This window comes from Candidatus Acidianus copahuensis (genome assembly GCF_000632495.1).
GTDB lineage: Archaea > Thermoproteota > Thermoprotei_A > Sulfolobales > Sulfolobaceae > Acidianus > Acidianus copahuensis.
This window is the reverse complement of the sequence record NZ_JFZT01000057.1, coordinates 115,343-172,736: the sequence shown is the minus strand read 5'-3', so window position 1 is coordinate 172,736 and position 57,394 is coordinate 115,343. Positions and strand designations below refer to the sequence as shown.

Sequence of the window (57,394 nt, the reverse complement as noted above, 5' to 3'; positions counted from 1 at the left end):
CGCATTCAGAGGAGCTATTAAGGCTTTAATGGTCAGTAGGAATGGCTATGCTGGAATTGCTGTTGGAGTAGCTAGAGGTTCACTAGACGAAGCTATAGCAAGAGCTACTGCTAGAAAGCAATTTGGAAAAGCTCTTATAGATCAGGAGTGGATTGCCTTTAACTTAGCTGACGCTTACATAAAGGTAGATGCTGCGAGACTTTTAACTTGGAGGGCTGCACAGCTTTTCGATAAGGGAGTTGAAGCTCTAACTGAGGCATCTATGGCGAAGTATTATGCTGCAATAACTTCGGCAGAGGTTAGCAGAATGGCGTTACATGTATTTGGAGGTCATGGATTAAATAGAGGTTCGAAAGTGGAGAGGTTATACCGGGACTCAAAAATAATGGAAATAGCAGAGGGTACAAACGAAATGCAATTAATGGGAGTTTCAAGGACTTTCCAGCCTAAGAAATAAGAAAAGGATAACAAAGTTAAGCAATAATACTGGAATCGAATATTTCATAAATTCGAAGAATCCAAATCCTTTTCCACCTCTTGTTTCTACGGCCTCAGAGATAATTACGTTACTTGCAGCTCCTATTAACGTAAAATTTCCTGCTATCGTACTGCCCGCAGCCAACGCCATCCACTCAACTATAGTAGGATGATAAGGCATCATTACAGTTATAAAGATCGCAACAAGAGGAACATTGGAAATTACTTGGCTTAATAAAACGCTTGATATCATTATTAAGATCACGCTCGTTGGAGGAGGGAGAATCGAAGAAAGAAAGGAAATTATGCCTCCAGAAAGTAGGCCTTGAGTAAACATGAAAAGACCGAAGAAAAAGAGTACCGTAGACCAATCGACTCTTCTGAGAATTTCCCTTCGTCTAGAAGATATAAGAAGAAGAACTGAAGACGTAATTAAAGATCCAAGGACTATATCAACTCTGATCAGACTAAGACTAAAAAATAAGAAAACAGTAATAAGAAGAAGGGAAAAAGAAAGATAAGCTAAGGTTTTATCCTCTAATTTTACCTCAGCTATATCATCTACTTTTGCTGAAATCTTCTTTTTAAACATGAAAAGAAGAATAGGATAAGTTATAACAAGATTTATGATTGTTGGAAGGAAGAGAAATTTCAAAAATACTATAAAAGGAGACTTAATTCCAGCATCTAGTGCTATAAGTAAATCTTGAGGATTTCCGGTAGGAAGCATAACGCTACCTATTGTAACCCCAAATGCTAAGGCATACATTAAAGGTTTTTCATCGATTTTCATAGCCTTACTTGCCTCAAGGACTACAGACGACCAAGTCGCTGAGACTCCATCGTTTGTCACCAAGTTTGATAAGATACCTGAGAAAGCTAAAACTCCAAATAGGACATTTGGTCCCGTTTTTAACTTGGAAATTATTTTATAGGCTAGGTACTTCAAAAAACCTGAGACCTCTAAAGCTGAAGCAAAAGTAAATAGAGTTATAAGAAAAATTATGACATCAAGGTTGATTGATGCAAACGCCTCTGAAGGAGTTATAACGCCTAAGACCATCATTAGAACTCCACCAAAGAACATTGATGCCCATGGAGGGATCTTAGTTATCTCCCTAGAGGCAATAAGAGAGAAGGTGAGGATTGCAACAAAGATTGCCAAATAATTCATAGGTTTGTCTTCCAACTATCTAGATTTATATTCCCTTCTCCTTATAAATTCCTCCCATAACTCCTTCTCTACATCAGTTGATGGAGAATAAGTGGGCATTTCTTTAGGTTTGCCGTCAGGACCAATCCTTACAAAAACCATATAGGCCTTTGTAACCTTTTTTGTAGTCCTATCCTCTGGATTATATCTAAATACGTTAGCTAATGTTCCTATTGACGTTTTGCCAACGTAGACTATTCCAGATGTTATTTGGATTATATCTCCTAACCTTACTGGAGAGTAGAAACCCATTTCTGACACCGCGACAGTAACAGTTGCGTCAGATGTAGGGGAATGCCCACTATAGCCTATAAACTCTAACCCTAGACTTCCAGCCAAATCATCCATAAACTTTAGAAGACGACCTGCTGACATCCTTTCGCCATCATAAGTTAATTCAGGGGAGACATAAACAGTGTTTGTCTCCCTAAATCTTAGGCCCTCTGTCTCGTCTATATCTGAGGGGACATCTCTGACTCGTCTCTCTCTCCTCTTTACAGCCTCTTCATATCTTCTTACCTCACTTTCATCAATAGGTTTAACTTTTTCTTGAACCTCTACTGGCCTTTGATACTCATCTACTTTTACGTAAACTCCAGTGGCCGATACCATTAACTCTTCTCCCCTAAATGCCATCATTTGCACTTCAAGGGATGATTTACCGACGTAGTCTACTTCTGCTTCAACTCTAATTATATCTCCTAAATTTATTCCTTTTTTAAATACAACATTATCCAGCTCTGCTAAAACTACCTTTCCTCTAGCAACCTTCATAGAGGAAATCATTCCAGCGTCAACAAAGAGCTTTAACATATCCCCTCCATGAAGTCGCCCAAGGAAATTACACTGTTGATAGTGAACTATATTATGTATAACTACTTTCGTTTCACTTATCCTCAAGGATAGATCCCACTTTTTCTGCAATCTCTCTGTAGATTTTGTTTCTAGCTCCATAGGTGTTTAATATATCATAGAGCTGAGAGAGAATTTTTTTCGGATCAATCTCTCGTATCACGTCTTTAGGTAATTGGGAGAAAGTTAATCTCTTTTCATGGGACGACAGATATGGTAAGTATTCGTCCTCATTTGTTGAAACCATAGCAAAACCTCGCCTATCGAGTATATATTGATGTACTCCTCTCTTAGCAATCTCTATTGCTACATCGTCTGAAGGAGGAAGTAAAGACGAAACGGCATTGAGTAAATTTTCTATTGAACCGTTTTTTAATGCCCTTTTAATTTCCTCCATTATCCCGCCTTTGATAAGTCGTAATGCCCTATAGGAGGTGGTACTGGAACTGAAATCTTCATCTTACCTTGTTTTAACCAAGGGGAGATAATAAACGCTACTCCGTTTTTCTCCCAACTTAAAATTCTGGCCTCTGTCCTTGAAATACCCATAGATTCTGCCACTGAGGACGTTATTCTGAAAACAAATTTAGTACTAGCTAACTGAACAATGATATCATTTAAGTCCGAGGGATTATGAGTTGCAAATATAAAGCCTATTCTCCTTCTTCTTCCCAATCGCATCATTGTAGATATCTTTCCAGCCACCCTCCTAACATAGTTTGTGTCTTCCTCTGATCCTTGAAGAGAAGGAAAGAACCTATGGGCTTCATCAATCACGAAAACTGTCCTTCCCTTTAAAGTTCCTTGTCTCATTTGTCTCTCTTTATAAGCAAAGACTCTATCTAAGAAATAGTAAGTTAATATTTTTTGGGTAAAGTCGTCTAATTCACCGTTGTAAATATCAAAGATAAGAATCTTTCCTTTCTCAGAAAGGACTGATCCCAGCTTATCCCTATGTGCCTTAAGATCAAAAAGTTCTGTTTCCTTTAGAAGATAAAGCCCTCTCATGATATTGTCCACGGTACTTTTATGAACCTTTAACTTTTCAAACTGCGCATTATCCAGAGCCTTGATGAAATCATCTAGAGTGAATGAATCCTTCGCTTCCTTAGTTGAACTAAATATCTTTAAGAAATGAGAGGCTTGTTCTGTAAAGTAAGGATTTAACCTATAAATTACATTTCTAACGTCCTTAAACCTAAAAAAGAAAGGATGAAGTGTTAGACGTGAATTCCAAAAACTACTTGATATATTTATCACATTACGATCTAACGAAGAGTAGACTTTTACTCCCTTAGAATTTAAGTGATCAAGGAGAGGTTTAACGTATAGGTTAAAATATGCCCTAGTTATTGACTCTGTAGTACTTAACCTTGTATATTTTTTTAACCAAGATCTTGTTAGGGGAAAAATAACGGAGATATCTATTCCATTCATTTTTCCGTAAAGTTTCTCAAAGGCATCAGTTCCTTCAATTACGCTCTTACTGCTTATGTCTGGGGGAAGAAACACATGATAGTAATCACCTGTTGCATCAAGCACAATAACTTTACTCTCTTCATCCTCTATCAAATAGAGTGAGGAAATTATATCCTTAATAAAAGACGTCTTTCCAGCTCCAGTTGTACCGACAATTAACATGTGATAATTTAAATCATCTAGTCCAAGACTAACTTTTATCCCAGTTTCACTTGATTCAAGGTAACCTAACTTAAGGCTCCCCCTGTTTAAACTAAGAGCTCTTTCCACTATTTGATCTCTAGGAATTATAACTGGAGATTGAGGTTCAAGTATTACATCAGCGGGTGAAGGGTCTGAAGATGAAAGGACATCAACTTTGGTTAACATCTCACATTTAAGCGTAACAGAGTTTATCAGGGTACCAGGATTTTCCTCTTCAGGATTAGACAGAAAGTTATCTTGTCCAAATAGGTACGACTTTACGTCATTTCTCTCATAGCCGATAACCTTCAACAAAACAAAGTATAATGTCCTTATATCTATTGCACCTAAAAGTATGCCGATCTTTCCTAAATAGGGAAACTTATAGTAAGTATATGGATCGATTAAAACGTTAACATGATAGTCTTCCTCTTCGATCTTATTTGGCATATTAGGAGAAACTTTTCCCACAACGTCCCCTAGGGTTACGCCTAAAGCTCTGGCCTTTTCTATCCTCTCTTTTATTCCTGTGTAAAGCTCGTCGGCAGTCAAGTTTCCATCACCGTTAACCTACTAAAGAAGCTAGACTGTATCCCTATCCTCTCTAAAGTAGAAACAATGTAGCGATATAGAGCCTCGCTAATTCTTTTTGCCTTATAGTCAGCTAGCGCTAATACTGTTGGAATTCCTTCCCTGGTAAATTCAAGACTAGCTAGCCACGAGAGTACTTTCTCGTCATCCTTAACCATTTCAATCCTTAATATGGAGAATTTTGGAAAGTACTTGTGAAAGGGTTTAATCAAGTAATAAACGTAAATCTTTCTCTTATCTTCTCCCTTTAAAAGAGGACCAATGACCATTGTCCTGTAAGGAGGCGATAGGTTAAACCTGAGGGTATGGAGTATAAGCGATTCATCCGATAAAAACGTTTCATTTCTTAACTTTCCGGAACGTGACATTGCATCGATTAACACTCTTGACTTATCTATCCTCTTCACTATACCGATATAGTTTTCATCTATTACCTTTTGCCTTTCCGAATTTAATCTTTCCTTAAACCTAGAGGTAAACATAAGATATGATGGAAATAAAGGACCGTCTACCAAAACATAACCTTTCCCCTTGAGCAAAGACAAGGCTTTTGTCTCTAAAACTGACCTTAACTCTCCCTCTACTGTCTCGAATCCATCTTTCGAAGAAAACGGGTCTCCAGTTATAGAATAAGCTGAAATATAACTATTGGAAAATAGATAAGGATCTATTTTTGAACCTTCAACTAATGAGGGAGCTACAGCTACGAAAGGGTCATCTAAATTCAATTCCCTTTCTCCATCAATTGAGGGATAAACTCCAAAAATTGAAGTAGAAGATGAGGAAACTACAACAGATCCAAAACTAACTATCCCCTTACCAGATATAAAACTCCTACTACTACCATCTAGAGCAAAAAAATGAGGTGGAGATGAGGGCTCGATTTCCCTGATTGAACCGTCTTCAACTGTAAGGAAAATGTCCTCATCTCCAAAATTAACACTTTCAACATTTAAATAGCCAGATATGTACTTTATTACAGCATAGTTTAGTATTTCCATTATACTCTTACTAGATGGCATTCTTCCAATAGTTATTATTTATAGAAATATTTAAATATGCCGTATTACTATCAAGCTTTCATGAGTTCTCTAATGGCAATTATTACCGGATCCCATACGGTAGCTATTGCTGGTAGATAACCCATCTCAACGAAAAACGACTCTTCTATAGTAAATCTTTTCATTACTATTGCTGCTAACATGTCTAGTCTTCCTAAGACCTCTTCTTCTCCTATTATTTGTCCTCCTATAATGGTAGAGGTATCCTCATCTGCTATTAACTTAACGTAGATGTCTTTGGGTTCTGGGTAATACCTTGCCCTAGTCTTGGACTTTATCATAGATGAATATGGTTTCAAACCCGCCTCCTTTGCCTCAGATTCGTTTAATCCAACTTTACCTATAAAGAGCCTGTCGTACTTTGTTATCATTGTCCCTACAGTACCAGGAAACTCCATTCTTTTACCTCCGATATTTGAACCTGCTACAAATCCCATCTTATTGGCAACTGGAGCGAAGGGCATCCAAGTAGGCTTTCCTGTTACTATATTTCGGGTTTCCGTATTATCCCCAGCTGCATATACATTCTCTTTATTAGTCTTCATAGTCTCATCTACCCATATAGCTCCTGTTTTCCCTATTTTCAGTTGATCTTTTAGTAAGGAAATGTTTGGCTCAACACCTATTGTAACCACAACTCCATCTACCTCTAACTTTCCTTTATCAGTGACTATTACTTTTCCTTCCTCCTCAATGCTCTCAACTCTTTCATTTAGTCTTAAATCAATTTCTTTTGACATCACATCTGTTACGACGTGTGCCATATCACTATCAAGCATTTTATTTAGAACATAACTAGATCTCTGAATTAGCGTAACTTTCTTCCCAACGGCGTGAAGAGCTTCAGCCATCTCAACGCCAAGTATTCCTCCGCCTATGATCGCTATCTTGTTTAGCGCCCAAAGATCATCCCTTAAAGATTTAGCCTGAGCTGGATGATGAGCGTAAAAAATCCTGCTTCCACTTTGCCTAACCTTTTTAGGCTTTGCTCCTAAGGCTATGATAAGATAGTCATATTCCTCCGATTTTTTCTCGGCGTTTTTTCTAACTTTTACAACTCTTGAATTTAGATCGATCTCCTCAACAGAATAACCTGTTCTAACGTCTATCTTTCTCTTTTCCCTAAAAAACTCAGGTGTATAAGTCATAAAAAGTTCCTCATTGTTAAAAAGACCTTCCACATAATATGGAACACCGCATGGAGCGTGACTCACCATGTTTGTCTCTTCATAGACTACTATTTCTGCATTTGGTCTTAACTTCCTCACTCTGGAAGAGCTACTCATTCCAGCAGCTCCTCCTCCTAAAACTAAAACTTTCATAATAGCTTTAGAGATTAAGGCTTTATATTTGGTTTAGCTTAAGAGAATGCATGGCAACAAAGGAAAAGTTAGTAACTGTCAAAAGGGAAATAGGCGACTTAAGGAGCAATGCCTTAAGTGTAACTGAACAAAATATTTTAGATTTCATTGAAAATCAGGTTAACAAGGAAGACGAACTATTTAACGCTTTTGAGCAGAGTGTTAACGAAAAGAAATTCAATGAAGCTTTAATTTTATTCTTTCAAGTCATCCAAAGAACTAATTTAATGTATTCCTACATATTTCAACCAAATATAATATCCATGCTAGCTAATGCCAAGATAGCCACTGTAGTTCAGGATTTGATAGATTGTTTATCTGAAATCGTAGCAGATGTAGTAGCTACAATAAAGGCAAATATTAAGGAAATGGGATTAGAAAGTATATCTGTAACTATGCTTTCAAATCCTCCTTCCATAAACATAACTCTAGGGATAAAGAATGCGTAATGAATATGCTAACTGGGATGGAATGTTTGAGAACGCATTAAAGATAAGCGTTCCAGAACTAACGACTGAAAGAGTAATATTTACTGGAATGGGAGGAAGCTATATCCCAGGCAAAATAGCCGAGATCTTTGACTTAAACATTGACTACTATGCTATTAACGGTACTCCAAAAAGGATTGACGAAAAAACTACAGTAATAGCTATGAGTTATTCTGGAAATACGTCAGAAACTATTTCAGCCATAAAAGCTTCGATAGAGAAGGGTTCAAAAGTAATTGCGATAACATCGGGAGGAAAAATTGAAGAAATGGCTAAACAAATGGGCTTTTCTCTAATTAAGGTAAAAGGTTCAACACAAACTAGATACTCATTTCCCGTCCTCTTTACACCTCTAATGAAACTTCTTTCTCAGAAGAGCAATGAGAAGTTAAATTTGTCAGAACTGAAAGCAGGCATTATAGAATTTAAAGACCAATTTATGGACAAAGCAAAAATTTTGTCGTCAAAGATTTTGAAAGGAGTTCCAGTATTTTATGGATCTACTTATTATCCTTTAGCTATAAGGTTTAAACAGGAGATAAATGAGAACGCTAAATATCCTGCATTTTACGGTGAGATACCTGAAGTAAATCATAACGAGGTTGAGTCATACGTTCATGGAACAAATCTAGTCGGATTTGTTATAGGTAACGAAAGAATTGACGAAGTCACATCGTCTGCAATTGGAGCTGAAATTATAAGCACACCTTCAAATTCCAAGTTAAAGAATGTATCCTCTCTTCTTTATCTTGCTGGTTTAACCTCTCTTTACATTGCAGACTACTTAAAAGAAGACCCAGAAAAACTTTATAATATACCAAAATGTAGACAAAAAACTTCAGAAATATTTAAATTATAATTCTTCCTATTTTCTTTCTGGGGATTTATTTTAATTAAATAAATTATAAATCCTCATCCTAATAAGCAAAAGTTTTCCATAATTTTTTAAGAGGGAACTTGGATCAAAGATTTACAACATGTAAGCCAGTTAATTATCCAAACCAATTAGAATTTAAGCCGGAAGGTTCATTCTCATCTCATGAGGATTTATAATTCCTTCGGAAGAAAATTGGAGGAATTTGTCCCACTGGATAAAAACACTGTAAAGATGTACGTTTGTGGACCTACAGTTTATGATTATGTACATCTAGGTCATGGAAGAACATTTGTCGCATTTGATGCGATCACTAGATTTTTACGTCTTAAGGGATTTAACGTAATAAGAGTACAGAATATTACAGATATTGATGATAAAATAATAAATAAGGCAAATGAAACTGGAAAGCCATGGCAGGAAATTGTTGACATTTACTCTAAAGATTACTTAGAAAATCTAAAAGCCCTTAAAGTAAAGATTGATTTTCATCCTAGAGTGTCCTCTCACATAAAAGAGATAATACAGTTCATTCAATCTCTTATAGATAAAGGTCATGCATATACCGCAGAAAGCGGTAGCGTTTACTTTGATGTAACTACTTATCCAAAATATGGAGAACTTTCTAGCACAAAGATGGATCAGTGGAATCAAGGGGAGGAGTTTCTAAAAGAGAAGAAGCATCCGTTTGACTTCGCTCTCTGGAAAGGAATGAAACCTGGAGAACCGTATTGGGAGTCTCCATGGGGAAATGGAAGGCCGGGATGGCATATTGAGTGTTCAACTATGTCTACTAGATATCTCGGAGAGCAATTTGACATACATGGAGGAGGGATGGACTTAATATTTCCTCACCATGAAAACGAAAGAGCTCAGAGTGAATCGTTAACCGGGAAAAAATGGGTAAATTACTGGATTCACGTGGCTTTCCTTAACATAAAAGGCGAAAAAATGGCTAAATCCCTTAAAAACATAATACCTTTAAATGAGGCTATAAAAAAGTATGGAACAGAAAACTTAAGGTACTGGTTCCTCTCTTCAAATTATAGATCTCCAATAAACTTCAGCGAAGATATAATCGAACAAAGCTCGAGATCCTTGCAAAGACTTAAGGATGCGGTTTCTATTCTTAGGAGTATACTTGATGAAGAACCAAAAAGCTACTCTTCTGATGATGAAATTGCTACTCAAAGAGAGATAATAGATAAGATTAACGGTTTTTTCAATTCATTAGAGAATGACTTCGACACCTCTTCCGCTTTAGCCTACATCCATGAATTAGCCGGAATTGTATTTTCTAAACTTCAATCGTCTAGAGATTTTCTAGGCGCATCACTTGCTTTAGACGGTTTTTCTAAGTTTAATGAAGTATTTGGCGTAATGGATGAAGAGATGGGATTTACTATGGAAAAAGTGGATAAAGTAATTGATAAGGTAATTGAAGTCAGAGATTTACTTAGATCCAGAAAAATGTATGATTTATCCGATCAAATCAGGAAAATATTAGAAGAATCTGGAATAAAACTTCTAGACTCAAAGGATAAAACTACTTGGAGATTTCAGTAATAAAAAGTGGTAAAGGTTCTCCATTATAATACTTTTTCAGCATATCTAAAGTTGTTGGAGAAGTACATTCGTCTTTTATCTCGTTTAAATCAATAAACTTTGCGTCAAGAGCATCAGACGAAGCCCTTAATTCTCCTCCCTTAATACTACAGATAAAATCTAAAATTACATAATGAAATCCTTCCTTAATTATCTCAACAACCGCCATCAGTTTTTCCGGTATAACATTAAGACCTGTTTCCTCCATCATCTCTCTTCGCAGTGCATCAAAGACTGTCTCACCATACTCAACTTTTCCTCCGGGTATTGCCCAATTTCCTTTATTAGGAGATTTACTTCTTTTAACCATGAGAATCTTTTCTCCTTGAATTATTACTCCTCCTACTGCAATTCTAGGAACCTGCATAATATGAATAAAGTTATTAAGAAATATTAATCCTTGAGTAGTATGGCAAAATCACTATTGTTCATTCTACTTGCGTTGAGCATATCCATGTCAGTCTTAGCCCTACCATCCTCTCCTCCTACTGTTGCTTCTGGAACAATATCAAGTATTCCATATTTTTCTTCTCTGCAGTATAGCGTTATAGCCTATAATATCACTCACTCTGGAAATAAGACTGTTGAGGCTCCAATAGCTAATTATACCCTAACTTACAAAGTAATTAATACAACAAATGGAATAGCAAACGTTAATGTTTCCCTATCAAGGATTTCAGGAAATATTACTAATTTCACATTAATTAAACCAGGATATCATAAAGTCAATCTTGTATTAGACATTGCATCATTAAACTATCCATACATTTATCCTGGATTTCTCTTTAATTCTACGTATACTTTAAATGCAGTAAAAAATAGCTCAACTACTAGTATAACACTAAAGTTTATCAAAGAATTGTCAGCAAAAATTGATAACACTAATTACACTGAATATGAATACGAAAACATATCCTCTGGTTCTCACTATATTTACTTAATTAACCAAGGTCCCCTAGCTAAGTTTAATGAAAGTTTTAAGGGGTTGACAATATCCTTTTCCCTTTCATCTCTGTCAAACATCTCTTACCTAAGGCTAAATAATGTAAACATTTACACTGATCTAATAAGAGAACCCTATCTTTACGCTTATTACTACTTATCGCCTCAGTCCGGCACTCTTGAGCCTGCTGGTTATATCCAACAGACTTACCCAATTGTTTTCTCTAATGGAATAGTTGCGATGGAGGAAAACAATTACTTTTACTTTATAGCTGGAGCCCCTCTATCATTAGGTCAAGGATTCAGTGGAACAAGTTTTACTCTAAATATTGGAAATTTAACTTCTTTAGAAGACTCGATAACTTATATGAATTCTTCTCATATAATTTGGAATAGTAAGATCTTTAGCTTCGTAGGTAATAGAGAAATTAATGCTTTTGGAAAGAATTATACTACAATGGTTTATCAAAATATTTCTGGAACAAAAATCATAAAAATTTATTTTGCTAACTTTACTCTCATAAAGGAATTAGAGGAAACTAAAAACGGAACAAGCTCTTCAATTTCTCAAGAAATACTCTACATTGGACATAAGTACATTTCTCCCAATATGACATATCCCGATTACTTCCTTTACTCAGATCATAATAATACGGAAATTCCTTATGTTACAACTTTACCTTACAAAGCGATAGCTCCATCGCTCTCATTAATTATTACAATAATATTAACGTTAGCTATTGTTGTTGTATTAGTTGTTCTGCACAAGAGATGATAATTCTTTTTTAACAATTTAAGTAAGTTATCAGAAAGATTTTAAATTTAGAAAGAACGATCTCTTTATCATGACAGTAGAGGAAGTTTTATCCTCAAATTTATATACGCAACAAGTAAAAAAATTATATAAGGTTGGAGATATTCTAGGTCTCCACGCAGATCAACTAGAAGCCTTAGCTACGCCCGAAAGGGTAATTCAAGTTAAGATCCAAGTCCAAAGCAATGATGGAAAAATAAAGACGTTTACTGGATGGAGATCGCAACATAACTCAGCTTTAGGTCCCTATAAAGGCGGAGTTAGATATCACCCAAACGTAACACAGGACGAAGTTATTGCTCTCTCCATGATAATGACTTGGAAGAATTCTTTACTTCAACTTCCGTATGGTGGTGGGAAAGCGGGAATAAGAATAGATCCAAAGATGCTAACTAGGACGGAAATAGAAATGCTTTCACGAAACTTTATAGATGCACTTTATAAATACATAGGAAGCGACATAGATATTCCAGCCCCTGATGTAAATACTGATTCACAAATTATGGCTTGGTTCCTAGATGAATACAACAAAGTCTCAGGAAAAATCGATCCTGGAGCATTTACAGGAAAGCCAATTGAGTTGGGAGGACTTTCAGTTAGAGAATATAGTACGGGCTTAGGTGTTGCTCACGTTACTAAATTAGCCTCAGAAAAATTCATGGATGGTGTAGAAGAAAAGAAAATTATTATTCAAGGTTTTGGGAATCTTTCTACATATACCGCCAAGTTCCTATCTGAAATGGGAGCTAAAGTTGTAGGAATTAGCGACTCTAAGGGAGGAGTATTAAATTACGAAGGTATAAATGTAGACAAAGCACTAGAATTAAAGAGAGCAACAGGGAGCGTTATAAATTACCCTGGAAAACAAGTCAGCAATGATGAGCTTTTAGTAAGCGAATGTGACATTTTAATTCCCGGGGCCTTAGAGAACGTAATAAATAAGTTTAACGCGCCCAAAGTTAAGGCAAAGTTAATAGTTGAAGGGGCTAATGGTCCATTAACAGCTGATGCTGACTCAATACTTAGAGAAAGAGGAATTCCAGTTGTTCCGGATATTCTAGCTAATTCTGGAGGAGTTGTTGGTAGCTATGTTGAGTGGGCAAATAATAAAATGGGAGAAATAATAGAGGAGGAAGAAGCAAAGAAACTAATTCTCAATAGAATGGAAAGGGCATTTAACGAAATGTATTCAAAGTATAACAAACTAGGAGATCAGGATTTAAGAAGTGCTGCAATGATTGTTGCTGTTGAAAGAGTAGTAAAGGCAATGAAAACAAGAGGTCTCATATAAATTGGATAGCATAAAACAAAACCATTATAATCACAATAATCAAAGCAATAATAACCATCCATTTTTCTATCTTTTTTGAGCTACCGAAGATAATAGGTATCGGACCGATCAAAATTATTCCTCCTGCTTCAGTCTTTCTTTCCTCTCCTTCTTTTTCTCCTCTATTTCTGAATGCTTCATAAATTACGCCTAGAAAAACAATCATGAATCCAAAGAAGACTAAAAGAATACCTAGCTCTATAAGACCTTGCATAATTAATTATATGCTTGTAAAGATTTAATTTTATTCGCCAAAAGCTCTACTTCCTTTGGTAACTCTACCGAGTCAACTCTTGTTACTATATCTCCTATGGAACCTCTTAGCTGAAGGTAATCCAAACCCCTCTTCCTAAGAATGTTTGAAATCCACCTCATATTTTCATCTTTTCCTAAGTCTCTAAGTTCTTTCTCATCTGGAAATATGTTTAATCTTCTAAGCGCTTCAATAATCCCAGATTTACTATAATACGCTTCCATCTCTCTGGAAATTGGTATACATTGTTCCTTTATATCAACTTTATCGCAAAGACCCATGAATGTTACATCAAGTTTCAGCATTTCTCTTAATTTCTGCCATGCTTGAAGCTCTAGGTCATTGTTTATTGAATTAATATATATTCCACTATATTCAACACTTATTCCTAATTTTCTTAATAGATTATTTAAGGCCTCTGGTTCAAAAGCATCACTAGTTAATATCACATGTTTAGTGAAGAGAAGATCACTAAGATTAACCTTCAATATACTTAATAGACTTAAAGTATCCTCATCTAGTTTAACATTCATAGCTGTCGAAAACTCCGTATTTCTCTTTAAAACAATGTAATTATCTACTGGACTAGAGACTATGAAGGGAGAATGTGTAGTCATAAAAACTTGAAGTAAACCGTTATCAGTCCAACTCCTTAAGAGCTTTATTAACTTATATTGTAATGTTGGATGCATATTAACTTCCGGTTCTTCTAGGAGAAGTATTTTATTTCCACTTAACCATATTACGAATAACATCAGGATGACTCTCTGGAACCCGCTTGCAGCTAAATCGATATATATTGGTAAATTATACACGTTTAGAACTAACTTTCCTCCATCCCAAATTTCTAGGCCTTTTATTTCAGGTATTGTTGCGCTAACTAAATTTACAAAGTCATACCAATATTTCCTCAAATTTATCGGAGATCTGCTTATTTCTACTATTCTCTTCATTACATCATCAAAGTAATTTTGATCAAATATTGGAACATACTCTACTTGGGAAGATGCCGAATCAAAGAGTTTTCTTACGTCCTCTATATCGTCCTTCATTGGAACACTACCATTAACTTTTAACAAATCTAAGTTCCAATTCACTTCCCCCCTTTCATATTTTAGTCTGTTTCTAACCTCTACCTCCATATCCTTAGACTTTCCTATAATTTTCAATACTTCCTTTTCGGAGAAAACAAATTTGCCTCCTAAGATTATCTCTTTTGATGTATCGTAGCCTTGCCAAAGTAACATCAATTCTTGGTTCCTATCATCTACAGTTCTTTTCTCGATTCCAGCTGACAAATTCTTAATAAGGAGATAAATTGCTGAGAGAAAGTTTGTCTTACCATATCCGTTAAACCCAACTATAAGGTTAAGACCCCCAAGCTCCTTTACGTTAATCTCACTAAGACTCCTAAAGTTATTAGTGTAAAACTCGGTCAATCTCAATAGTACTCACTGACCACAAGATTGGAGAGATACTAATTTAACAATTGACCAAATTATTCACGTTCTTTCTCTAAGTAAAGAAAAAAGGGGGTATTATCAGCCGATCTCTTTTAAAATATTGCCTTTATAACACCACCGTCTACAGGGATTAATGAACCAGTAATATAAGTTGATAGTGAAGAAGCTAAGAAAAGAACGACATTTGCCAATTCTTCAGGTTGTCCAATCCTCCCTAGAGGAATATCCTTCGTTATATCTTGAAGAACTTCTTCTTCACTCTTATTTTCTCTTAACGATCTATCCTTAACTAATTGTTTTACTCTATCAGTAAAAATCCAACCTGGCATTACACCATTAACTAGAATACCTTTAGAGGCAAACTCCCTCGAAGCAGACTTTACTAAACCAGCTAGAGAAAGCCTAACTACATTGGACAAGTCCAAATTATCTATAGGTTGTCTTAACGTCATAGAGGTTGAAAGTATTATTCTTCCTCCTCTCCCCATCACGTTTCCTGCTTCCCTTACTGCCACAACGGCACTCATAAGCAAAAGATTAAAGGCATAACTCCAGTCCTCATCCTTTAGGCTCAGTAAATCTCCAGGTTTTGGACTTCCTGTAACGTAAACTAAGACGTCCAATCCGCCCATAATATCAACGGATTTCCTTATTAAGTTTTTAACGCTATTAGGATTTGAAAGATCGGCTATTTCCTTTTTTACATTACCGTATTCCTTTAATTTTTCGTATGCTTTCTGCAGATTTTTTTCGTCGTGGGATGAGATTACAACTATCGAACCCTCTTCCAGAAACCTTTTAGCTATAGCGAAACCTATACCTTTACTTGATGCTGTCACCACTACCTTCTTTTCCTTTATTCCCAGATCCATTACCTACCATGAAGGTATCTAGCGTTACCTTTTTAGAGTTAATTCTTTCTCCTAGCTTCTTGAAATCCTCTTCTAATTCCTTTCTGAGAGATGGATTATATAACGCCGCTGCAGGGTGAAATGTAGGAAAAACGTAGCAATTGTAGGAAGAAATAAAGTAGAATTTTCCTCTTACAGAATTTATTGTCTTGGGAGAGATTCCAAGCTTAGCCATCATATAGGTTGTGGAATGTCTTCCTAGTGTAACTATTATCTCAGGTTTGATAGAAAGAATTTGTCTCTCTAAATATTGAGAACAGGCTGAGATCTCGTCTTTCTCTGGATCTCTATTCTCTGGAGGTCTACATTTAACTAAATTTGTTATAAACACCATGTCTCTTGACAGACCAATAGAAGCTAATAATTGCGTCAGAAATTTTCCAGCAGCTCCAACAAACGGTCTTCCCTCTTTATCCTCATTAGCTCCTGGCGCTTCACCTATTAACATTACTCTAGCTCTAGGATTACCTTCACCTGGAACCGCTCTTATCCTGGATATACTAAGTTTACACTTTCTGCACGATTCTACTTCCCTTGCTATATCATCTATTTCCACAGTTTTCTATTCTTACTATCCAGTTTATAAGTGAACTACTCCAGCCTTTCGTTAGGCTTTTACTTAGCAGTAAATTCTTGGACTTACCAAAGTGAGGAAACTCCCGATCTGAGGAGGTATCTAACCAGAATGAGATGTTTAGGAAAAACAAGTCCACGGTCAGTGATGTAACCAACTTCTCGCAAATGAAAGTCGCTTACGGTTGCTACACATAACGTAGACAATTTCTTGAAGTGCATGTTACGTTAATTATCTTAAACCTTACCTTCTCAAAGTTTTTATGAGAATGGATCAAGAATACCCTTCTCTCAAGAGAATGGATAAATTGACGCCAAATAATAATGTTATATCCACGGAAGTACTCCGGTTAAGATCTTATGCGAAAAGAAAAACATTAGGGGCGTTAAAAAACCCCGCTAGTTTGCGCGTGAGATGTATAACACGTTACTCGTGGAGGCAATTTACTTTTATGAACGGTATGGAAAGGATTAAACAAGGCAGATTTAAGACAGATAGACCTAATTTCCGTCGTGACTTATACTTTAAGACAGGGAAGTATCTCGCCAAGAACTACGACATGTTGGCTATGGAGGATATATAAAAATTTAAGTAACTCGTTTCACGTTCTGTTAGTCTCTTTTACCTTCACTTACTGACGTCGGTTTCTACGAGATGGGGAGATATTCGCTTGACAGATGGAGAATGGGAAAGAGGTGAAATTGGTTAGTCCCGCATATACTTCAAGGGCTTGTCCACGTTATAGCTAGGTCAAAAGTGAAATTCCTCTTTCGCAGAGAGCTTTTTGTCTGCGAAGGTTGTGGTTACTTCGCAAGCAGCGATTTAGTTGATTCCATTAACGTTTTGTCTCGTGCTGGCTGAGAGTCACCTCAGATCCTGTGGAGTTGGCCCTCTACCTTGGTCAAGCCAAAGGTTGACGAGAAAGTAGGAAGCCCAGACCTTCAAGTCGGTATAGTTCATATTCCTTAACCTTTCAAGGGATTAGTAAAGTCTTAATATTCCTTAATATTATTTCTCAATTCTCTACTGTTTTTAGAGTAAACTACTATAGATTGCAAGTGGTAAATAATATATACGTAGCATCTAAGTGAACTTGCCCTCCCTCTTTTTCTTTAGGAATTTAAAAACTTCCTTATTCTTAATTCTCTTAAGGGAAAAATATAAAGGGTATCAGTTTATCGACCCTGCCTTCACTATTCAGATTATGTCGGCGTCATCATGTACCCCGTCCTGCTGTGGAAACCTCATTCACGCTTTATTGTTTGTCCGCTCCAGATAGGGGACGGGGCTTCTTTATGTTTTTGTAGAGTCTATATAAAAATATAACTAGCACTATTTGACCCATATCTACTTGTAAAGCCTTCGAGTTATTATATATTATTTCAACTAAAAATGGGAAAAATGTTATGTGAGGTTTGAATACTTCCCATATTATATAATAATTTAGATAATTCATAAATATAAAAGCTAATGCTGAAGAATCTATAATTACATTATACCAGATATTACCTGTCCCCCAAAAAATTATCCCAGAAATTATGAATATCATTAATAGAATAAAAGCCGAAAACGATATACCAACAGGTATTCCTAGATCATAATAGTGACCGTCGTATGCATAAACTCTAGGCTCATCAAGGGGAGCTAGTTTTCCCAAAGGAAGAACAATAATGGAAAGAATTACAGCAAAGATAACAACATAAAGGTAATAGTCCTTAACAGAACCTCCTTTTTTCCATGCCATACACAAAGCTTTAATTCATGATATAAAGATTTTTCCAAATGACAATCTCAAAAAAGTTTATTGAAATGCAAGACTTGATTCTTGCAAAAACGTCTCTTGAAAAGGTAAAGCTCCACGTTGAAGAAAGGAAGGGAAATACAATTTACAGTTGGGTAGGAAATGAAGTGGCTGAATTCATGAGAAGATATTCAAAAGATAAGGAACTAAATCCTTGTACTAGTTCCTTAGAAAAATCTCTAAAGGAACAAGATTCAGAATCCCTTATGAAAAGCGTAAACGATTGTATAAAAATTCTATCCAAAAAAATTGAATTAACTTACAATAGCCTAATGGAAGATCAGAAATAATCCCTTATAGCTTTCAAACATTATATATATAGCAGTTACTATTATAATTATAGCGAAAATCTTTCTAAGCAGACCTCTTGGCATTTTAGAAGCTATAGCAGAACCGGCATAACCTCCTCCTATCCCTCCCACTAAATAAGCTATGCTAAGTAATGGAAGAACATAACCATAATATGCGTAAACTGCAGCCGAAGTAATTCCAAAAGTTCCTACAGATAAGAGGGATGTACCAACAGCTTTTATCATGCAAAGACCAGTGCTAAAAAGTAGGCCCGGAACTATTAGGAAACCCCCACCTATTCCAAAGTAACCAGAGGCAAATCCGACGATAAACCCAGCAGGTATTATTTTCTGAATTGATATATCTGATATCTTTAATTTTCCAATAGATATACTAATTGGACGAGAAATTGAGGTTCCTGGTTGTGGCTGTTTTTGTGGTCTGAGCATTAATAAAGCTACTGCGATCATCAAAATTCCGAAGAAGAAGAGAAGGGCCTGACCCGGAGTAATATGGCTAACTATCCCTCCAACTATAGCACCTACAATACCTGGAATCGTAAAGAATATTCCCTCCATTAACTTTACATTTCCTTTTCTAAAATGCATATAACTGTTAATATATGCATTTAATCCAACAGCTAAAGCGGTAGTACCTAATGCAACGTGATCTACCAGGTCCAAATATTGTCTTGCTAATGTTGGATTCGTTGCATATTGAGGAGGAACTGTAGCTAGACCTACAAAATATAGCAGAAGAGGAACGGCAAGTATTGAACCACCCCCTCCTATTAGACCTAAGCTAAAACCTACTGCTACTCCAGATATTACTGCTAATATGTATTGTATAGCCGTTACTTCTATTACTATAGTCATAAATAACTTGTCTTTACTTTATACTTTAAAAAGTTTCGATTGAAAAAACGAATAAAGGAATTATGGTATTCCCTCACCATGAGGGCAATTATTTGGTTTACCTAGAAAGCTGTAAAGTTTCTCGACTATTTCTTCAGGAACCAAAAGATCAAATTGTCTGGAATAATTACATGCCTCATCCTTGTCCATTCCTAGCTTTACTAGAAAGGATTCCACAACTCTGTGAGCCCTTATTGCCTTATTTATGTAATCCTTTCCTTCATCGGTGATCCATATTTTTTGACCTTCCTTTTTTATCAATCCTTTATCGGAAAGGTGTTTTATTTCCTCAAAGGCACTAGAAGCAGTGACACTAACATCTCTAGCTACTTCAGTCAACTTCGCAGGTTTGTTTCCGTCATTAAGTTTCTTTATTACTATTAAGTACTGAAGCTCTCTATAAGAGTACTTCATCAAATTTAATATAACCTATGAAGAAATAAGCCTTTGCATGAATATTTTAATAATAAGCTTGCTCTACATAGGAGTTCTTCTAATAGCTGCTAAATTAGCTGAAGAGGGATTTTCAAGGATAGGATTGATACCTTTCCTCGGTCCAATATTTATTGGTATTATTCTAGGTGGAGGCGTACTCGACATAATTAGAATTAACCCGATTATATCTTTCTTTACATCTCTAGGAATAATTTTCCTCCTTTTCATCGCTGGAGCTGAAGAAATAGGTGGAAAAATAGAATTTAGAAAAAAATTAATGATATCTAGTATTATACAGCTAACTATACCTTTAATTATAATAATTTATCTACTGTTGTACCTTGACATAAGCAATCCATTGATTCTTTCTGTTCCATTAGTAATGACCAGTGTAGGACCTTTAACTAGACTATTAACTGATTTAGGTATATCTAAATCGGAATTAGGAGAGACAATCTTCTATCAGGGGACGCTTGTTGAAATAGCCTCAGTAATTCTTTTTTCTATCTTCTCCTCTCCTATTCAACGACTTCCTTTAATGATTGTTGGAGTAATTGGATTATTTATCTTCTTGGCCGTTCTAGGATCAAAATTTGCAAAAATCCTAGATAAAATAGAAGAAAACATAAATACTAGAGAAATAGAATTAGCTACTGTAATCTTTTCCATATTATTAGTTGGTTTTATTGCAGAGATTGTTGGATTTAATTCAGCAATAGCATCTTTATTCTTAGGCTATCTGTTGAGGGATTATTTGAAGGAGCGGACAGATCTCTTAATAAAGCTCAAGGGAATAACGTATGGTTTGTTTGAACCTTTGTTTTTTGTAAGCATAGGACTTTATTTCGCCAAGATAAATTATGAAATTTTAGAGATAGGATTGATCCTTTTTTCAGCGATATTCATAACAAAATTTCTTTCAGGCTACTTATCAGCTAAAATAATAAATGTAGAAAAAACTGTAAATGGTTTAGGAACATCAGTTAAGGGTGGCGTAGATGCTTCACTCTTAATAAGTGCTTTAACCCTGGGGTACATTGATTCTATAAATTACTCAATTTCGGCATTAGCAATTTCTTTACAAGCACTTATAATACCTGTTCTATTTAAGGTAAAATCTGGTTATCATGTAAAGAAGGAAAGAAAAGCGTTTCTAGAGAACGCTCTTGGAAATCTTAGTCTCGTTTTCTCTACATGCAACGAAAGTTTAAGAGAGATTATCCGTAAAATAAATGAAAATGATTTAACTGCAATTGTAATTGTCAATAATGAGATGAGTCCAATAGGGTATGTGTCCGTTGAAGATCTATTGGAAATAGAACCTTCGCTCTATGAGAAATTGACTGCTTGTGATTTGATTTTAAGAGACTTACCTAGAATAAATAAAAAAGAAAAGATAAGGACAGCGCTTAGGAAATTTGAGGAAACTAGAGTACCTATCATTGCAGTTGTAGATGATGAAAGCAAGATCGTAGGAACTCTCTACGAGAAAGAATTATTAAAGTATATCTCAAGATTTTAACTATATAGAAATTTAATTTTATAAATATCAAGATTTAGAGGAGGTACTCATTAATGTTTAGAACTGGTTAAAGCGTAGCACTACATTGTATGAAAATGGTAGTAAAGATCGCAAGGGGATTAGAGTTTTTCGGACAGTTATTGTCATATCCGTATAACCCTTGGGCTTCACCACGTTCTGTTACCGTCATTTCGATCGCCCAATTAACGAGATAACCTCTCATAACCTTAAAAGTCCTATTAAAGACCAAGGATATGGGAAAACCCATACTTTCTTAGGAAGATATTTGTACCAGTGTTCGCTTACCTATCAACCTTTAACCCACATCTATTAAAGCCTTAAGTTCTGTCCGTAACTTACTACTAAACATCTCACTCAAGTATATATCCTAGGAGACGTTCTCTCATAGTTTCATTTCTGCGCGGTATAACATCACTTAAATCCCATAAAGTTAAAACGTATTAGCTTAGGTTATTTGATATGAAAGGCATTATAACGTCGGTTGTAACTCCGTTCGGGAAAAACGGCGAAATTAGATTAGATCCTCTCACAGTTCTTTCTTCGTTCAATACAAGTAGGGGAGTTGACGGTTTCTGGGTTTTGGGTACAACTGGGGAGTTCAACATGCTGACCATTGAAGAAAAAGTAAGCGTTACCAAGAAATTCTCTGAACTCTCAAAAGAAATTATAGCAGGAGTCAGTGAGAACTCATTAGTTAACGCTATAAAATTAGCTAAGGAATACGCTGACATAGGAGTAAAGTCAATCTTTAGCACTCCTCCTATATATCATAAACCAAATGAGAAAGGGTTGATAACTTTCTTCGATGGAATATCTAAGTTTAGTGAAAAAGTATATATATACAATATTCCTTCTCTTGTAGGTTATAATGTAAACCTCGACGTAATTATTAAATTAATCGATGAAGGCATAATTCAAGGCATAAAGTACACAACCCAAGACTTTGAGTCATTCATTAAGTACTTGAAAGAGACTAAGAGAATAAAAAAGGAATTTGAGGTTTTTGTCGGAAATGACCACTACGCAATGATTAGCCTAATGTACGGTGCTGACGGAGTAGTTTCAGCTGTATCTAACTACGCTCCAGAAGTCATGTCAAATATATATAAAAACGTTAAGGAAAGGAATTATGAGGAAGCCTATAAATTCCAAATGATGGCAGATATGTTGTCCGACTCTACCTCCTTAACTGATTATCCATGTGGGGTAAAAATAGCCCTTCGTTACAGAGGAATTGATGTAGGGTCGTGCAGAAAACCTCTGGAAGAAAATATTATGGCTGACTCATCAATATATTATACGTTAAAGGAATTAAACCTGTGATGAACTCGATGAAGGCAGAGAAGTGAAGAAATAATTCCCGTCTGATCATTCAACAATTATCTTTACAAACTCTATGTTTCCATTAACTCCAATTGGAATTTCTAGAATTGAATTTTTATTTACTCCATAAAGTTGTAATGTAAAATAAACATATATGTTGTTATTTTTTTCATATATTGATGTTCCGCTTAAACTGAAATATTGGCTTGAGGGAATGATTATTGAAGCGTTATACGATGAGACAATTATCTTAAACGTAACCTTAGAGTTTCCACTATTTACTATATTTTGATTTGGAACTATTTTAAACATTACACTTGAGATATTATTAAACAGTGTATCATTAAGCTGTGAGAAACTTACAAAACCACCTACAGTATACTCCACGTCAGCTGTTGATAATAAAAAAGTAGTGTTAAACGCAAAGGTATAATTATTGCCGTTCTCAAATTCAATATAAGCTGGAACGCTTTTTATGTTAATTTCTTGATAAGGATTATTATTCCCATAAATCATGTGATTTATGTTTAAATTTTGTGTATATGGAATAACGCTATGTCGAGAAGTAAGTTGAAAATTTTGTGGATACATAACAAGTACAGCAAAACCAACAAAAACGGCAAAAGCTATCCCAGCTAATACCATTACTAACGTTCTCACAAAAAATTATCCGTGTATAATCGCTTTTATACTTAATCCAAAGGACTTTCTTTTGAAACGGCTGCTTTTAAGACAAGTATTTTATCTTATGTTAGTATTGTATATGTATATGGAAGGGATTTACACTAATGAAGTTAGACGTAAGATTTACTTTTACCTGCTTAAGCAGAAAGACCCTGTAGGAATAAAAAAAATCCAGAGAGATCTTAAGGTCAGTTCTGCATCATTGGTATATTATCATCTTAAGAAGCTAGAAGAGCAAGGTTTAGTCAGAGAGAAGGCAGATGGATATGTTGTTGAAAAAGTCATACTTAGCGACTACGTTAAGATCGCTAATATCATAGTCCCTAGATCCGCTTTCTTTGCGTCATTTCTTATATCTTCAATTGGAATTATGTTATTTTTTATTGTTAAGGGGCTCTATCCTCAGGCAAGCCTTCTAGGAGTTATTGAACTAATCTTTGTTGCATGGCTCTTTGTTTCCGACTTAATCAAGAAGTATAAGGAAATTCAAGGATAAACTATGAGTTTATTTTTGCTAAATTCCGCTATAGCATATGTTTTGTGAGGACTTCAGAACTCAGGTTCCTATAACTCAAAAATACATTTATCTAAATCATGCTGCAATATCCCCTACTCCTCTTCCTGTCCTCTTTGAGACATTTAGATATCTATATGAGGTAGCAAATGACGGGAGTTTAGCAGACAATAGAGAAGAACAAGACGAACTTTTACATATTAGACAAAAGATTTCAAAGCTAATTAACTCCGAACCCCAAGAAATTTCATTTATTCCCAATACATCTTATGGAATTAATGTTATTGCTCACTCTCTTCTTTCTAAAGGAGATGAAGTTATCACAGATAGCCTTGAGTTTCCTGCAACAGTTTACCCATTCATAAAATTAAAATCAAAGGGGATAAAACTTAACCTGATCGATGTCACACCTTATGATATAGAGGATAAAATAATAAGCCAGTTAAATGACAGAACAAAACTCGTTGTTATTAGTCATGTTAGTTTCAACACCGGTGTAAAGATTGACGTAAAACGTATATCTGAAGAAATTAAGAAGGTTGGCGGTTACATCTTACTCGATGTGATACAGAGTCTAGGAACAACGAAAGTTGATGTAAAAGATTTAAACGTCGATTTTGCAGTTGCAGGCGGATATAAGTGGATGATGTCTCCTCAAGGATCAGGTTTTCTTTACGTTAAAAATGAACTCATAAAGGATCCTCCTTTTTATGGATGGAAGACTTCAAAAAATTACCTAGATTTCGACGCTAAGTCGTTTTCACTAGAGGAAGGACCTAGAAGATTCGAAATAGGAACAATTGACATAGCAGCTAACTTAGGTATGGCAAAATCTGCAGAAATCTTACAAGAACATAACTCGGAAATAGAAAAAAGAGTAAAGGAACTTAGCGATCATGCCATAGACTCAGCAACTGACAAGGGACTTGAAGTAATAACACCTAAGGAAAAAAAGGCTGGAATTGTGGTAGTAAAAACTGAAAATCCAAGGAAAGTAAGTGTAGAGCTTATGGGCAAAGGCATAATTACTTCACCAAGAGGAAACGGAATAAGAATATCAACGCATTTTTATAATACATTAGAAGAAGTAGAAAAAACTATATCCTCGATCTATTCCATTGTTACAAAATAGTAATCTGAATTTCTAAAAATCTATTTTTCGTTTCAGTTTATACTAACTTAGCCTTATAGGATAGTTTATATTACATTGAATTTTTTACAAGTTTTACATACCTAAGATACAAAATGTTAAAAAATTTTCAATTTTGGAATTAGGATACTGCATTGTATAGCTCCTCTAGGTCTTCCATAATCCTCACCAACATCCCATATAGAACATCATCCTCAACTTCGTTAATTTTGGCAATTACTCTTGAGATATCAAGCATTTCTTGCAATAGAATAGGAGTAATATTTCCTTGTTCTAGAAGAGACACTAGTGCATCCCTCTCCTTTTTTCCAGTCTTATATTCCACAAATCCTATTACCTCATTGTATAGTTCAATAATTGCTTTCCTTACTTCTCCATTTAATTTTTTGTCCCTAGAGAATTCATCTATCGAAACTTTTGTTCCCTTTTCGATTTCCCTGTAAAGTTCCCAAAACACTGAAAAGCTTACTTTTCTCACTTTTAAGCTTGAAATGATTAAAGACGTTATAGGAAATTTCTCCCAAATTATAGAAAAAGAGAGAGATAGTTTAACATTTTTGTTAACAATAGGTACCACTGACGTTAGTTTAATTCCTGGTATTACGATAGCTGGAGCTACCCCAGAGTTAACCCACTACACTCCAGCTGCTGACGCAGAATTTCTTCTTCTTGGCAGATGCCTAAGCTTAAACGTAGTACCTGTTACTCCTGATGGACTCCCTACTCCAGCTGTAATTTCTAGAAGTTCATTATCACTGATTAAATCAACAAAGATTGTCGTTAACGCTGGAAGTAAAATAAATCCTAAAATCCCATATATTGATATAGGCGGAAAGCCTGGAAAAGATATCAGAAAGGGTTCATTTGACGAGGTTACAATTCGTTCAATGCTAAGAAATGGTGAAATCCTTGGAAATGAGCTGAATGAGATGAAAGATTTTATAGTCATAGGTGAATCGATACCTGCTGGGACGACCACTGCAATGGCTGTTTTAGTAGGATTAGGCTATGACGCATATGATAAAATGAGTTCTGCTTCTCCTCAAAATCCAAAAAGTTTAAAGAGAAAAATTGTAGAAGAAGCGACAAAGGGGTTAAGTAAAAATGTGTATGACATTATGACAAAGATATCAGACCCGGTTCTGGTAAGTATAGCTAGCTTTGCTCTGGGATTTAAGGGAAAAATTCTATTAGCAGGTGGCACACAAATGATTGCAGCAGCTGCAATAATAAAGGAACTTAAAGGATCTCTTTCTAACGTTGCTGTAGGCACTACAAAGTGGATTATCAAGGACAACAGTTCGGATATAGTTAGCTTAGCTAAGGATGTTGGTGTTAACCTACTTTACGCAGACGTGGATTTCAGCAATTCAAGATTTGATGGAATAAAAGCTTATGAGAAAGGATATATCAAGGAAGGAGTTGGATCTGGGGGTTCGATGATTATGGCTATGTCAAAAGGAATTAAAGAAGATGACATATTAAAGAAAATAGAAGAAACTTACTCTGATTTACTTAGGTAAATTTCTTCCTAGAATAACGATAGGAGGATAGATTTTCTAAATGAAAATATCCTGGAACTAATTTCAATAGTCTCTTTAGCTAACTTATCGTCGAAAAGCTTGCAAACTTCAAATGATACAACATCGTTTACTGCCTCACCAACTACCTTTCTAACCTCCTTTTCATCTATGCTATTGATTTTTTCCACGCCTCTGAGAAAACTTTCTTTATCGCTCCATAGATTGAACCTAGTCACTCTTTTCGATACTATTTCTTGAATAAAGTATAATGGTTTCCATGCGTTAAAGCTGTGTCCATGATCTATTATATACGCTTTTCCATTTTTGGCAAGAACATGTTCTTCCTTTAAGTCTACATTTAAAATAACTTCTTCAAAGGCTAAGGCTTCCATAATTTCTGAAATATTTATAGAATGTTTAGTAGCTTTCTCTGGAAGGTATTCCATTATTATCCCCTTTCTACCATCTAAATCGGCTAACTCAACCTCAATTACAGGAAAACCAGCTAAACTTCCAAGTCTTGACGCAGCTAACTCAGCAACTATTTCAACCGCAACATGAGGATCCCTATATAATCTTACGGGCTTGAAGAACTTGTCCTTTAACATCAAGCGATATTTTAAGCAAAGATAATAAAACTACTTAATTCTAGCTTATTTTAGTGAAGTATAAACTTCTAACATGATATGTGTTCTAACATGATATGTGTTCCTATAGATGAAAATGGGAATCTTGAGGAATTCTCAAAAGCTAAAAAATTAATAATTATAGATAAAAATGGAAAAGTTTTACAAGAGATTGAAAATCCTGCAATTAAATCAAAAATGAAAAGGCCTGCAGTTGCGAGAGCATGTATAGAACTAAATGCTGATGAGGTTATAGCTCCTCATGGATCTTTATGCCTTCCGTCTTATAGAATACTTAAATCGAAAAAGGTGAAAATTATGATCTCCAATAAAGGAATTAGATTAGAAGAGGCTAAGCTTAGACCTGTATCTATGGGAGAAATAATGTATTCATCTCTTATTGCAATATCTGAAAGAATATGAATATCCCCCTACGGAACATGTTACTCATACTGTTAACTGATCCTTGTAGTAAGTATAGGTTTTCTCAATATTATTTTCTGACCTCCTCCCCGCTCTAAAGGGCGAGGCTTTCAGTTGTAAAGTTTTTGTAACTGGAAGTTTAAGAGCTTAAAATTCAGTTAAGGTTTTGCTTACATGCTTCATTACTATAGCATCTTTCCTAGATTACGCTATTTAGTTCGATCTATATGTTTTCAAGTAAATCTGAAAAAAGAACGATTATCCTTCCATATAGAGGACTTTTAACCTTTATGAACTAAAAAATTATTAAATTCCTACATATTTTATAAATCAATTTTGAAAGCATGATATCTTATCTTAACTAGATTGAGTTTTACTCCTTTAACCTAAGAACTTTTTAACATACTTAAAAGTTATTCTTATGGATCTAACTCTTCCAATGTTTGACGTTTTAGAAGATATTATCGGTAGTACTTCTGGAGTCAAGGCTTCCTTTGCAGGTAATCAATGGTTTGTTGTAAGGGAGTTAGTTAACTTAGTTAAGTCAAAGGGTATAGAAGTATACGTAGAGACAATACCTCCCGGAATAGTTAGGAAGAGAGCAGAAGGAGAGCCCTTAACTATATCTGGCCTTAGTATTGATTTCAAACCTGAAGTTATATCTCTTCCTCCTGCATTAATGGAAGGATTAGATTTAGATAACTCATTTAACTATGCTAGTAATGATATCGTTATAGCCTATAGAGGAAAGGAAATCGTCAATTGGTGCGATCTTTTAGGTAAGAGAGTTGCAATACCAAATCCTAACACGGAAGGAATAGGTTCTCAGTTTAAGGATATCTACACTCAAACGTGTGGCGACTATAATGGTCTAATCGATTCAGGTAAGGTATACGTAACAAAAGTACATCATAGAGAAATACCTCATATGATGAAGTTAGGAGATATAGAAGCTGGGATCATGTGGAGGACCGAAGCTACTTTTTGGGGCTTTAAATTTGTAGCTCCTACGCCGAATAAGGAAGGAAAACTCGCTTTTGGACTTCTTAAAAACCACTCTGAAAAAGCTAAACAATTCTACGATATATTAAAGGGAAATGATGTAAAGGATTTATATCAAAAATATGGCTTTAAATGGATTGCTTAACTCTATTACTTTATTCTTCCTGAATCTGTATAGAGGGAAACTTCCAGGTTTTTCCCTTAAATATCTCATAGGGCAAAGATCTTCCTTCTGCATAAGAGATGTTCATTGGAGCTAGTATCATATCTTCTGCCTTTTCCCTTACTGCATCTAGTATCTTTTCAGTTTCTGCTCCGGCCATGTGAATCTCAGTAATGTATAGCCCCTTTGCTTCAGCTTTCCATACTACTTGAGGAATATATCTAGCAATATCGGTCTTAGATATTACATCTAATATGAGATCCTTTTTAGATAGAGTGTAAATAAAATTAGTAACTGCTGGTTTAATATGAGTCCAATGCGGATTAAAAAAGTAAGGATAGCAAGGATTAACTTGCAACGATACAATAAGATCAATATCTGCCTTATCCGCATTTAATTGACGAGTAGAATTAGGAAACTCATACATGGAATTACATGACCAACTTCCGGATTCGAAATCAAAGCATTCAGGGTTCCTAACATACTTTACTGTCCTATTTATCAACATAACTTCACACTCAGCTACTCCTGCTTCATTAATCTTCTTTATAGCGCTCTCTATATCAGAGATCGAGTTCTCGTTTGCGAAGATTACCGAAATGAACTGCTTTTTCTCAATATCTGCCCTATATAAATTTAATAAAGGAACAAATAGGTTCTTTTCAGTGTCAATCTTAAGTTTTGAATTTTTACAAAATATAATAATCTTTTTTAAACCAAGGGACTCAGCTGAGATATTTGGATATACCCTTAGGCCGAGAAAATTTTGTAAATTATTAAGCATTGATTTAATTATTGTACTTGGTTCTCCTAGATATCTTGAGATAGCATAAGAATTTGGCCCCACTTTCATTATTGCTAGGAGTAGATTTTTGTAATCCACACTATCATTTCAAGTGAGATTAAATAAACCTTACTTGAGTTTTATAATTATACAATTCTTCTATTACAACTACTAGAAATTTTTATCTCTAGTTAACGATAATGATTTTTTTACTAAATTTCCACCACATTTAGGACATGTATTATTATTATACTTTGTTTTATAACCACAATATTTGCATTCATATATAAACTTTTTACTTACTACGGCTTTTTTATTCAATTTTACTGATGTGAAATTAATTCCTAGGATAATCAACAGGTTTTGCAGAGATAGATCATCAGTAAAGACAACACAGGGTTTCGAGTCAAGAGCAATTGCTGCAACTGAAATGTCTGTTTCAGAAAGTGAAAAATCGTTTACTTCTTTTATCTTCCTTTTCACGGTTTCTAGACTGTTCCTCGAAGGTTTTAAGATGATAATTTTTCCTGAATCAAGTGCAAGAGATAATAAATGCCTAGATACACTGTCCTTTACCTCCTGTATAACATCTTGTGTAGTGTAGATCTTAGGAAATGAGTTCTCCAAACCTGCAAAAAAGGGGGCTGTATCAAATATTATTTTTTCCACTTAAAACTCCTCCTATGGGGTTAATTTCAAAGAATCGAAGCACTTTTGCTTTCTCTTTAGCCCTTTCAACGTGAATTTCGTCTCCCGTATTTACTGTTTCTACTATATCTCCGTCACTCGTTAATCTAATCTTTTGATTATAACCTTTGTCCTCTATTTTTATCGTTATAGGATTAGATGAAATAACTACTGAACGTAAAGGAGAAAGAACTGGGTTAATAAAAGCTAACTCAATTGCATCTACGTCAAGAATAATATTACCAGTAGCGGATAAAGCCCAACCTGTACTTCCTTGAGGCGTAGAGATTAATGCCCCATCTCCTTCTATGGAAAAATTAATATTATCAGATTTAAAATTTAGAATAATAGTTTCTGGTTGTTCCGATATTATCCCTACTTCATTAAATGCGAGTGTATTAATTCCTTCCGTGTTAAGTTTCAATAATGGATATTCTTGGATTTTAAAATCCCCATCAATTAATCTCTTCAATGCACATTCGAGCCTTTCTGGTTCGACATCCATTAAGAATCCCCTTCTTCCTGCCTTTACTGCAATCACAGGCTTTCCATATTTTATGGCTTTTAACAGCGTTCCGTCTCCTCCTATTGCGATTACATAGTCAGGATCAGAATCTGTAATCTCTAGACCATAATTCTTAAAGATCTCTAACGCTTTTCTAACTATTGATTGGGCCTTTGGAAATGGATTATGTACTATTTTTACTTTCATCTATCTAACCTCACATAACTTTTTTAATAATATTACTGCGAATCTCATGTTGAAAGGATTTACCATAATCTTTGCTAGAGTAATATATGCTATTACCTGGTTTTATTTAGCGCCTATTATACCTTATTTATCTAGTTCACTCTCTTTCCCGATTTCATTCTCTGGTTTGGTTCCATTTTCGTTCTTCGTAGGATCAGGAAGTATGCAAATACCCTCGGCTTATATTTCATCAAGGATAGGTCTAAGAAGAACAATGATTTTAGGATTGTCCGTTATGGCAATATCTTCGCTATTTGTAGGAAATTCCACGAATCTGTACATGCTTTTGATCTCATATTTTATAGCAGGTGTAGGAGCCTCTATGTTTTTCTCTTCAGGAGCATCAATTTTAGCAATATTAAATGAAAAGAGAACTAGCACCGCGTTGGGAATATATAACTCTGCCTTCAGTTTAGGGGGTATAATCGGCCTTAACTGGATATTTTTAGATCAACATATAGGGTTTAAATTTTCTTCATATTTACTCTCTGCTTTACTTTTTATTTCTATTTTTATAAATCTTAGGCTCCCAAATCACTTTCCAAATTGGTCAACAATTAAAGACAAAAAAATACTCTATCTAGGAATTGCCACGTCAGGCGTTTGGGGGGCCTACTATGTTATAGGTGAACTTTTTCCGACTTTCGCTACCGTAAATTTACACATACAAATTACGCAAAGTTCCGCCATAACTTCTACACTTTTAATCTTCTCCTTAATAGGAGGCCTTTTGGCCTTTTTAGGTGATAGGGGAAATAGAGTAAAACTCTTACTAATTACTTCCATTTTGGGTGTAATACCTTCCCTCCTACTTTACACCAGATACTATTTCCTTGGAATAGTAACTATTGGAATATTTAATGAATTAGCAATCTCCATCCTTTATGCTTTAGCAGCATCAAATAGAGGATCTAATGCAGGAATAGCCCTTGCTGAAATAAACGCTGTAAATATTATCTTAGGAAGTATAATTCAACCAATAGCATCATTAAGCGGTATTTACATTTGGGTAATTTCCACGATTCTTGGAATTATTCCGCTAGTTATCATCACGAAGATTAAACAGCTTGCCTAATAACTACATTGACTTGAAATACTCTATTCTCATTTATTATTTCAACTTCACCTTCTGTATTCAATAACCTTATCTTGAAAACCTTTTGTCTTGGTCCCCCATTAACCCTTATAGTTACCCAGCTAGAAACTCCACTTACTACAATTACCGTTTTTCCCTTTATCTTAACCTTTACTGAAGATGAGGGCAAAATTCTAATCTTATTTTCAGTATAGGAATTGCCAACATAATCAAGACCTCCTGAAATAATTTTTCTAAAATACCTTAACCAGAAACTCCAAAGTATAAAGAATGGCGTCAACAGTAGTATGAAAAGCTCTATCATTGCTTTATTTTATTACTCAAGCCTTTATCTCTAACTAATTTGTTTTTTGATGATTATTGTAGTAACGTTTAAATAGTATAAATTCACCAAATCTTTGACTACATATGTCAGAATATGATATGATAGTAATAGGAGGAGGGCCTGTTGGTCTCTTTGGTAACTTCTATGCTGGACTAAGGGACATGAAGACTCTCTTAATAGACTCACAGGACGAGTTAGGAGGCCAATTAGTGTCTCTATACCCAGAAAAGACAGTATATGATGTGGGTGGATTTCCAGGGATACTTGGCTACGATCTAGCTCAAAAGTTAATTGAGCAAGCTAAGATGTTCTCGTCAGATATAAGGACAAAGGAATGGGTTGATTGGATCCAGAAGACCGATGACAACATGTGGATTGTTAAGACAAACAATGGAGGAGAGTTTAAGACTAAGACAGTATTAATAGCTGTAGGAATAGGTAAGATATCCCCTTCAAGACTTGGGGCAAAGGGAGAAGTTGAGTACGAGAATAAAGGCGTTTTCTATACTGTGAGAAGGAAAAAGGACTTTGAAGGAAAAAGAATCTTAATAGTAGGAGGTGGAGACTCTGCAGTAGACTGGGCGTTAACATTAGCTCCAATAGCTAAGAAAGTTTACTTGGCCCACAGAAGAGATCAATTTAGAGCTCATGAGAGAAGTGTTAAAGAAATGTATCAAGTGGCAAACGTATATACTTGGCATGAACTAAAGGAAGTTAAAGGTGACGGAAGTAAAGTAACAGAAGCTATAATATTTGATAACAGAACGAAGGAGGAAAAAACACTAGACATTGATGCAGTTATAATAAGCATCGGTTACAAGGGCGATCTAGGCAACATACCTAAGTGGGGAGTTAACATGAAGGGAAGAGATGTACTAGTTAATGGAAAGATGGAAACAAACCTTCCAGGTGTATACTCTGCAGGAGATATAGCCTCAGTCGATGGGAGTCCAAAGTTAGCGTTAATAGCTGTTGGTTTTGGTCAAGTAGCAATAGCCACAAGCGTGGCTAAAAAGTACATTGATCCTAGTTCCTCTCTATTTGCTGGTCATAGCTCTGAGATGGACAAATTTAAGAAATAATCTTTTTCTTTTTATTGAATCTCCTTTAGTTTGTAAGCAAATTTCTTATCACAGTGATGTTCCTTGTCTAGTCATAATAAACGCGAACAAGAAATAAGGTCAAAAAAAGTTAATACGCCTAAACTAAGGGATATCATGAAAGGTGTGTCAAGTTTTTATGTTATAGGAGAAATAGCGCTAGTTTCGCCTAAAATTGAGGTAAATAAGGATGAGTTAGCCAAGGCAGTAATGAAAATTAATCCAAGAGTTAAGGCAGTTTACATTAGGAAAAAAGTAACGGGAAACCTCAGAGTTAACGAGTTAGAGCATATAGGAGGAGAAACGATAACTAAAACTAAATTTAAAGAAAATGGGATAACATTCGTCGTGGATATATCAAAGGTCTATGTTAATCCCTCTTTAAGTGGTGAACATCTTAGGGTTAAGGATGAGATTAAGGAGGGGGAAATTGTTTTAGATGCCTTCACTGGATATGGAGGGATTGCACTACATGCTTCAGTAAAGGCATTGTTTGTAGTTGCAGGTGATCTGAACTTAGCTGGGTTATACCTTTTGAAGGAAACTATCAGTCTGAACAGAAGACTCGGTCTAGTCGATATAGTAAATTACGATGCACATTATCTCCCTTTTAGGGAAAAAGCGTTCGATAGAGTATATGGAGACAATCCAACAACAATTAGAGAGTTCTTGGTAGAACTATGTAGAGTAACAAGAAAAGAACTTATTATATATATCCTAGATCGAGAGGATAACCTAAGAGATATTATCAACGCTAAGGCCATTAACGAGTTCTCTAAGGGCCTCTACATCTTTAAGGGGATATTCGCTTGTCAGAATAAAGGCTTTTCCAACATTACCGCGTCTTAGTGTTTCCACAATTCGCCTATCAATGTTTCTAGCTGAAGAATTTGCCATAATCATTAGAGTTGAACTAGAAGTATAAGTTGATTTTCTAATAATCATCCTTACCTTATCGTCTAGAGAAAGAGATGGAGAGCCTTTGCCTATAATTACTTGTGAATAATTACCTACTTGAATGACTAGATAAACATAATACCCTAGCCTTATATCCGACTTAACTCTCTCGTTCAAGTCTGCTAAAGACTTAGAGGCATTTATTCCTATTATACAGTCTCCTCGAGGAGTTAAGTAATCCTCTGTAGTTATTTCCAGTGTTGTTTTATGTGTAGCTAATACATTGGGATGTCCAGTAAATTCAAGTTCATCAAGGGCTACTTTCTTTCTCAAGGACAAAAGTATATCCCCTTACTTCAATTAGTCTTGAACCCGTAATCTCTGCAATTTTATTCGCTATTTCCTTCCTATTCCCTTCTTTATTTCCTATCCTTATTTTTACTACTCTTTTTTCCTTTAATTGCCTCTTTATTTCCTCTATAATCCCCTGTGAAATTCCGTTTTTCCCTATTCTTACCGCTGATTTTTCCACCGTCACTCTTTTTAACTTCTCTGAGTTCATATCTCCTTATCCAGCCACATATTAAGCAAGTTCTTATTAAAATTTTTGACTTGATTCTTACCCTTTCAGTTTTACCTGGAACTAATGGCGTATTGCATCTTCTGCAAAACATTCTCCTATACGGAAGAGGTAATCTAAATCTACCCTTTGCTGCATAAGCTCTAGCCAACTTAATGTATTTTCTTCCAAGTTCTAATTCTCCTTCTAAGGCAAGTCTTCTAGCTTCTAATATTAAGGAAATTGACCTCTTCTCAAGTCTTATAGATATCATTGAATACAGTTTAGTGTGAAAATAGATATAATTCTCCTTGATTCTTCACTAGAACTAGTTCCTAAGGAAATAGTTAATCATCCTTCAGTGGTTAAGAACGCTATGAAGAGAGGTAAGAGACCTGAACAAACAATCTTAGATATTTCTCTTCACTATTCGGCAATGAAAAATCTACCTAACTTTAGAAAGAGAGGAAGACCCGATATTTTACATCAAACTCTTCTCCTAATCTTGGAGGAAAAAATTATGGATGAGATTTACATTCACACGATTGACTCGAAAATAATAAGAGTTGATCCATCCATGCGACCCCCAAAAAATTATGATAGATTTATAGGATTAATGGAAAAACTCCTTATTGAAGGAAGAGTCCCTAAGGAGAACAATCCTCTAATGGAAATACTTAACGTAAAATTAGAAGATATAGTTAAGGGTAAAAATCCAATACTTCTATCAGAGGATGGAAAAAGGACTTCACCTGAAGCTCTATGTAAGGATAACAACCTAATTGGTATAGGAGCGTTTCAAAGCGGTGATTTTTCGTCAGAAGTTAAATCGTATTTTTATGAGCGTTACTCAATTAGCTCCAGGGTTCTAGAAGCACAACAAGTAGTTTGTAGGCTTTTATCAGGATGTAACTACTTATTAGGTTGGCCTTGATATTTAGCCTTAGCTATTATTATTCCACCTGGTGAGTAGTTCATTTCTATAACGTTAAAGGAATATCCTTCCAATATTTTTTGAAATACCTTAGATGTACAGAAAGTTGATTCCTTGCTAAACCCGCTTCCAGTAACCCTTATTTCTATCTCTTCATCACTACCTGCTTTAACATGTATATCTTTTATCGGTAAAACAGACTTAACACTGTCATAAATTTCCATTAATCCATCAAAGGTAGGAGCTCTTGACTTAAGGTATGAGGAAAGCTGCTGTCCTGCCCCTTCACAAATTTCCTCAAAAGCCTTAATATCCTTCTCATAACATATTTTTGCTAGACTCTCTATATACCATGATGTGACTGGAATTATATCTAAGTCTTTTCCAATAATATAAAACTCGACAAGGTTTTGTATAGTTGACGAATCTTCACCGCTCTTTATCAAATCTGTCATAGCCTTTATTGCAGTATTGGTTAGAGAAAATATAGTGTAACCCTTACTTTTTGCTTCCTTTTCCAATTCCTTTACTAATTCAGAGTCAGCCGCAATATTAACTCTACCCATTATATACCTAAGTAGATAACTCGTTTGCCCTTTTATAAATTTGCCTAAAAAAGTTTTTATTTGTCCATATGTTATACTATGAGATTAATTATTACTTTTTATAATTTAAAATAAAATACAATAATATGTAATCATCCCTATAGATAAAATAAATCTATTACTAGTTAATACAAAGAATTAACTCATATAGATGAGATAGCCTTTTTAAATATGGATGTATTGAATCTAAGAAGGTCTAAGACTGAATCGGCTAAGGTCTTTTGATCGAACTCTTCTGAAGTAAATGATTTAACTCCACTGACTACTTGGGCGATTAAGTTTTCAAAAGACGCCGAAAGAAGAATACTACTAGCTTCTCTCACATATGCAGACGTTAGTAACATCTTTTCTGTCTGATTCATATCCTTAGTCTTTGTGGAAATTATACCTCTAATCATTTCCACAAAGTTGTTTGCGCTCTCCTCAATAGCCTCCTTTATTATCGGTTCAATTATTTTTTCATATTCGTCCTTCCCTGAAGAGATAAATGAGGCGGTATCGGCGATTATTTGGAACCTTTTCTGTAAAGAAGATAAAATAGAGTCATAGAATAGCTTCTGAATCTGCAATTTATCTTCTTCTCCTACCTGAACTGTCTTTTGAGCGTAGTCTATCTTAACTCCAACTCTCTCTCCTATGAACTCAATCAACGTCTTTGCGTTAACTCCAACAGCTTTGAATTTGGCAGCTGCTAATGGACATAAAGTTACTATTTCCTGATATCTCTCTGCAAGAGCCCTTGCCATCATGTCTGATCTCTTTCCTAAGTTCTTTTCTAATACTGCACCTGAACATCCTTCAATCTTCTTTACTTTAAATCCTTTTTCTCTTAATCTTTTTATTACCTCGTCTATGTAGGGAGAGGAAAAGCACGCTGCGTGCAAATTAATCTCTTCACTTCCCTCAAATTGAATAGCCTTTAGCAGCTTCAGATCGATTGGTGTAGGTTCTACGTCCATTCTTGTCCCGACCAATCTAGAGTATTCCCTATAAGCCTCAGAAAAAGTTCTGTAATCTTCTGGAGAAACTGTAAGAAGTTCAGCAACATTTTGGAGTTTCTCTGAATTAAGCTTTATCTTTTCAGTTAGAACATTCCCATTCCCGCTTATATAGTCCATGAATCCACTGTCAAGACTCGTATTAAACAGCTTAATCTTGATTCCAAGCTTTTTCATCAGTTCTAGAACTGCTAACAAAACTTGAGGATTCTCGTTGACAAATTTACCTAACCATATACCTATTTCACTTCCGTCATCTACTATATCCTTATATTCATCCGGTATGGTTATATCTGCAGTTGGCTCCTCTGGGATCTTTCTTGCGACTAGACTATTTAATTTAATAAGTAACGTAGAAATCGGAATTTTAGCTGGACATACCCCATCACAGAGGGCACACTTATCACAACCTGAGATCTCGGCGATAGCGCTATCTGGAACATCAACTTCTTCATGAATCTGATAATAAGAAATTACGCCTTTAGCGAAGTCAAACATTCCTTTCGGAGCATATGGCCATTGTGGTATTAACCTAAACTGAGGACAAACAGTTACACACATTGCACAATCTATGCATGTTAAGGCATAATCTGCAAAAATATCAAGATATCTCTTAGAAACTTTATATCCATCTACTTCTCCTCCGGGTGATAACACTTTTGCAAATCCTATTCCGAAACGGAACTTTAGAGCTTCGTTCTGCTTATTAACAATCTCCAATAAAGTTTTAGCCCGCTTCTTTGGTTCAAAGACTTTTCCAGGGTTAAATAGCTCATCAGGATCCATTTCCTCCTTATATTTCTTCATTACTTCGTAACGGTCTACTCCAAGTTCTTGGAAAGTCTTTCCCATTGCGCTTAACCTATTCTTAGCATACTTATGAACAAACATTCCTATGGATAACATTGAACCTCCAACTTTCACGTATTCCTCCATCATTAACGTATTTTTCGCTAAGTCGTATATGATCTTTTTATCCACTGATGGAAGAGTTGTTTGAGTAAACGCATTAACTAAAAGTACCTCTCTCCTCTCTAGATCTATATCTAGATCAAATCCTTTTTCTGGGTCTAAAAGACCTATATTACCTAAATTTTTCTGTAATCCGTCAATTAGTTCGTTAATCTTTGTATAATGAATTAGTCCATGTTGATGAATTAGTAGACCTTTAGTCCTCAGAGCGGCATTAACTCCATGATTAAAACTCCACCAACCTGTCCACTCTCCCTCAAAGATATTTCCTCCAAACGTTTGAGAGATCTTGTAAAGTTTAGGTTCTACAACGCTTGCTCTAGTAGAGGGATAAAGGATAACCATGTTCCATTTATTTGGATCTAAACGTGCCTTGAACTTGTCAGCCAAATAAGAAGAAATTGCAGGTCCTCTAACTTGAACGTGCCATGCTGGAACAACTTCTCTATAGAATTCTCCAATTGCATTATATGCCTTTGCAAAGCTATCAAATGAAATTACCATGCTCTCTGTTCTAGAAAACTGCTTCAACTTTATACCAGCCTTTACTATGATCCCCGTAGTTCCTTCAGAGCCACACACGAGGGCAAGGTCTTTTCCTTCAAGATGAACAATTTCTGCCTTAGGGTTTACCAGATCTACAAAGGAAATATTATCGCAAAGGAAGCCAAACTCATATGAACCTATGCCTAATACATCACCGGCTATTCCTCCGCCTGCAGTTGAGTCATAACTAGAAGGAAAAGTTCTAAGCTGTAAGTTTCTTGCTTGGGCATTAAGATCAATGATCTTCCAAGTTGCCCCAGGTTCAACTATAGCTAGCTTATTCTGCTCATCTATTTGAACTTTTTCCATTTTTGAAAAATCTAATAGCAATCCGCCGTCAGCTGGTATCGCATTTCCGTACCTATTTGTTCCTCTTCCGTAAGGCACTATTGGAACTCCATATTGTAGTGCTAATTTAACCGCGTCTACAACATCCTCCACGTTCTGTGGGTAAATAACATAATCTGGTATAATGTTTATTTTAATTCCAGTCCACACAAGTTGAGGTACAAAACCCATATCTGCGGAGTGAGAAAGCCTTTCGACTAAACTATCAGAAAAGTTTTCCTCAAATCTCTTTCCGAAATCTTCACGTAAACCCAAGATAATCACCTAATAATGTTCTATTTACTTCTTTCTAAGTTCTGATTAATAACCATTTGCAATTTTTCATAATATACTTTGGACTGCTCTTTTCTAGGGATGAAGTCAGAATATTCGATTGGCGGTTCCTCATCCCAAGTTGGGATAATATGAACATGAACATGAAATATTACTTGCCCTGCGCTCTTTCCCACGTTACTCAAGACTCTAACTCCATTAGCTTTTACGGCCTTTGTCACTGCCTTAGCTAACTCCCGAGTTACCTTAGCTAGATCTATGATATAATCATCTGATGTAGAAAGAAAGTCATCAAAATGCGCTTTTGTTATTACTAGAGTATGACCCGGAGAAATAGGAAATTTATCTAGAAATGCCATGACTTTTTCACTATCATAAATTACATATGCGCTTTCCTCAGAATTAGCGATCTTGCAAAATAGACACATGGGCATAAAGGAGTTTAAGGGATTTATAAATTTTGTCTACATTTTTGGGATAAAATTGGCACTTTGATTTCTTAGAGAAAACAAATATCAGCAATCATTTTCCATTTTTCTTGTTCCTAAAAAGGGTGAACAGCGACGGCTTCACGATCTAGAATTCCTTGCTTTATCGTAATCTACCTTGTACCGAAGTGCAGATCTTAGAGCAAAGTCCCGCTTCTAGTACTTAAATCCAAACACAGCAAAAACATTAAATATAACAACTTTTTAAAAATTTATTAAATAAAACATAAAATTAAAAGGTATATAGAGAAATGGAAGCTATTCATATTTATAGGAATATACTTGTTAGTCTTTTTAGCGCTCTAATTGTGAAATTTATAGGTGTTTTGAGTAACAGAATATTTATATTTTCTAAGTTTATTTCCTTATTAATTATTATTTTTAACACATAAATGATATCCTTAAGATATTCTAAGAAGCCTCTACTATAGAGTCTATTACTTAATTTTTTGAATATAGTAATAAGTTTTTACTAAGGATCCTCGTTCATAAAGGATGGAAAGAGTATAATTAAAGGTGATTTGATCTACATAACAAAGAAAACTTTAACTTTAAAATCAGGAGAAATTATTATTAGTAGCTTTAATGTGCCGCGGTAGTATAGCCCGGTCAATCCTGTGCGTCTAGGAACCGAAAGTATGCAGGCCTTTCGAGCCTGTGACCCGGGTTCAAATCCCGGCCGCGGCACCATATTTTTATAAAAAACAGTTGTTTATATAATTTTATTAGATCTTGTGCATTAAAACGCTAAAATCTAAACTAAATTCTAGGATTCAAACCTTTATTAGTTGCAGAAATCTGACGTTGTTTCTTCTCAATTATTCCACATGCTACAGTACCTGCCAAGTATAGAATTGAGAGTATTACACCTATAGTCGTTTCTATAACTCCTCCAGTAACTCCAGGAGAAATTATCCATGCAATTATGAACGATATTAGGATACCCCATCTCCAATTCTTCTTCCAGCTCTCAGCCTTAACTATCCCAGCATAGGTAAGAATAGACATAATTAAGGGATACTCAAAAGCTATTCCAGTTATTGCTACTAAAGTGACCAATGTGCTTACAAATGAACTTAAACTTATTGTAGGCTCTATACCGAGGGAATTTACATAAAGAAGCACGAAATCCATCATGACTGGTACAATAATAAAATAAGCGAATGAAGCCCCCGCTAAAAAGAGGAGGGCTGCAGGTACTATAAGAGATCTAGCTATCCTCTTTTCATGTTCATAAAGTCCGGGAGACACGAATCCCCAAATTTCCTTTACAAAAACAGGAACTGAAATCGCCAGAGAAAAGAGAAAGGATACTTGCGCTGATGCGTATAGCGGATCAAATGTTCTTATATTAATTACCTGGAGACCTGATGGCAAATCATGATGAATAAAATAATATATTGCAATCGTCGAGAAGCTATGAAATAAGTTAGGGTAAGGAATAGGAACAACTAAAGTTCCAATTTTAATGAACGTTATACCAAATGCGAAAAATATAATAAATGCAAGAAAAAGTGTAATAATAGCTTTTCTTAATCTAAGAGCTAATTCTGAAAGATGGGAAAGAAGAGGTTTTTCTTGATCCTTGGAGACTTCATCAGTTCTTGCCGTCATTCTTTAACCTCTCCAATTCTTTTTGAAGATCGCTTATTTGCCTTTCTAACTCCTTTATTCGAGCTTCATTATTTATAGATGAAGCTGGCCTTACAAGTCTTGGATAACTTGGATAGGAGGGAGTATCTGATAAGTCTCTTTTAGTCTCAGAAGAAATAGAATATATATCTTTTCTCATATCCTTTGCCATTTCATCTACAGGAGATAGTTCTCTTTCAAGCTCGTTCCTAAATTCTGCTTGTCTTCTCTTAAATTCGTTTAACGTTTTTCCTATATTCCTTACAGTACCAGAAATATCCTTTTGTCCTCCCATCAATAGAAGGGCAACTACAACAAGTATAAAAATATCAGATAAATTACCTAACAACTACCTCCCCCTTCCACTAATCTTTTTTAAAAAAGATAATGAATTTAAGAGGTTTGATTTGACGTCTTCTTTAATTGCTCAAGCTGATTTTGAAGATCTTGTAATTGTTTCTGCAACTGCGATACTGTATCATTTTGTGGTTGCTGAGATTGAGATTCAGTTGCCTTTGCCTGCGTCTGTTGTGCTTCAGTTTGAAGTTGATTAGCTTCAATCTCTGCCTCTAACTTACCTTTTTTGAACTCTCCAACAGCTTTCCCCATCGATCTAAACAAATCCGGAATCTTACTAGAACCGAAGAATAGCACAAGCGCTACAATAACTATTATTGCTATATCTCCGGGATTAAAGTTAAACATTTTCGCACCTTAAATATCATTATCATGTGAGGGCTATAAAAACATTTCCTATAATCATTTTATTTTTAGTTAATTAAAGGAGTAATCATCTATTATTTCAGTATATTTTCGGCTATAAATATAATTGGGCAATAAAACAACATAGATTCAACTTTAAAGACATAAAACTAAGAACAAGTAAACTACTCTGACCTTTTGAACATCTTACTGCATCATCGTTAACCTTAAACGAGGTAGAAGGTAAACTCACAGGGTTTAGGGTATTTCCCACCGTTTGCCCCTAGAGGGTGCCTTGGGGTCATTTAGTGTATTTCAGTCCTCTAAGGGCTTTCTCCTCTCACCCACACCTTCATCAATAGTACAACTACCTCCAGTGTGAGATCACAAGGCATTGGGATCAACGGCACGGATCCCTATAGACATCACCCCACACCTTTGTGCAGTGCACAGCATCAGTGTGGGACTTATCGTAAAAATTTCTAAAATACATTCAAAAACCTTTTACTACTCTAGAATTCAAAACAGTTTCACGACCCCACACAGGATATAACATAAACAAATCAACATTTTCTGTCATTCTTCCATCTTGTCTCCTTGTTGCTATGATGTAACTCTCCTTGTGAGACCCTTTCTCTCATACCACGCAGAGATTAAAAGTCTTAGAGTCTGCGTTAAGTTCCCCCGCATTAAGTAAATCTGTATCATGTCATCGTTACGTCAATTACGATCATTGTTAATAACATGAAGGAGATGTTAGAAAACTAATCTGTATATGCCTTAATTGAACAGTAATCTCAATCTTAAGTTCTGGCCTTACATCTGTCTTTACTGCAAGGATAAAGATACTGTTTTAAATGGATATATTTACCTTATTTACCCTTTTTCCTATTTCAATTGCCTTTTCAGTTTTTCCTTTAATAATTATCTTATCAATATCAACTTCCTGACTAGTTTTTAGCATATTTCCATCAAATTCTACAGTATTACCATCATATAATGTAATCTTACCTTTTTGTCCATAAATTATAAAATCTAATCCTGTCCTAGATTTTAAAGGTATAAGCGAATTCCACGCAATGAATATTGGCAATCCACTAGCTGAAATCCATTTCTTACCATCATACTCGTCTTCGCTCCAGAAGCTTATCCATTTTCCCGACGGGAGGTATAATTCTCTCTCCTTATCCTTAGATAATATTGGCGCATAAAGTAAATAATCGCCGACCATATATTCATCATCAATTTTATAAACATCATAATCATTAAAATACTTATAAACAAGTGGCCTTAGTATTGGATGTCCTGTAATGTTACTCTCTCTAACTAATGAGCTCAGGTAAGGTAAAAATTTCTCTCTCAACCTAATTAATTCCATAATTTTTTCAGAGTAAATCGAAGGCAAGTTGTACGGTTCTTGGTCTATACCGTCAGTTGCCTTATGTGCCCTAAAGAAAGGGAAAAAGAGTGCAGTCTCATAATACTTCACAATGAGGTCTAAGTCTACTGGTGGAGTGTTCTTACCTCGACCCATGAACGCTCCTATATCACATCCTACATATGGAACTCCACTTATCGATAATCCTAAAGCTAAAACTGTCTGAAGTTTTAAGTCGTCCCAAGTAGCATAATTATCTCCTGTCCAAACAGCAGCATACTTCTGGATCCCCGCGTAAGCTGACCTAGTCAAGATAAAGGGTTTCTCAATACCTGCCTCTTTAAGTCCTTCAAACGTTGCTAAAGCTTGATAATATGGATAGGCGTTTCTAACCTGAAAGTGTGTAGCTTCTCCTTCATGAGTATGATGAATAGAATGGAAGGGAAGTGAAGCCATATACGTACCAAAGGCCGTTGGTTCATTCATGTCAAGCCATATTCCATCAACACCATAGTCAGAGATCCATTGCTTTACTTTTCCTTTCCACCATTCTCTAGCCTTTTCATTGAAGAAATCAATCCAAGAGCATTCTCCTGCCCACATAGAACCTACAAATATACCTTTTTTGTCGTCAACAAGGATCTCCTCTTTTACAGCATCTTTAAAGTCACCATGATGTTGATCAACCTTCACACATGGATTTAGAATTGTTATCAATCTTACACCCAGATCGTGTAATGTATTGGATAGACCTTTTGGATCCGGAAATCTCTCCTTGCTCCAGGTAAATATCTTATAGTCATCCATATAATGAATATCTAAGTAAATAGAAGAAACATTGAAACCCTTTTCTATATGTTTCTTAACAACCTCGACCACAAACTTCTGGGGAAAGTAACTGTACCTGCTTATCTGATATCCTAAAGCCCATATAGGTAAATCAAATGGCTTTCCAGTTAATTCAGTATAATTCTCTATTATCTCTTCAACGCTCTTTCCGTTAAATACGAATAATTCAACAGATTTTTCAGGGACATATATCTTTATTTTACTATAATCTTCGAAGCCAAAGTCAAAAATTAACTTTGTTGGAGAATTAACAAAATATCCCTTAACGGCATTCGCGGATATAACGATAAAGAACGGAATAGATTTATACATTGGATCTGTATGCCAACCGTATTTACTCACTGCCCCTACATCAACGTTCCACATTTGAAGTTTTAGTCTCTTCCTATCTAAACTAAAGGCTTTTTCACCTAATCCGAAAACATGATCTTCCAGTGAAAGAGGAATCGAGATCTGAATTCCTTCCAAACTAAACTCCTCTAGAGTATTTTCAGTAATACTGATCTCACCTAAAAGCTGGGGATCCACTTCCTTACCGTCAAAAGGATATGATACAAAACTTTTTGGAGAATTTACTAAAACTCTAATAGTTCCTTTAGAATTAACGAGAGCTTTAATTTCCATAAGCAATGTCCTTATTGTTGTTATAAAGTTTAGCGTTCATTTCCCACAAATCATAAAAATCTCCTTCTGCGTAATGATTGGGAAAGGGTTAAACAAGACTAATTTATACTCCAAAATATTATGTTCCTTTCATCCGAAGTAATTAGTTACGCGTCTTTTCCTACTTAGTCCAAGGAAGTCTTGTGTCAATTTTTCCATATATAAGATTTACGTTAGTTAAGATCAGTTTTATCTTGCATCTCTTTACCTCTTTTTGAGAGAAAGGAATTTTCGGAGTTTGTGTTTTTTAGACAGTTATTATCATATCTATAAATCCTCGGTCTTCACCACGTTCTGTTTCCATCATAACGATCTGGTCCATTAGCGAGGTAACCCAACCCATACTACTGATAACTGTAGGAGACTCGTACACACTTGACTTCTCCGGATCTCATATAATCCTGATTCTGATCTACCTACCCACATCTGGGACTTAAATTATGATTATTTTTAAAAGATAAATTAAGTGTTCTAGAAAAAATGCCACAATTTAAGTGAAACTGCTAACCACGACGTATTTATCTTAAGCTCTATTTATTCAGACACTTTCCCTTTTATAAGATAAAACTCATGATATTTTTTTTTAAATCTGAATTAATATTCTTCTCCGCTTCCAAAGAAATAGTAGTAAAATATGTTAATGCTATATGACAGTGTTTGTATAGGTATAATCAGAGACACTTCTATCGTTTTCCCTGGTAGAACCCACATATTAATATTACGTTGATAATACTCAAATGTAGTGCTATTAGAAATTTTTACTTCTAAAGTAACAGTAATATATTTAATAAGTATAGGTATATTTCCCTGGTTTTCTATATAAATATATAAAATACCACTAAATTCTGAAGCCCAAAAAGTAATTTGAGGTTGCGCTTTTTGTACTACAGTATCAGTTATAGAATATCCTTGTTTTCCATTCACTTCCATATTTAATGCCATGTCTATCGGCTGACCGGCATAATAGGAACATTTTATTGGAAGAAATTCCCAGAAATTTGTTCCATATCTATTAAAATTTACAAGAAGTTTACCGGATGATGAAATTAGTTTAGTTATGTATGCCGGCTCTTGGGAATTAACTACTAGAAATGCGTAGTCATTTCCGTTGTGGCATAGGATTGTAAGTTTATAGTTTATTTCTTTACCTACTGATATTTCTTTACCTACTTGATCTATTATGTTTTGAATATTACCTATATTTATATACATAATAGAATAAAAACCGACAAATACTGTTAATAATAGCGCAAAACCTCCTAGTAACTGTCTAAAATCCATCATTATACTAGACCTTAAATAACAAGGAGTAAACCGAAAATTTTGAAAAATTAAACCAGATATGATGTTTGACTCTTAAATGCTAGTTTATTTTCTATGTATCGCGAACTCATTCTCAACATACTCTTAAGATATTAATTAATTGAATGTATCTAATATTGAATGATGTTTATTGTGAAGTGACAATAATTATGCCTAAGAACTTAAGCAGATTTAATTGTAGAAATGTAATAATATTCGAATAGAAAACTCAATACAATGGAATCATAAAAGAAATTGATAATTAGTCAGAATCATAAAAAGAGAGACAAAAAAAAAAGAGAGACAAAAAGGTGCAGTTAGTAAACTGACCTCCTCCCCGCTCTAAAGAGCGAGGCTTTCAGTTGTAAAAGGTAAAAAATTAGGTAAGTAAAAGGTTAATTCCTAAGCATCTGATTGTTTAGAAGCCATAATTTCATTTTCAATATTTCTTGTGAGTTTATTGGAAAATTTATAGTTCTTTGTCCACAACGAACCAATTAGCGTTAAAATCATTATACCAATGCCTACAATTGCTATATAATCAAATGCTGTTGAACCTGGAACAAATCCAAAGACATAAGGTTGGTTATTTATCATAGTAACTATAGGAACTTGATAAGTATCCATAAGTGCAGTAGCTACCACAGGGCCAGCTGCTCCCCCCATTGTTCTCATCAAAGTATTCATACCTAATCCAGTAGTTCTATATTGATCTGGCAATGATACGGCTACCATATTAACTAAAGGCACAATAACTGCGACAAGACCCACTGATGAAATAAATCCGTCCTCTAATACATCAATCGTTGTTGACCTATGAACTAGAAGCATTACATATGATATTGCCGATAAGACGCTTCCTAATATGAGCAATGGTTTCGGTCCGGTTTTTGGCATTATCTTTCCAAGAATAGGTCCAAATATTACCATACCTAACGCTACCGGCGACATAAGAAGACCTGATTGTATTATACTGAGTCCAAGGCCGTATGGAGCAGGAAGTTGAGCATAATAGACTAGAAAGATAAACACCATAAACATTCCAACTCCAGATATTAGCCCTACTATGTTGGCTACGGCAAAGTTCCTTATTTTGAAGAGGTCTAGCTTTAATAACGGTTCTTTAGCTCTTCTCTCATACAAAAAGAACGCTATAAAGAATATCCCGCCTAGAATAAGTAGAGTAAGGTTTTCCATAGATAGCCAACCTATTGATGGTGCTTCAGTTATGTAAACCAAAGACATAACAGAGGCTATACCTATCAACGTTGCTCCTATATAGTCTACTTTTTCTTTTAGTCTATGCCCAGTATGAGGAATGTATATTATTGAAATTATGAATAAAATCATAGAAAGTATAGCAGCTGTATGAAAAGCATAAGGCCATCCTAAATCTTGCACTACATAGGAACCTAATAGAAGGCCTAATGCTGGACCAATTCCTATCATTGCACTAAGTATACCCTGGGCGAATGCTACCTTTTCTCTCGGAAAAATATCTGATATTATAGCGATGGCTATAGGGAAAACAGAGAATCCTACACCTTGAATAGCTCTAGCAGCTATTAGCATCCAGATATTCTGCGAAAAACCTGCAGTTGCCACAGCTATTATATAAAAACCTATTGCCACTATATACATTCTCTTCTTACCGAATGTATCAGAAAGCTTTCCCATTAGAGGCGACGTTGCTGCAGCTACAACCATATATGCTGATGTAATCCATCCAGCCAATGCGGCAGAAATTGAGAAGTCCTTCTCTATCTTAGGTAAGGCCGGCACAACCATCGTTTCAACGTAGTTAATTATCAAAAGCATTAAAGAGAGAATAATTAACGTCCTTATTTTTGAATCCATACCTCATTACATCTAATTACTTGTTAAAAAATTTTCGATATATCTTTTTTACGAAGGGAAATTAGTACCTTATCAGAATTCTTCCATCTCTCTCCTTAGAGAATAGGTTAGACAAGGCCTCTTTAGCTTCCTCAAGTCTAAAGATTTTCCAAGTTCTAGTAGTAAGATTCATTTTAGTTAAATTCTCCAGCTCCCATCTAGTTCCTCCTGTAGTTCCAATAATTTTGAGATGATTCGAATAAATTCCAGATAATTGAATTTCGGCTTTTTGTGAGGTAAGTCCTCCAAAGAAAACCATTGAACCTCCAGGAGATAACACCTTTAACGCAACTTCCCATAGATCTCCACCAACTGAATTAAGCACTACATCAGCCATTTTCCCTCCAGTAACTCTCTTCACATTCTCTTCAATCCCTTCATAAGGAAATACGTAGTCTGCAAACTCATTTACCCAAAGTTTCTTAGAAACTGCTATAACCCTCGCTCCCATCCTTCTCGCTAATTGCATCGCAAATATTCCTGTATTACCAGATGCTCCAAATATAACTACTGTACTCCCCAATGTTACTTGGGCTTCCCTCAAGGCATGAAATGAAGTCAGAGCTGCTACAGGTAAGCTTGCGGCAACTTCCCAATGAAGGTCATTTGGAATCTTTATTAAATTTTTCTCTGGAACAGAAAAAAATTCAGAATATCCGCCATTTCTTATTACACTAATTATTCCACCGTTTCTACATAACTGTTCCTTTCCAGATAGACAAAGATCGCATGTTCCATCAAAAGACCTGTTATAAACAACCACTTTATCTCCTTCTTGAAATCCTTTGACGTGATCTCCCGTTTTTTTAACTTCCCCAGCTATTTCGGCTCCCGGAATATGAGGAATAGGAGTTACTGGTAATCCTGAGACAACGAAGTAATCTATAGGATTGACTCCTGCCATTACCGGTTTAACTAAAACATCATGTGACCCTAGCTCCGGATCTCGAAAATCTCCGTATTTTAAATTTTCAATACCACTCTTCTCAAAATAAACGGCTTTCATTACCTAAGTAAAAATCATAATACTTAAAAAACTAATCCATCATTATCAAGTAAATAATTTATTCATTATTATAAAAAATTAATAAATATATATATTTTTGATCTTTTAATATTATGAACTACTCTAACTTTTCGGTTGTTCTTAGTAATTTGTAATAGAGCTTTAGTTGACGCCCTTATCCCACAGAAGTGTGATGGAAAGCATTCTGAGTAAGGTTACGAGAACCGATGACACTATCTCACTACATTAAGTTACGTCTCTCAAGGGTATAACAGGTGGATCTGCACAGAGCGGAACTTCAAGTTAGGGAAATAACCATTGTTTAAGGAATTTGTCCGCCGAATGATATAGGCCTCCAACCCCTAGACATATAAAGTTAAAAATGTTCACTTTATCTACGCTTTTTAGAAGACAGATTCTTAATGGGTTATCTTAAAAACTTCTTTTCTCTGATCCGACATACAGAGCTCTTGGTCTTATCATCCCGTAATCGTCTTCAACATACTCAATAGCATGAGCTAACCATCCTAATGTTCTCGACAGCGCAAACAGAGGTGTAAACATGTAAATAGGAAAACCTATACTGTAGAAAACAATTCCAGAATAAAAGTCAGTGTTGGGAAAAATCTTTTTTTCCGCAAAATGTCTTGTTCCTACTTCTTCTAATTTCTCTGCTATTTCAAGGTATTTTCCTCCTCTTTCGCTCTTTAATTCCTTAGCTAACTTTTTAAATATCCTGCTTCTAGGATCGTAAGTCTTATAAACTCTATGCCCAAATCCCATTAACCTTTTCTTCTCAGCTATAACTTTGTTAAACCATGCTTCAACGTTAGACGGATCTCCAATTTCAACAAATTGTTTGAATGCCTCTTCAGCAGCACCCCCGTGAAGTGGACCCTTAAGAGCTGAAAGAGCTGCAGCAACACAGGAATACATGTCAGAAAGAGTTGATGCTACAATTAGATCCGCAGTTGTCGAGGCTGGTACTTCATGATCGGCATAAAGAATAAGAGATGCATTCATGGCCTTTATCTCCATATCAGAAACATCTGAGAAAATTGCCTTAAGGAAGCTCTTTGCGTAGCTCTCTGAGGGCTCCGGTATTCTAGTTGGCATACCTTCCTTAATTCTGTAGATATTTGCTACAATAGTCGCCGCCTTACCAATCACTTCTAGTGCCCTTTCTCTAGGTCCTATCCAATAGGCATTATAGAACGAAGACAGTGAAGAAAAAGCAGTTTCCATCATAGCTATTGCGTCCGCGTCTTTTGGTAACTCTTCTAAGATATGAATAACATTTTCAGGGATCTCAAAATCTTGAATTCTTTCCTTGACTTTCCTAAGTTCTAGGGAATTAGGAAGTTTTCCATATAACATGAGATAAGCTACTTCCTCAAAACTCGAGTTATTTACTAAATCCTCTATATCATATCCTCCGTATCTTAGTATCCCTCTCTCTCCATCAATGTAAGTTAGTCTAGTTGCTTTTATAATTACATTTTCTAGGCCTTTACTAACACTCACGAATGAACACCTCTATAATTGGAAAAGCTTATCATACAACTCATTTAAGATATATACTTTTCTATAATTATAAAAGTTTTGCAAGTTCTCTATCTAACATCTCATAGAACGAGTAATTTATAATTTCGTATTGCTCTTTTCTTGTCATCATTTTGTCCATAAGGTTCTTTTGTGTACCCTCCTTAAGCAAGGTCTCTAGAGCTTCCTTCATAGCTCTTGCCGCTACTCTAAATACAGTCACAGGGAATATCACGAAAGTATATCCCATCTGTTTAAACTCTTCTGCAGTTATTAGAGGAGTTTTGCCAAACTCAGTCATGTTAGCTAGAAGAGGAGAACGAATCTCTTTTGCGAACTTTTCAAATTCATCTTTGCTCTGCAAAGCTTCAGGAAATATGATATCAGCTCCAGCGTCTAAATAAGCTTTCGCCCTATCTATTGCGTCCTCTAAGCCTATAACTCCCCTAGAATCTATCCTCGCAATTATCATTGCATCTTTTCTTGCGCGGACTGCAGCCTTAATTTTTTGTATCATCTCCTCTTGAGGAACTACTTCTTTACCCTCTAGATGACCACACCTTTTCGGCATCCTTTGATCCTCTATCTGTATGGCATCAGCTCCAGCTTTTTCAAGAACTCTAACTGTCCTATAAACATTAAGAGCTCCGCCAAAACCAGTATCTGCGTCAACTATTATAGGTATTTCTGTAACTTCCCTTATTTTCTTTACAACGTCCTCAAGTTCTGTAAGCGATATAACTCCAAGATCTGGAAGACCTAATGAGGAAGTATATGCCCCGCCTGATAAATAGACAGACCTGAATCCAACCTTCTCAGCTAATAGTGCACTAAATGGGTTAAATACCCCAGGTACTATTTGGAATTCTTTTACAAGAATTCTCCCACCCTCATATCTTCAATCTCCCAGAATCTCTTAACGTTAATTAATCCAAGTCTCTTTGCTTTTTCCTCTATTTCCTGGTCTGTCATCGGATCCTTTGGATGACCTCTAGGTACTCTTTTTTCACTCTCAAACTTTCCCTTATCAGTATATACTGTAATCCTCGTTGGCAGTTCTAAAGGATAAACCTTGGTAAAATCTTCTCTCTCTATAATCTCAATTTTATCCATTAACTCTCTTATTTTTTGATCAAATATTAAAGAATAAGAATCTAGCCAGAACTCTCTCCTGAGTAATGAAACTGCAATTATGAACGGAAGACTATGGTCTGCTGTCTCTTTATTCTTAGGGTTCCATTTTTCCTTATCTGCAAGTATCGTCTTCCCAGCCTCATAAATCTCAACTTCAACTTTCCTTATTTCTCCCTCATAGAGTAACCCTAAAGCTATATCAACTGCTGCTTGCGCATGATATTCAACCGGATATTTCTTTAATAGAGTATCCAAAATCTTCTTCGTCCCCATATTCTTGAAGTTTTCGACTTGTATGTCAGCTATGATTCTAAATCCCATATCTCCAGAAAATGGTCTTTCTGGAGCAGTAAAACCTTCTTTAGCCAAAAGTACAGCAAAAGTTGCGTTCCTAATTGCTTCTGCAGCAGCACCTGCTTTCCACATAGATAAATTACCTACCCTAGATTGTCTAAGAGCCACATGAGGTATTATTGAGAGTGATATTGCGTTGTACGTTCTCTTCTTATCTAAAGCAAGAAGCTTACTCATTGCTGCAGCAGCGGCGACTTGAAGAAAATTAACATGATCAAATCCTTTTTTTCTTAATGAAAAAGAATCACATAATCTAGTTCCAATTTCATATCCAACTATAAGGGCTAGTATGAGATCCTTTCCTTTTTTACCATTTCCTAAGGATATCAAACCCCCTATCATATCGCTTGGATGGAGTGGCTCTAAGGAAAGGTATGTATCATTAAAGTCTAAGTACCTTATAAGTAACGTATTATAAAAGGATGCCATATCTGGAGAGCTACTTCCTCTAAAAAGCATTATATTATTGCCTTGGAATTCTTCAGAAACCTTTCTAGCTATTTTAGCCGGTTCACTTTGCTGAGAACCATATGCAACAGCTACGCTATCAAGTATTCTTCTCTTTGCCTCATGTATTTCCTGATCATCTAAATCATTGAAGGATATGGATTCTACGTAATCCGATATTAGATCAGCGAGTTCCATAATTATAGATTATATTGACCATTATTAACTTTCCTAAGTTGAATTCGTTTTATAAGTAATCAAAAGTCTAGTTAATTATGAGCGTAAATATCCTTGTTTTGTTCTATGGGTATGGAGCAATAGTAGACCTAGCTAAAGAAGTAACAAAAGGTTCAGAGGAGGAAGGGGGACAGGTAAGACTAAGAAGAGTTAGAGAAACAATATATCCAGAGTTAATAGAGAAATATAGCATTCCATTAGATAGTGTAAAGGATATTCAAGAAGTCTCACTTGATGATATGGAGTGGGCTGATGGATTCGTTATAGGTTCTCCCACTAGATACGGAAATATGGCAGGTGGCCTAAAGACATTTTTAGATACAACTGCTCCTCTATGGAAAAAGGGATCATTGTACGGAAAACCTGTAGGTTTCTTTACTGAGGCATCGACCGTGCACGGAGGTCATGAAACTACAATACTTACAATGGCTACGTATGCGTTCCACTTTGGAATGGTCATAGTCCCTTTGGGATATGGTATCCCAGAAATATCTACGAGCGTGACTGGAGGTAGTCCATATGGGGCCTCTCACCTATCATCTTCAAAAGAACTGGATAATAATGAAAGAATCATAGCGAGATTTCTAGGAAAGAGAGTCACACAAGTTGCAAAAAAACTCAAAAGTTAATTTCTTGATTAAGAATTTTTTGATTTTATATCAAAAAATCAAATATGTTAAATCTATTGGAGTGTTTATATATGCTATCTTTTAATATGATCATATGATCCGGATTACAATCCTGGGGATCAAGGGAGGAGTTGGCAAATCAACATTTGCCCTTCTTCTTAGTAGGGAATTATCGAAGTACAAGAATGTAATCCTGTTAGATAGAGACTTATTAGGGTACTCCTCGAGAATTGCAGGAATTGAAAGCGATGGATTATTATCTAGTATAATTAATGAAGAAAAAGATACTAAAGATTATTATAAGGAAATTACTAGGGATGATCATAAACTTGGAATATTGAAATTGATAGCCCCTATAGGATCATGGGAAAAGAACGAGAATTTGTTAGAAAAGGACAAAAAAGTAGAAGAAAAATTCGCTAATGAGTACAAGAGAATTATCTCTTCAGACTACGACATACTAATAGTTGACAACCCTCCCTTGATTACACCTTCATTTTTCTTTATAAAGGAAGAGCTTACGTTATTCTCTTCTGTGTTTTCAACATCAAAAATAATGGGGATCTTTGTTAGTGATTTCTCTAACGTATCTATAACTTCAACGATGAGATACGCTACTGAAGCCCTAAAGTTTACCAATTTTCGTCTTATCCCATATTACTTCATTATAAACATGGTTCCTCCAGGTATAGATTTAGATCTAAAGGATTTGGAAGAGAAGATAAAAAAAATGGGATTTCAGTACTTACTCCAAATAAATTTTATTGATGAACTAGTTAACTTTTCTGGAAAGATCGATGATTTACCAGATTTAAAGCAGATATACGAGATATCAACCAATATCCTAAAATTAACAACATAAATATATTTAATTTATGCTCAATGAACATTACGCTCCTTCAACGAAGAGGAACAAATTCATAAAAACTTATCTTATTTGCGTTTAAGAGGTCCGAAATACACTTTATGAATTTTTCATAAGGGATTGTCGATCTTGATTCTTTCCAATGCATCATTTGTCCATTAAACCAGAGGGATAAAAAGTTCAATCTAAAGGCTTAGCACTTAAATTTTGTAAAATAACTTTCTTGGCAACACTTACGTGACTTTTAGGATTCATCTGAGATGAGTAAATGTGAATTATCTTCCCTTCCTTATCTATAATGAAAGTTATACGAGGTGGAAGTAATAGACCTTTAGCCCCGTAGAGTTCTCTTATCTTATCATCAGGATCGCTCAAAAGAGTAAAGGGAAGACCATATTTCTCTTTAAATTTTCTGTGAGATTCAGGACTATCTCCACTTACACCTATAACAACTGCACCTATCTTTATCAAGTCGTCCCAATTTTCCTTGAAGCTTAAGGCTTCGGTCCTACAACCTGGAGTGTCATCCTTAGGGTAAAAATAAAGTACCACCCACTTGCCTCTGAAATCAGATAATTTTACCTTTTTCCCATTCTCGTCTAATGCTTCAAAATCGGGAGCCTGGCTCCCAATCTCTAACTTCATACTTTCCTTTTTATTTATAGATTTTAAAGATTTGTTTAAAAAACTAGTAAAACAATATAGCTACTAGATCTAAAAATATTAAATAATAAAAATAAATAATCTAATTTTATATTAAAGTAAATATTGAATCTCAGCTACCTGTTAATAGAGCTGTAGCAAGTGCCTCTATGGAAGATACGCTTGGCATCGTCGTATTACCAATGTAAGTAATCATGACATATTCGTTACCGTAAACTCCTTGAACTATTTCCGTGTAACCATATTGATATACTGCTATACTCAACTTCCCTTGAGAGATAAGGCTACCAATTAAGTTTTGTTTTGCATATGATACTGCAGCAGAATGGCTTGGAAAAGCAACTAAAACTACTTGCAATATATCGCCAAGAGAGTCAGTAAAATTGACAAATTTTAAGCTATTGCTACCAAAACTTTGTAGAAAAGTTGACCTAGATAACATGCCCTGACCGGAATATGCATAAACTTGATTCCAATCACCACCAATGTATTTTCCAAGTAACGACGTCCCTATAATGGCTTGAGGTACCGCATGTGTATATCCTCCTAATATGCCCAAAGAGACAATAGCCGCTACAAGCACAATTGCGGCTAAGTGATCTATATTTAATTTCATTCATTTCACCTTATATACATCTATAGAAGTTTATCTTAATAAGCTTATTCTTGATATATATGAATATATATAAATGTATAATTCTATATCTACTTGTCAATAATTAATAACATTATATATAAATACTCTAAAAATCTAAAAATACTCATGAGAAGAGAGATAGCGGTTGCTACAATATCTGGTTTGGCTTTTCTAGACTTATTGACTACAGTTTATGGAATATCTCTTGGTTATGTTGAGGAGAATCCGTTCCTTCACCTATTTTCTGGGAACTTCCTAGCTCTTGGGACAGTCATGTCTTTATTAAAGATTTTTACCTTGGCTTTGTCCTATTTTGAACTTAAAAGAGGGAAATATCTCATTGTCTTTGCGGTCTGCGGACTATTTCTTTATGCAGTAGTCTCGAATTTCATGCTAATATTTGGATAAAAATATAAATTAAGTTAACAAATAATGTTCATAAAATCAGAATTGACGGGTATAAAGGTAGAGCTTGTCCCTTTCTTTCCTTCATATCTGGAATTGTTGGATCACCTGCATCATATATCGCTAATTGGGGAATTCCCAGTTTACTTGTGATATACCTTGCGTTTTCTGCAAGTATTCTAACCTCATCGATATCACTAACCTCTACCATATATTTCCTAAAGTCATCTTCATATGATTTTACAACATTATATATTCTCTCTGCACTCACATCTCCACCGTAAGTTGAAAGAAAATCCTTTGCACTTTTTCCCTCCTGTATGGCTTTGCATGCATCTATAGCAATTTTCATTTTTTGTTTATCCGTACTTACGTAAAGCACAACTTTAGATGGTTCCTTTCCTACTACGTTTACTAATTCCCTGATTCTATTTACAACTTCTTTAAGGTACTCAACTTGAAGGACAGCTTCTGGATAAACTTGAAACTCTTCTGGTTTAGGAAAGTCTTGGTTAACAACTAATCCAGTAAACGATTTACTCCAAAGTTCCTCTGCTAAGTGAGGAACAAGAGGGGAGATCATTCTAATCCACGCTGATGCTACTCTTTTTAGAATATCTGAGCTTGGAGATTCTGTCATGTCCAAGTAATCTAGGATTGCGTCATAAATGGAGTAGATAGCTTCGTCCATAGCTTTCTTAAACTCAAAGGTTTTATAAGCTTGGTCTATTTCTCCAACTTTTTTGGCTATAATGCTAGAAAGCCATTTATCATAAATGTCGTATTTCTTTTCTCTCTTTATTTCAATTATGTAATTAATTGTATTG

The 57,394-nt window shown here is 35.3% G+C and carries 61 protein-coding genes, 1 tRNA gene and 2 pseudogenes (2 of these 64 cut by a window edge); 23 read left to right on the top strand and 41 right to left on the bottom strand.

What is annotated here, in order from left to right:
• Nucleotides 1-457 carry the final stretch of an acyl-CoA dehydrogenase family protein gene (locus tag CM19_RS11050; protein ID WP_048100486.1) on the top strand. 680 nt of this gene lie to the left of the window's left edge, so the window shows 457 of its 1,137 coding nt (coding positions 681-1,137); the start codon falls outside the window, past its left edge; the stop codon is at nucleotides 455-457.
• Here CM19_RS11050 and CM19_RS11045 read toward each other — a convergent pair.
• From CM19_RS11045 to CM19_RS11020, 7 genes and pseudogenes are all read right to left on the bottom strand, one after another.
• Nucleotides 431-1,651, bottom strand: coding sequence for an ArsB/NhaD family transporter (locus CM19_RS11045; protein ID WP_048100517.1), 1,221 nt, complete (start codon nucleotides 1,649-1,651; stop codon nucleotides 431-433). The two genes, CM19_RS11050 and CM19_RS11045, sit on opposite strands and share 27 nt — an antisense overlap.
• A gap of 15 nt (nucleotides 1,652-1,666) precedes the next feature.
• Nucleotides 1,667-2,047, bottom strand: a pseudogene (locus CM19_RS13575) (acyl-CoA thioesterase); the annotation flags it as partial.
• A 270-nt stretch (nucleotides 2,048-2,317) separates the two neighbouring features.
• Nucleotides 2,318-2,644: pseudogene (locus tag CM19_RS13570) on the bottom strand (acyl-CoA thioesterase); the annotation flags it as partial.
• Entirely contained in the window at nucleotides 2,577-2,939 is a 363-nt protein-coding gene (locus CM19_RS11035; protein ID WP_052349541.1) for a hypothetical protein, read from the bottom strand. The pseudogene CM19_RS13570 and the gene CM19_RS11035, both read right to left, overlap by 68 nt.
• A complete protein-coding gene (locus CM19_RS11030; protein ID WP_048100484.1) occupies nucleotides 2,939-4,756 on the bottom strand; it encodes an ATP-binding protein in 1,818 nt (605 codons plus the stop codon). The genes CM19_RS11035 and CM19_RS11030 overlap by 1 nt, the downstream gene beginning before the upstream one ends.
• Nucleotides 4,753-5,817 (bottom strand): DNA double-strand break repair nuclease NurA, encoded by a 1,065-nt coding sequence (locus tag CM19_RS11025; protein ID WP_048100483.1) that lies wholly within the window; start codon nucleotides 5,815-5,817, stop codon nucleotides 4,753-4,755. Before CM19_RS11025 ends, CM19_RS11030 begins: the two co-directional genes overlap by 4 nt.
• A 50-nt stretch (nucleotides 5,818-5,867) precedes the next feature.
• Nucleotides 5,868-7,181: an FAD-dependent oxidoreductase gene (locus CM19_RS11020; RefSeq protein ID WP_048100482.1), complete on the bottom strand. Its 1,314-nt coding sequence runs from the start codon at nucleotides 7,179-7,181 to the stop codon at nucleotides 5,868-5,870.
• A 47-nt stretch (nucleotides 7,182-7,228) separates the two neighbouring features.
• Between CM19_RS11020 and CM19_RS11015 the strand changes: the two genes are divergently transcribed.
• The 3 genes from CM19_RS11015 (at nucleotide 7,229) to cysS (ending at nucleotide 10,145) form a co-directional block, all read left to right on the top strand.
• Nucleotides 7,229-7,666, top strand: a complete 438-nt coding sequence (locus tag CM19_RS11015; RefSeq protein ID WP_048100481.1) for a hypothetical protein — start codon at nucleotides 7,229-7,231, stop codon at nucleotides 7,664-7,666.
• Nucleotides 7,659-8,564, top strand: a complete 906-nt coding sequence (locus CM19_RS11010; RefSeq protein WP_048100480.1) for a bifunctional phosphoglucose/phosphomannose isomerase — start codon at nucleotides 7,659-7,661, stop codon at nucleotides 8,562-8,564. Before CM19_RS11015 ends, CM19_RS11010 begins: the two co-directional genes overlap by 8 nt.
• A gap of 180 nt (nucleotides 8,565-8,744) precedes the next feature.
• Nucleotides 8,745-10,145 carry a cysteine--tRNA ligase gene (gene cysS / locus CM19_RS11005; protein ID WP_048100479.1) on the top strand — a complete coding sequence of 467 codons (1,401 nt, stop codon included), beginning with the start codon at nucleotides 8,745-8,747 and terminating at the stop codon, nucleotides 10,143-10,145.
• On the opposite strand, the gene CM19_RS11000 is transcribed toward cysS, so the two are convergent.
• Complete coding sequence (locus CM19_RS11000; protein WP_048100478.1) at nucleotides 10,126-10,551, bottom strand: NUDIX hydrolase; 426 nt, start codon at nucleotides 10,549-10,551, stop codon at nucleotides 10,126-10,128. The genes cysS and CM19_RS11000 overlap by 20 nt on opposite strands.
• 42 nt (nucleotides 10,552-10,593) lie before the next feature.
• Here CM19_RS11000 and CM19_RS10995 point away from each other — a divergent pair, with 42 nt between their 5' ends.
• Together CM19_RS10995 and CM19_RS10990 are read left to right on the top strand one after the other, a co-directional pair.
• Entirely contained in the window at nucleotides 10,594-11,901 is a 1,308-nt protein-coding gene (locus CM19_RS10995; protein WP_048100477.1) for a hypothetical protein, read from the top strand.
• Nucleotides 11,902-11,971: 70 nt separating this feature from the next.
• Entirely contained in the window at nucleotides 11,972-13,231 is a 1,260-nt protein-coding gene (locus tag CM19_RS10990; RefSeq protein ID WP_048100476.1) for a Glu/Leu/Phe/Val family dehydrogenase, read from the top strand.
• Here CM19_RS10990 and CM19_RS10985 read toward each other — a convergent pair.
• From CM19_RS10985 to udg, 4 genes are all read right to left on the bottom strand, one after another.
• Entirely contained in the window at nucleotides 13,224-13,484 is a 261-nt protein-coding gene (locus tag CM19_RS10985) for a TIGR00304 family membrane protein (protein WP_048100475.1), read from the bottom strand. The two genes, CM19_RS10990 and CM19_RS10985, sit on opposite strands and share 8 nt — an antisense overlap.
• 2 nt (nucleotides 13,485-13,486) lie before the next feature.
• Nucleotides 13,487-14,968, bottom strand: a complete 1,482-nt coding sequence (locus CM19_RS10980; protein ID WP_048100474.1) for an ATP-dependent nuclease — start codon at nucleotides 14,966-14,968, stop codon at nucleotides 13,487-13,489.
• Between the two features lie 110 nt (nucleotides 14,969-15,078).
• A complete protein-coding gene (locus CM19_RS10975) occupies nucleotides 15,079-15,858 on the bottom strand; it encodes an SDR family oxidoreductase (protein WP_048100473.1) in 780 nt (259 codons plus the stop codon).
• Nucleotides 15,809-16,453 carry a type-4 uracil-DNA glycosylase gene (udg, locus tag CM19_RS10970; RefSeq protein WP_048100472.1) on the bottom strand — a complete coding sequence of 215 codons (645 nt, stop codon included), beginning with the start codon at nucleotides 16,451-16,453 and terminating at the stop codon, nucleotides 15,809-15,811. The genes CM19_RS10975 and udg overlap by 50 nt, the downstream gene beginning before the upstream one ends.
• A gap of 469 nt (nucleotides 16,454-16,922) precedes the next feature.
• Between udg and CM19_RS13420 the strand changes: the two genes are divergently transcribed.
• On the top strand, nucleotides 16,923-17,054 hold the full coding sequence (locus tag CM19_RS13420; protein ID WP_268744943.1) for a hypothetical protein: 132 nt from the start codon (nucleotides 16,923-16,925) through the stop codon (nucleotides 17,052-17,054).
• A 672-nt stretch (nucleotides 17,055-17,726) separates the two neighbouring features.
• On the opposite strand, the gene CM19_RS10960 is transcribed toward CM19_RS13420, so the two are convergent.
• Entirely contained in the window at nucleotides 17,727-18,215 is a 489-nt protein-coding gene (locus CM19_RS10960; protein ID WP_048100470.1) for a hypothetical protein, read from the bottom strand.
• 38 nt (nucleotides 18,216-18,253) lie between these two features.
• On the opposite strand from CM19_RS10960, the gene CM19_RS10955 reads away from it, so the two are divergent.
• Nucleotides 18,254-18,562: a hypothetical protein gene (locus CM19_RS10955; RefSeq protein ID WP_048100469.1), complete on the top strand. Its 309-nt coding sequence runs from the start codon at nucleotides 18,254-18,256 to the stop codon at nucleotides 18,560-18,562.
• Here CM19_RS10955 and CM19_RS10950 read toward each other — a convergent pair.
• On the bottom strand, nucleotides 18,542-19,438 hold the full coding sequence (locus CM19_RS10950; protein ID WP_048100468.1) for a sulfite exporter TauE/SafE family protein: 897 nt from the start codon (nucleotides 19,436-19,438) through the stop codon (nucleotides 18,542-18,544). The two genes, CM19_RS10955 and CM19_RS10950, sit on opposite strands and share 21 nt — an antisense overlap.
• Before the next feature lie 60 nt (nucleotides 19,439-19,498).
• Entirely contained in the window at nucleotides 19,499-19,891 is a 393-nt protein-coding gene (locus CM19_RS10945; RefSeq protein WP_048100467.1) for a metal-dependent transcriptional regulator, read from the bottom strand.
• Nucleotides 19,892-19,928: 37 nt separating this feature from the next.
• Between CM19_RS10945 and CM19_RS10940 the strand changes: the two genes are divergently transcribed.
• Both CM19_RS10940 and CM19_RS10930 read left to right on the top strand, forming a co-directional pair.
• The gene (locus CM19_RS10940) at nucleotides 19,929-21,434 is read left to right on the top strand and encodes a cation:proton antiporter domain-containing protein (protein WP_048100466.1); all 1,506 of its coding nucleotides are present in this window, start codon (nucleotides 19,929-19,931) and stop codon (nucleotides 21,432-21,434) included.
• A gap of 480 nt (nucleotides 21,435-21,914) precedes the next feature.
• Nucleotides 21,915-22,778, top strand: coding sequence for a dihydrodipicolinate synthase family protein (locus CM19_RS10930; RefSeq protein ID WP_048100464.1), 864 nt, complete (start codon nucleotides 21,915-21,917; stop codon nucleotides 22,776-22,778).
• Between the two features lie 45 nt (nucleotides 22,779-22,823).
• Here CM19_RS10930 and CM19_RS10925 read toward each other — a convergent pair whose 3' ends face one another.
• Complete coding sequence (locus tag CM19_RS10925; RefSeq protein WP_048100463.1) at nucleotides 22,824-23,438, bottom strand: hypothetical protein; 615 nt, start codon at nucleotides 23,436-23,438, stop codon at nucleotides 22,824-22,826.
• Between the two features lie 52 nt (nucleotides 23,439-23,490).
• On the opposite strand from CM19_RS10925, the gene CM19_RS10920 reads away from it, so the two are divergent.
• The gene (locus CM19_RS10920; protein WP_235185677.1) at nucleotides 23,491-23,958 is read left to right on the top strand and encodes a winged helix-turn-helix domain-containing protein; all 468 of its coding nucleotides are present in this window, start codon (nucleotides 23,491-23,493) and stop codon (nucleotides 23,956-23,958) included.
• A 37-nt stretch (nucleotides 23,959-23,995) separates the two neighbouring features.
• Entirely contained in the window at nucleotides 23,996-25,108 is a 1,113-nt protein-coding gene (locus CM19_RS10915; RefSeq protein WP_048100462.1) for an aminotransferase class V-fold PLP-dependent enzyme, read from the top strand.
• 139 nt (nucleotides 25,109-25,247) lie between these two features.
• Here the strand turns inward: CM19_RS10915 and CM19_RS10910 are convergent, their stop codons facing one another.
• Entirely contained in the window at nucleotides 25,248-25,604 is a 357-nt protein-coding gene (locus CM19_RS10910; protein WP_150111434.1) for a hypothetical protein, read from the bottom strand.
• Between the two features lie 13 nt (nucleotides 25,605-25,617).
• Between CM19_RS10910 and cobT the strand changes: the two genes are divergently transcribed.
• Nucleotides 25,618-26,649 (top strand): nicotinate mononucleotide-dependent phosphoribosyltransferase CobT, encoded by a 1,032-nt coding sequence (cobT, locus tag CM19_RS10905; protein ID WP_048100460.1) that lies wholly within the window; start codon nucleotides 25,618-25,620, stop codon nucleotides 26,647-26,649.
• An 8-nt stretch (nucleotides 26,650-26,657) separates the two neighbouring features.
• On the opposite strand, the gene CM19_RS10900 is transcribed toward cobT, so the two are convergent.
• Complete coding sequence (locus CM19_RS10900) at nucleotides 26,658-27,257, bottom strand: hypothetical protein (RefSeq protein ID WP_048100459.1); 600 nt, start codon at nucleotides 27,255-27,257, stop codon at nucleotides 26,658-26,660.
• Between the two features lie 90 nt (nucleotides 27,258-27,347).
• Between CM19_RS10900 and CM19_RS10895 the strand changes: the two genes are divergently transcribed.
• The gene (locus CM19_RS10895) at nucleotides 27,348-27,698 is read left to right on the top strand and encodes a NifB/NifX family molybdenum-iron cluster-binding protein (protein WP_081801275.1); all 351 of its coding nucleotides are present in this window, start codon (nucleotides 27,348-27,350) and stop codon (nucleotides 27,696-27,698) included.
• Nucleotides 27,699-28,119: 421 nt separating this feature from the next.
• A complete protein-coding gene (locus CM19_RS10890; RefSeq protein WP_048100457.1) occupies nucleotides 28,120-28,845 on the top strand; it encodes a substrate-binding domain-containing protein in 726 nt (241 codons plus the stop codon).
• A gap of 10 nt (nucleotides 28,846-28,855) precedes the next feature.
• Here the strand turns inward: CM19_RS10890 and CM19_RS10885 are convergent, their stop codons facing one another.
• The 3 genes from CM19_RS10885 to CM19_RS10875 form a co-directional block, all read right to left on the bottom strand.
• The gene (locus CM19_RS10885; RefSeq protein ID WP_048100456.1) at nucleotides 28,856-29,746 is read right to left on the bottom strand and encodes a hypothetical protein; all 891 of its coding nucleotides are present in this window, start codon (nucleotides 29,744-29,746) and stop codon (nucleotides 28,856-28,858) included.
• A gap of 72 nt (nucleotides 29,747-29,818) precedes the next feature.
• Nucleotides 29,819-30,316 (bottom strand): NOB1 family endonuclease, encoded by a 498-nt coding sequence (locus tag CM19_RS10880; protein WP_048100455.1) that lies wholly within the window; start codon nucleotides 30,314-30,316, stop codon nucleotides 29,819-29,821.
• Nucleotides 30,297-31,046 carry an NAD(+)/NADH kinase gene (locus tag CM19_RS10875; protein ID WP_048100454.1) on the bottom strand — a complete coding sequence of 250 codons (750 nt, stop codon included), beginning with the start codon at nucleotides 31,044-31,046 and terminating at the stop codon, nucleotides 30,297-30,299. The genes CM19_RS10880 and CM19_RS10875 overlap by 20 nt, the downstream gene beginning before the upstream one ends.
• Nucleotides 31,047-31,092: 46 nt before the next feature.
• Between CM19_RS10875 and CM19_RS10870 the strand changes: the two genes are divergently transcribed.
• Nucleotides 31,093-32,160: an MFS transporter gene (locus CM19_RS10870; RefSeq protein ID WP_235185676.1), complete on the top strand. Its 1,068-nt coding sequence runs from the start codon at nucleotides 31,093-31,095 to the stop codon at nucleotides 32,158-32,160.
• On the opposite strand, the gene CM19_RS10865 is transcribed toward CM19_RS10870, so the two are convergent.
• Nucleotides 32,144-32,485 carry a hypothetical protein gene (locus tag CM19_RS10865; protein ID WP_048100453.1) on the bottom strand — a complete coding sequence of 114 codons (342 nt, stop codon included), beginning with the start codon at nucleotides 32,483-32,485 and terminating at the stop codon, nucleotides 32,144-32,146. The genes CM19_RS10870 and CM19_RS10865 overlap by 17 nt on opposite strands.
• Nucleotides 32,486-32,589: 104 nt before the next feature.
• On the opposite strand from CM19_RS10865, the gene CM19_RS10860 reads away from it, so the two are divergent.
• A complete protein-coding gene (locus tag CM19_RS10860; protein WP_048100452.1) occupies nucleotides 32,590-33,588 on the top strand; it encodes an NAD(P)/FAD-dependent oxidoreductase in 999 nt (332 codons plus the stop codon).
• A 63-nt stretch (nucleotides 33,589-33,651) separates the two neighbouring features.
• Nucleotides 33,652-34,455: a class I SAM-dependent methyltransferase family protein gene (locus tag CM19_RS10855; RefSeq protein ID WP_235185675.1), complete on the top strand. Its 804-nt coding sequence runs from the start codon at nucleotides 33,652-33,654 to the stop codon at nucleotides 34,453-34,455.
• On the opposite strand, the gene CM19_RS12820 is transcribed toward CM19_RS10855, so the two are convergent.
• The 3 genes from CM19_RS12820 to CM19_RS10850 are packed head-to-tail and all read right to left on the bottom strand — an operon-like array spanning nucleotide 34,342 to nucleotide 35,336.
• The gene (locus CM19_RS12820) at nucleotides 34,342-34,842 is read right to left on the bottom strand and encodes a DUF371 domain-containing protein (RefSeq protein ID WP_235185674.1); all 501 of its coding nucleotides are present in this window, start codon (nucleotides 34,840-34,842) and stop codon (nucleotides 34,342-34,344) included. The two genes, CM19_RS10855 and CM19_RS12820, sit on opposite strands and share 114 nt — an antisense overlap.
• Nucleotides 34,814-34,975 (bottom strand): YhbY family RNA-binding protein, encoded by a 162-nt coding sequence (locus CM19_RS13565; protein WP_420804729.1) that lies wholly within the window; start codon nucleotides 34,973-34,975, stop codon nucleotides 34,814-34,816. Before CM19_RS13565 ends, CM19_RS12820 begins: the two co-directional genes overlap by 29 nt.
• Complete coding sequence (locus CM19_RS10850; protein WP_048100450.1) at nucleotides 34,923-35,336, bottom strand: ribonuclease P protein component 4; 414 nt, start codon at nucleotides 35,334-35,336, stop codon at nucleotides 34,923-34,925. Before CM19_RS10850 ends, CM19_RS13565 begins: the two co-directional genes overlap by 53 nt.
• A gap of 15 nt (nucleotides 35,337-35,351) precedes the next feature.
• Here CM19_RS10850 and CM19_RS10845 point away from each other — a divergent pair, with 15 nt between their 5' ends.
• Nucleotides 35,352-35,996, top strand: a complete 645-nt coding sequence (locus CM19_RS10845; RefSeq protein WP_081801272.1) for a 16S rRNA methyltransferase — start codon at nucleotides 35,352-35,354, stop codon at nucleotides 35,994-35,996.
• Here the strand turns inward: CM19_RS10845 and CM19_RS10840 are convergent.
• From CM19_RS10840 to CM19_RS10830, 3 genes are all read right to left on the bottom strand, one after another.
• Nucleotides 35,975-36,562 (bottom strand): hypothetical protein, encoded by a 588-nt coding sequence (locus CM19_RS10840; protein ID WP_048100448.1) that lies wholly within the window; start codon nucleotides 36,560-36,562, stop codon nucleotides 35,975-35,977. The genes CM19_RS10845 and CM19_RS10840 overlap by 22 nt on opposite strands.
• Before the next feature lie 182 nt (nucleotides 36,563-36,744).
• Nucleotides 36,745-39,720, bottom strand: coding sequence for an FAD-binding and (Fe-S)-binding domain-containing protein (locus CM19_RS10835; RefSeq protein ID WP_048100513.1), 2,976 nt, complete (start codon nucleotides 39,718-39,720; stop codon nucleotides 36,745-36,747).
• Nucleotides 39,721-39,740: 20 nt separating this feature from the next.
• Nucleotides 39,741-40,166: an HIT family protein gene (locus CM19_RS10830; protein ID WP_048100512.1), complete on the bottom strand. Its 426-nt coding sequence runs from the start codon at nucleotides 40,164-40,166 to the stop codon at nucleotides 39,741-39,743.
• Between the two features lie 649 nt (nucleotides 40,167-40,815).
• Here CM19_RS10830 and CM19_RS10825 point away from each other — a divergent pair.
• A tRNA-Glu gene (locus CM19_RS10825) sits at nucleotides 40,816-40,916 on the top strand.
• A gap of 69 nt (nucleotides 40,917-40,985) precedes the next feature.
• On the opposite strand, the gene tatC is transcribed toward CM19_RS10825, so the two are convergent.
• The 10 genes from tatC to CM19_RS10775 form a co-directional block, all read right to left on the bottom strand.
• Nucleotides 40,986-41,840 carry a twin-arginine translocase subunit TatC gene (gene tatC / locus CM19_RS10820; protein WP_048100447.1) on the bottom strand — a complete coding sequence of 285 codons (855 nt, stop codon included), beginning with the start codon at nucleotides 41,838-41,840 and terminating at the stop codon, nucleotides 40,986-40,988.
• Nucleotides 41,824-42,207: a twin-arginine translocase TatA/TatE family subunit gene (locus CM19_RS10815; RefSeq protein ID WP_048100446.1), complete on the bottom strand. Its 384-nt coding sequence runs from the start codon at nucleotides 42,205-42,207 to the stop codon at nucleotides 41,824-41,826. The genes tatC and CM19_RS10815 overlap by 17 nt, the downstream gene beginning before the upstream one ends.
• 44 nt (nucleotides 42,208-42,251) lie before the next feature.
• Complete coding sequence (locus tag CM19_RS10810) at nucleotides 42,252-42,563, bottom strand: Sec-independent protein translocase subunit TatA/TatB (protein WP_048100445.1); 312 nt, start codon at nucleotides 42,561-42,563, stop codon at nucleotides 42,252-42,254.
• A gap of 850 nt (nucleotides 42,564-43,413) precedes the next feature.
• Nucleotides 43,414-45,411 carry an alpha-glucosidase MalA gene (gene malA / locus CM19_RS10805; protein ID WP_048100444.1) on the bottom strand — a complete coding sequence of 666 codons (1,998 nt, stop codon included), beginning with the start codon at nucleotides 45,409-45,411 and terminating at the stop codon, nucleotides 43,414-43,416.
• A 633-nt stretch (nucleotides 45,412-46,044) separates the two neighbouring features.
• On the bottom strand, nucleotides 46,045-46,734 hold the full coding sequence (locus CM19_RS10800) for a hypothetical protein (RefSeq protein WP_048100443.1): 690 nt from the start codon (nucleotides 46,732-46,734) through the stop codon (nucleotides 46,045-46,047).
• Nucleotides 46,735-47,154: 420 nt separating this feature from the next.
• Entirely contained in the window at nucleotides 47,155-48,609 is a 1,455-nt protein-coding gene (locus CM19_RS10795; protein ID WP_048100442.1) for an MFS transporter, read from the bottom strand.
• A gap of 61 nt (nucleotides 48,610-48,670) precedes the next feature.
• Nucleotides 48,671-49,654, bottom strand: a complete 984-nt coding sequence (locus CM19_RS10790) for an alcohol dehydrogenase catalytic domain-containing protein (protein WP_048100441.1) — start codon at nucleotides 49,652-49,654, stop codon at nucleotides 48,671-48,673.
• A 432-nt stretch (nucleotides 49,655-50,086) separates the two neighbouring features.
• Entirely contained in the window at nucleotides 50,087-51,178 is a 1,092-nt protein-coding gene (gltA, locus tag CM19_RS10785; protein ID WP_048100440.1) for a citrate synthase, read from the bottom strand.
• Nucleotides 51,179-51,245: 67 nt separating this feature from the next.
• Nucleotides 51,246-52,076, bottom strand: a complete 831-nt coding sequence (prpB, locus tag CM19_RS10780) for a methylisocitrate lyase (protein ID WP_048100439.1) — start codon at nucleotides 52,074-52,076, stop codon at nucleotides 51,246-51,248.
• The gene (locus CM19_RS10775; RefSeq protein WP_048100438.1) at nucleotides 52,067-53,329 is read right to left on the bottom strand and encodes an MmgE/PrpD family protein; all 1,263 of its coding nucleotides are present in this window, start codon (nucleotides 53,327-53,329) and stop codon (nucleotides 52,067-52,069) included. Before CM19_RS10775 ends, prpB begins: the two co-directional genes overlap by 10 nt.
• 77 nt (nucleotides 53,330-53,406) lie before the next feature.
• Here CM19_RS10775 and wrbA point away from each other — a divergent pair, with 77 nt between their 5' ends.
• Both wrbA and CM19_RS10765 read left to right on the top strand, forming a co-directional pair.
• Nucleotides 53,407-53,997, top strand: a complete 591-nt coding sequence (wrbA, locus tag CM19_RS10770; RefSeq protein WP_048100437.1) for an NAD(P)H:quinone oxidoreductase — start codon at nucleotides 53,407-53,409, stop codon at nucleotides 53,995-53,997.
• A 94-nt stretch (nucleotides 53,998-54,091) separates the two neighbouring features.
• Nucleotides 54,092-54,859, top strand: coding sequence for a tyrosine-protein kinase family protein (locus tag CM19_RS10765; RefSeq protein ID WP_048100436.1), 768 nt, complete (start codon nucleotides 54,092-54,094; stop codon nucleotides 54,857-54,859).
• Nucleotides 54,860-55,042: 183 nt separating this feature from the next.
• Here the strand turns inward: CM19_RS10765 and CM19_RS10760 are convergent, their stop codons facing one another.
• Together CM19_RS10760 and CM19_RS10755 are read right to left on the bottom strand one after the other, a co-directional pair.
• The gene (locus CM19_RS10760; RefSeq protein WP_048100435.1) at nucleotides 55,043-55,507 is read right to left on the bottom strand and encodes a peroxiredoxin; all 465 of its coding nucleotides are present in this window, start codon (nucleotides 55,505-55,507) and stop codon (nucleotides 55,043-55,045) included.
• 130 nt (nucleotides 55,508-55,637) lie between these two features.
• Nucleotides 55,638-56,141 carry a hypothetical protein gene (locus tag CM19_RS10755; RefSeq protein WP_048100434.1) on the bottom strand — a complete coding sequence of 168 codons (504 nt, stop codon included), beginning with the start codon at nucleotides 56,139-56,141 and terminating at the stop codon, nucleotides 55,638-55,640.
• 147 nt (nucleotides 56,142-56,288) lie between these two features.
• Here CM19_RS10755 and CM19_RS10750 point away from each other — a divergent pair, with 147 nt between their 5' ends.
• Nucleotides 56,289-56,570, top strand: a complete 282-nt coding sequence (locus tag CM19_RS10750; protein ID WP_048100433.1) for a DUF5658 family protein — start codon at nucleotides 56,289-56,291, stop codon at nucleotides 56,568-56,570.
• A gap of 28 nt (nucleotides 56,571-56,598) precedes the next feature.
• On the opposite strand, the gene leuS is transcribed toward CM19_RS10750, so the two are convergent.
• Nucleotides 56,599-57,394: the final stretch of a leucine--tRNA ligase gene (gene leuS, locus CM19_RS10745; protein ID WP_048100432.1), read on the bottom strand. 1,976 nt of this gene lie beyond the right edge of the window; the window shows 796 of its 2,772 coding nt (coding positions 1,977-2,772); its start codon lies beyond the right edge, outside the window; it ends in the stop codon at nucleotides 56,599-56,601.

Bases quoted from the DNA above. Each gene is read 5' to 3' on its own strand.
- CM19_RS11045 (WP_048100517.1), bottom strand. From the start codon at position 1,651: ATGAATTATTTGGCAATCTTTGTTGCAATCCTCACCTTCTCTCTTATT.
- CM19_RS11035 (WP_052349541.1), bottom strand. From the start codon at position 2,939: ATGGAGGAAATTAAAAGGGCATTAAAAAACGGTTCAATAGAAAATTTA.
- CM19_RS11025 (WP_048100483.1), bottom strand. From the start codon at position 5,817: ATGCCATCTAGTAAGAGTATAATGGAAATACTAAACTATGCTGTAATA.
- CM19_RS11015 (WP_048100481.1), top strand. From the start codon at position 7,229: ATGGCAACAAAGGAAAAGTTAGTAACTGTCAAAAGGGAAATAGGCGAC.
- CM19_RS11010 (WP_048100480.1), top strand. From the start codon at position 7,659: ATGCGTAATGAATATGCTAACTGGGATGGAATGTTTGAGAACGCATTA.
- cysS (WP_048100479.1), top strand. From the start codon at position 8,745: ATGAGGATTTATAATTCCTTCGGAAGAAAATTGGAGGAATTTGTCCCA.
- CM19_RS11000 (WP_048100478.1), bottom strand. From the start codon at position 10,551: ATGCAGGTTCCTAGAATTGCAGTAGGAGGAGTAATAATTCAAGGAGAA.
- CM19_RS10995 (WP_048100477.1), top strand. From the start codon at position 10,594: ATGGCAAAATCACTATTGTTCATTCTACTTGCGTTGAGCATATCCATG.
- CM19_RS10990 (WP_048100476.1), top strand. From the start codon at position 11,972: ATGACAGTAGAGGAAGTTTTATCCTCAAATTTATATACGCAACAAGTA.
- CM19_RS10985 (WP_048100475.1), bottom strand. From the start codon at position 13,484: ATGCAAGGTCTTATAGAGCTAGGTATTCTTTTAGTCTTCTTTGGATTC.
- CM19_RS10975 (WP_048100473.1), bottom strand. From the start codon at position 15,858: ATGGATCTGGGAATAAAGGAAAAGAAGGTAGTGGTGACAGCATCAAGT.
- CM19_RS13420 (WP_268744943.1), top strand. From the start codon at position 16,923: ATGAACGGTATGGAAAGGATTAAACAAGGCAGATTTAAGACAGATAGA.
- CM19_RS10960 (WP_048100470.1), bottom strand. From the start codon at position 18,215: ATGGCATGGAAAAAAGGAGGTTCTGTTAAGGACTATTACCTTTATGTT.
- CM19_RS10955 (WP_048100469.1), top strand. From the start codon at position 18,254: ATGACAATCTCAAAAAAGTTTATTGAAATGCAAGACTTGATTCTTGCA.
- CM19_RS10950 (WP_048100468.1), bottom strand. From the start codon at position 19,438: ATGACTATAGTAATAGAAGTAACGGCTATACAATACATATTAGCAGTA.
- CM19_RS10945 (WP_048100467.1), bottom strand. From the start codon at position 19,891: ATGAAGTACTCTTATAGAGAGCTTCAGTACTTAATAGTAATAAAGAAA.
- CM19_RS10940 (WP_048100466.1), top strand. From the start codon at position 19,929: ATGAATATTTTAATAATAAGCTTGCTCTACATAGGAGTTCTTCTAATA.
- CM19_RS10930 (WP_048100464.1), top strand. From the start codon at position 21,915: ATGAAAGGCATTATAACGTCGGTTGTAACTCCGTTCGGGAAAAACGGC.
- CM19_RS10915 (WP_048100462.1), top strand. From the start codon at position 23,996: ATGTTTTGTGAGGACTTCAGAACTCAGGTTCCTATAACTCAAAAATAC.
- cobT (WP_048100460.1), top strand. From the start codon at position 25,618: ATGATTAAAGACGTTATAGGAAATTTCTCCCAAATTATAGAAAAAGAG.
- CM19_RS10900 (WP_048100459.1), bottom strand. From the start codon at position 27,257: ATGTTAAAGGACAAGTTCTTCAAGCCCGTAAGATTATATAGGGATCCT.
- CM19_RS10895 (WP_081801275.1), top strand. From the start codon at position 27,348: ATGATATGTGTTCCTATAGATGAAAATGGGAATCTTGAGGAATTCTCA.
- CM19_RS10890 (WP_048100457.1), top strand. From the start codon at position 28,120: ATGGATCTAACTCTTCCAATGTTTGACGTTTTAGAAGATATTATCGGT.
- CM19_RS10875 (WP_048100454.1), bottom strand. From the start codon at position 31,046: ATGAAAGTAAAAATAGTACATAATCCATTTCCAAAGGCCCAATCAATA.
- CM19_RS10870 (WP_235185676.1), top strand. From the start codon at position 31,093: ATGTTGAAAGGATTTACCATAATCTTTGCTAGAGTAATATATGCTATT.
- CM19_RS10865 (WP_048100453.1), bottom strand. From the start codon at position 32,485: ATGATAGAGCTTTTCATACTACTGTTGACGCCATTCTTTATACTTTGG.
- CM19_RS10860 (WP_048100452.1), top strand. From the start codon at position 32,590: ATGTCAGAATATGATATGATAGTAATAGGAGGAGGGCCTGTTGGTCTC.
- CM19_RS10850 (WP_048100450.1), bottom strand. From the start codon at position 35,336: ATGATATCTATAAGACTTGAGAAGAGGTCAATTTCCTTAATATTAGAA.
- CM19_RS10840 (WP_048100448.1), bottom strand. From the start codon at position 36,562: ATGGGTAGAGTTAATATTGCGGCTGACTCTGAATTAGTAAAGGAATTG.
- CM19_RS10830 (WP_048100512.1), bottom strand. From the start codon at position 40,166: ATGTGTCTATTTTGCAAGATCGCTAATTCTGAGGAAAGCGCATATGTA.
- tatC (WP_048100447.1), bottom strand. From the start codon at position 41,840: ATGACGGCAAGAACTGATGAAGTCTCCAAGGATCAAGAAAAACCTCTT.
- CM19_RS10810 (WP_048100445.1), bottom strand. From the start codon at position 42,563: ATGTTTAACTTTAATCCCGGAGATATAGCAATAATAGTTATTGTAGCG.
- malA (WP_048100444.1), bottom strand. From the start codon at position 45,411: ATGGAAATTAAAGCTCTCGTTAATTCTAAAGGAACTATTAGAGTTTTA.
- CM19_RS10800 (WP_048100443.1), bottom strand. From the start codon at position 46,734: ATGATGGATTTTAGACAGTTACTAGGAGGTTTTGCGCTATTATTAACA.
- CM19_RS10795 (WP_048100442.1), bottom strand. From the start codon at position 48,609: ATGGATTCAAAAATAAGGACGTTAATTATTCTCTCTTTAATGCTTTTG.
- CM19_RS10790 (WP_048100441.1), bottom strand. From the start codon at position 49,654: ATGAAAGCCGTTTATTTTGAGAAGAGTGGTATTGAAAATTTAAAATAC.
- CM19_RS10775 (WP_048100438.1), bottom strand. From the start codon at position 53,329: ATGGAACTCGCTGATCTAATATCGGATTACGTAGAATCCATATCCTTC.
- wrbA (WP_048100437.1), top strand. From the start codon at position 53,407: ATGAGCGTAAATATCCTTGTTTTGTTCTATGGGTATGGAGCAATAGTA.
- CM19_RS10765 (WP_048100436.1), top strand. From the start codon at position 54,092: ATGATCCGGATTACAATCCTGGGGATCAAGGGAGGAGTTGGCAAATCA.
- CM19_RS10760 (WP_048100435.1), bottom strand. From the start codon at position 55,507: ATGAAGTTAGAGATTGGGAGCCAGGCTCCCGATTTTGAAGCATTAGAC.
- CM19_RS10755 (WP_048100434.1), bottom strand. From the start codon at position 56,141: ATGAAATTAAATATAGATCACTTAGCCGCAATTGTGCTTGTAGCGGCT.
- CM19_RS10750 (WP_048100433.1), top strand. From the start codon at position 56,289: ATGAGAAGAGAGATAGCGGTTGCTACAATATCTGGTTTGGCTTTTCTA.